Raw genomic sequence first — 57,671 nt, 5'->3', positions numbered from 1 at the left:
CCAGCAGAATTGCCGTTCCATAATCCCGGCGCAGTCTGGCCATCTCCCCGACGATCTGGGCCTGGGTCGTCACATCCAGCGCAGAGGTGGGTTCATCCGCCAACAGCAGCTTCGGCTCATAGCTCATGGCCATGGCAATGCCCACCCGCTGCTGCATACCGCCGGAAAGCTGAAAGGGATAGGAGCGCATGATATTTTCAGGGCTTGGCAGTCGCATTCTGGCAAGCATTTGGGTTCCTTTTTCCCAGGCTTCTTTTTTTGTCAGTTTTTCATGGGTTCGCAGATACTCCGCAAAAACGGTGCCGATTTTGCGGGTAGGATTCATCATGGCCCCGCTGCCCTGAAAAATCATGGAAATTTCCCGCCCCCGGATGGCGCGCCACTGCTCCGGGGGAATATCCAGAAGATCCTTTCCGTCAAATACAATTTCCCCCTGGGTAACAGCACCGCCTCCCGGCAGCAGGCCCAGAATCCCACGGATCACGCTGGTTTTCCCGCTGCCGCTCTCGCCCACCAGACTGACAATCTCACCGGGTTCCATATGCAAAGAAAAATTCTCCACAGCCTGTGTTTCCCCATAGGCTATGGAAACATGGTCCAGTTCCAGCATTTTTCTACGCCTCCTTGGGGTCAAGAATATCCCGCACGGAATCTCCCAGCATGTTAAAAACCACAACGACCAGAAAAATGGCCAATCCCGGAAAAATCATCATCCATGGTGCGGACTGCATACAGGCGCGGCCTTCGTTCAGCATATAGCCCCATTCCGGCGCGGGGGGTCTGGTACCGAAGCCCAGAAACGACAGTGCCGCCAATTCCAGCATCATGCCGCCAATATCTGTCGTTGCCGTAATGATCAGCGTGGGCAGGGCATTGGGAAGCATATAAGAAAAAAGCATATGCTTTGTTTTGGAGCCGGTCACAATGGCCGCCGACACATAATCCCGGTCCCGGATCTTCAATACAAGGCTTCTGGAAAGCCTGGCGTACTTGGTCCAGTTGACCAGAACAATGGCGATGATTGCGTTCCGGCTGCTGGCCCCCATAATTCCGGCAACAGCCAGCGCCAGCACCAGGCCGGGAAAGGCCAGCATCATATCCGCAACGCGCATAATCACCCCATCGACCCAGCCGCCAAAATATCCTGCCGTCACGCCTGCCGCTGTGCCAACCAGAAAAATCAGTGCGACCACGCCAAAGGTCGCGCTGAGAGAAGCCCTTGCTCCGTAAATAACCCGGGTAAAAATATCCCGGCCCATTTTGTCGGTGCCAAAAATGTGCGCCCGGCTGGGTGCCTCCAGAGCCTCCGTCAGAGAACCCTTCAGCGGGTCTGCGCCGCCGGTCACCACCGGGGCAAATACCGCTCCCAGAATGATCAGCAGTGCCAGAATCAGGAAAAACGTAAACTGCTTATGGGCAAGGAAGAAATTTTTCTTTTTCATCGTATCTGCTCCTTTGCCCGCATTCTGGGGTCTACGGCCCCATAGGAGGCGTCTACCAGAAGATTGATGACCATGTAAATCAGTGCCAGCCAGAGGACGTACCCCTGAATCAGATTATAGTCGCTGGAAGTGATGGCCGAAACCGCCAGATTTCCCAGTCCGGGATAAGAAAAAATGACTTCTACCACACTGGTACCACCCAGCAGACTGCCTACGGACAGTCCAAACATGGTAATGAGGGGCAGCAGCGCATTGGGGAACACGTTCCGCCACAGAATCACGGATTCCCGAACCCCTCTGGCTCTTGCCCCCACCACATAGTCCTGATTCAGTTCTTCCAGAACCGCCGTGCGGACCTGTCTGGTATATTTAGAGGACATGGCCAGGGCCAGCGTCAGGGCGGGCAGAAAAATACTGCGCAGATCCCCGGCAGAACTGATGACGGGAAAGGCATTTATATGAACGCAGAACGCCAGCATCAGCAGCAGGCCCACCCAGAAATTCGGCATGGCACAGCCTATAAAGGTCAGCCCCCGTACCAGATAATCGATCCACCGGTCCTTATAAACCGCGGACAGCATGCCAAGAGGCACCGCCATAAGCAGCATCAGCCCCATGGAAAGCAGGGTCAGCTTCACCGTGGGCCAAAGCCGTCCCAGAAGCAGCTCTGTCACCGGCTTGTTCAGCGTATAGGATTTTCCAAAGTCCCCCCGCAGACAGTTCCGCAGCCAGCGGAGATACTGGGTCGGCAGCGGATCGTTGAGGCCCAGTTCTTCTCTGGTCTCCGCCACCAGTTCCTCCGTGGGCATGATCCCCGCGGCAGTGTACATATTGCGCACGGGGTCTCCCGGGGACAGGTAGGTCAGCAAAAAGGTCACAAAGCTGATGCCCACCAGCACCACCAGAATCTGTGCCAGCCGAAGAGCCAGTTTCTTCTTCTTCAAGGCCGATTCTCCTCTCTTTTACATACACTACATACACAGCCGAGACCGAAGCCCCGGCTGTGCGAGAACTGGTTTTCTTTACGCAGGTACGATCTCCGTGGTCAGCCAGTAGTAGTCCGCCGTATGGATGTGGGCGTAACCTACGTTCTTGGAGTAGATCATGGAGGAATTGTAGTAGCCGTCCACAATGACCAGCGCATCGTCAATGACGATCTGCTGCATCTGACGGATCAGGTCTGCCCGTTTTTCTCCGTCCATTTCACCCTTGAGCTGCTCATACAGAGCATCGTATTCGGGATTGCTGTAGCCGCAGTAGGTACCCTCTGTGGTCCAGTTTGCCATATACTCAAAGGGATCGCCGGTGCCCACTGTGGTCCAGTTGTTGTTGTTGAGATCATACTCGCCGGCCGCCAGCTTGCTCCACTGATCGTCCGAGCTGCCGAAATCCGCAGTGCAGGCAATGCCGATTTCCGCCAGATACTGCATATGGGCATTGGAGAAATCATTGAGCATCCGGTTTTCATAGGAAACATAGCGCAGGTCGATTTTCTTTCCGTCCAGTTCCCGGAAGCCGTCGCCATCGGAGTCCACGATGCCCGCATCGTCCAGCAGTTTCTTTGCCCCCTCAGGGTCATACTTATAGGGATTTACCAGCTTGTCATAGCCATAGTTCAATGTGGAGGGCAGAACGGAGAAGCCGGCAGTGTACAGGCCGCCAATGGTCTTGGAGGAACAGATGGTATCATAGTCAATGCCCATGAGAATTGCCTGACGGAGGGTCTTGTTGCCCAGGACACCGTTCAGGTTCATCCAGCTGAAGCCGCAGCGTACACCGGAGGCAATGTCCACCGTGTAATTGGCGTCCTGCTGGAAGTTCTGGATGTCCGAAACATTGGTGATGTTCTCCACCAGATCCACCTGACCGCTCTGCAGCGCCATGGTCTTGGCGGAAGCATCGCCCATAAAGAGAATATGGACCTTGTCATAGGGGACTTTTTCCCGATAGTTGGGGTTGGCTTTCATGTCGTAACCCACACCCACGCCGTTGAATTTATCGATCATGTAGGGACCGGTACCGATGGCGCCGTTGTCAAAATCCTTCGTATGCTCCACATCCAGAATCGCCATCACCGGATAGGCCAGCTGGCCGGGCAGATTGGCGTAGGGTTTGGAGGTCACGATGGTAACGGTATTGGCGGCGTCATCGGCAGTCACCTCCGCCTCATATTCCAGGTATTTCTGGGGCTTGGCGGAGCCGCCGGGGCCCACCTCTTTCAGGTAATCAAAATAGGCCTTCACGCTGGAGGGAGTAAGGGGACAGCCATCGGAGAATTTGATATCCTTTTTCAGGGTAATGACCCACTGGGTATGCTCGTCGTTGACCGTATAGCTCTCCGCCAGCCATGGCTCCACATTCATATTGTCGTCAAATCGAAACAGTGCTTCACTGACACCATAGCGCATACAGTTCCAGGAGGAGCTGATGGCCATAGCTGTGTTGACGGACCCGTCATCGTACATCTGACAGCCGAAGTTCAGTACCTTTTGGGATGTCTCCTCTTTGTCTTCTCCCTGCTTCCCGGCGCAGCCGGAGAGCAGCAGCGCGGCGCACAGAAGCAACGCCAGCCATGTTTTCCGATGTTTCATACCTTGTCATCCTTTCATAATTTGTTCCCAAAATACGGCGCAAAAAAAGGCCGGACTTCCGTCCGACCAAAAAACATACGCAAAGGAGACGCCACCGAAAAATGGTGACAGCTGCATTTTGCGGAATGATCCTTGTCCGACGCAAGTGCATTCTCAAAAATAAGCAGGTCTCCTGACTTAAGTTACGTCTGCAGCGCCTTCCCAAAAAAATCAGTGGCATCATGCTGCATCCTGGCTATCACAGTGACGGGATCGTCCCGGAATCACACCGGCTTCCCTTTTCATCGGGCAAATGCCCGAACTTATTTTCAGCGGCCAAAGGGCCGACTTTGTGAACTTTTTGTTATTATTGCACAACCTATTTGTTTTGTCAATAAAATAATTGTAGAATAAAACACATTTTTATCGATAAACATCAAAACGCGGGAAACCGACCGCTGCTAAGCGGGCGGCGTCCCGTGATATGCTTTCAGCCGATTTCCCGCAATCCGCCGCTGCCGGACGCGATGCTCTGGATACGTTTATGAAAGACAACCTGTACAAATACGATGTAATCGTCATGAAGGACACCGATACAGGGGCGCAGACCTATATTGTGGCGGATACAGGGCCTGTGCATCCTGCGCGGAACGGAAGCCGGGACGGGCAAAAATAACGCCCGGGGGGGCGAGAAGTATTCGCTGAGGACGACCACAGACGGAAGATTTGTAGCTGTGGTTGACGATGACATTTTGGCCAACCTGGACACGGAGCATTGGAACAGTGAAACAAAAAAAGCGGCGCAAAAAGCAGCCGCAAAAGCGCTGATGAAGTTCTCGGACGGTATCGTTGTAAATGGTATCACGAGAAAAGTTAACAAGGTATCCAGAGACGAATACACAAGATCGAAAGACACGATTCGGCTTGCAAGAAATAATCCTTCCGCTTTTGCTGACAAAATGAGAGCGGCAAGTGCTGTGGATGACGTTGTGATTGCGGCAACGGATTGGGCGCGAGATGGTGGGGTGATACATCCAAGATCAGACAAATTTGTTGATTTCGACCACGGGAAAACGCTGATTGAAGCGGGGGATTCCACATACAGTGCAGAAGTTGCAGTCGGGATTACCAAAAATGGGGACGCTGTTTTCTATGATGTTGTCGATTTGACGCCAGTGAAGTTTGAACTGAAAAAAGAGGAATCCCACTCCGCCGTCACAGCGGTAGAACCGCGTAACGCCATTACTGGGGATTCCTCTGGGGACAGTATACGCAAAAGCAGCAGAAATGTCAATAGCGTTTCTGACCAGACGGAAACGGAGAATTTCAAGAAGTGGTTCGGCGACTGGGAGAAGAATCCCACCAAGGCGAGCAAGGTTGTGAATGAAGATGGTACGCCGAAGGTGGTGTACCATGGGACCAATGCGGAGTTGAAGGGTGAGGCGGAGTACCTGAAGCAGGTGGTGCAGATTCAGAAGAAGCACCACCTGCCTGAATCAGCTGCCTTTCTGCCCGTTACCGCTCCGATCCGTGGAAGAACAGGGCCAGCATACCGGGGCCCACATGGGCGCCGGAGAAGGGCTCGTGCGGGACGATGATGAGTTTGCCGGGATTTGCTACGGCCCGAACCTTTTCTGCCAGAATCTCGGCATCCTCCGGGCAGTCACCGTGAGAAATGGCGACGATCCGATGCTCCGCGTCGAGCTGCTTCTGGGCGTACTTTTCCACAAGCGCGTCGATGGCCTTTTTCCGGCCCCGGACTTTGGCGCAGGAGACAATGTGACCCGTGGCGTCACCGTAGAGAATGGGCTTGATGTTCAGCACGGTGCCGATCATGGCAGTGGCTCCGCTGACCCGGCCGCTGCGCTTCAGAAAGTTCAGGTCGTCCACGGTGAAATACTGGCAAATATGGGGCACATCCGCATCCAGCAAAGCGCCGGACTCCCGGGCTGTTTTGCCTTCCCGGCTCAGCTCCGCGGCGCGGATGGCAAGCAGACCGCTGCCGAAGCCGCAGCCGTGGGAATCCACGATATGAATATAGCGGTCCGGATATTCCTCTTCCAGTTCATGCTTGGCGTTCACGGCTGCCTGATAGGTGCCGCTGATGCCGGAGGACATGGAAACATATACCACGTCCTGCCCGGCTTCCATAGCTTCCCGGAAATGCTCCAGGAACAGGTGGGTATTGAGCAGACTGGTGGTGATTTTGGCGCCGCCGCGCAGAGAATCATAATAGTGGTGGACATCAAAGCTGTCTATGTCGCCCTGATATTCCTTCTGTACCCCGTCAACACAATAGCTGCAGGGCAGCAGGGTGATGCCTTCCAGACAATCCTTCGGCAGGTTGGCGCTGCCGTCCGCAAATACGATAAAAGCCATTTGTCATCCCTCCGTTTTCTTTGATAACCATTATAGGCTGTTTATGCATTTTGGGCAAGGAAAACCGTGCAGCCGGGTATCGACTGCACGGTGAACGCACTCTACTCTACCGCCTTTGAGAACTCTACTATGGGTAGAATTCGGCCTATCTCAAGAATTCTCGCCGGAATTCCGGGCGGAGCCTCTGTTTCTGCGGTAATTTCTGTAGTTTCCCCGACGGCGGTTCTTCTGCTCGCCGCTGGGGGAAGCCCCCTCCTTCAAACTTTCTCCGGCGATTTTTTGGACTGCCGCGGAAGATTTCTGCTCAGCGGGGGTACCCTGCTCATCTCTGGGAGGGCGGGGCTTTCTGGGCCGCTCCGGTTTTTGCTCCTGCTGCGGTGCGGGATTCTGTGCCTGCTGGCGGGTTTCGGGCTTGGGGCCTCTGGAACGGCGGCGGTCATTCCGCCGGGGCTTCTGAGGACGTTCTTCCGCTTCCGGGGCAGATTCCGCCGGAGCCTCCGGCTCGTCTACAATGGATTCTGTACTGTAGCGGAAGCGGATCGGCTCCAGCACCATGGCATCCTCCTGCTTCGGAGCCGCCTTGGGCCGTATGCCGCTTCCGGAAATGGGGGCCAGATCCGCGGGGATGGGAGGATCGTTCTTCTTGGCCTTGCCGCTGCGCAGCACGGCCACTTCCTCATTGGCAAAGGTGGAAATGGTATCGGGGTTGTTCTCCATACGCACCTTGACCCGCTGGCGCAGAATGTCCGCCTCAATGACGGTGCCCCGGCCCTCGGGGGTATCCACAAAGGATTCCGGCTTGGGGCTGGTGCGGATCAGGGCTTCATAGGTGTCCTGCTCATATTTCAGGCAGCACATGAGCCGTCCGCAGGTGCCGGAAATCTTGGTGGGATTCAGACTCAGGTTTTGAGATTTGGCCATTTTGATGGAAACAGGCTGGAAATCATCCAGAAAACTGGCGCAGCAGAAGGGCCGTCCGCAGATGCCCAGGCCGCCTACCATTTTGGCCTTATCCCGGACGCCAATCTGCCGCAGCTCGATGCGGGTGTGGAAAACGCTGGCAAGATCCTTGACCAGCTCCCGAAAATCCACCCGCTCGTCAGCGGTGAAATAGAAAAGAATCTTACTCCCGTCGAAGGCGCATTCCGCACTGACCAACTGCATGTCCAGACCGTGGGACTGGATCTTCTGCGCGCAGACGGCCTCTGCCTTGGCCTCTTTGGCACGGTTTTCAGCGACAATCTTCTCGTCCTGGGCGCTGGCCTTTCGCAGGATCCTCCGCAGAGGCGCCACAACGTCCTTTTTCGGCACCCTGTGGATGCCGCTGGCACAGATGCCAAATTCCTCACCCCGGGCGGTATCCATGATCACATGGTCTCCCTGGACAAGGGTAAGCCCGTCCGGGTCAAAGAAGTAGACCTTCTGCCCCGGCCGGAACTGAATATCAACAACGGAGACCAGCTCCGGAGTATTGGTTTGTTCCATAGTGTTCTCCTAACTTTTATCCATAACCGCAGACGCGGAAAATTTCGAAGTACTTTGTAAATATTGGCCTGGTGGTGGATAAATTGTCAATTCGAATATTGCTTTGCTTCGGCGGATCGTTTTATCGCAGCGCCCACTCCAGGTAGCCGCACACGGCGGCGGGGGAGACGTTGCCTAAGGTATACTCTCTGGCCTTGCGGACCAGGGTGTACTGCCGGTGGAGGGTACGGCTGTCCAGGGCGGCGGCCAGGCGGCGGGCCTGGTCGGAGACGGTGCGCATGCCGCAGGAGGCGGTGAGGGCGTTTTCCAGCAGCATCTGCCAGTCCTGTAAAAGCTCTGCGAGGGCATCCCGTTTGCTTTTTTCCAGAGGCACCAGCAGCTGCATGAGCAGAAGCGCGTCCTTTTTGCACAGGGCATCCACAAGCCTTGCTGTCTCCTGACGTACCTGGCCGTCCTCGTCCAAAAGGCGTTTGGCCTGACCCAGAAAGCCGCCGCCGCGTTCCGCCGCGGCAGAAATGGCCTCGGCGGATACACCGGTGTATTCCTGTTCCAGAACCCCCCGCAGCAGATTCCCGGGCAGAGGCTGCATCCGCAGTTCCGTGCAGCGGGAGCGGACCGTGGGCAGCAGGGCATCCGCGTTGGTGGTCAGCAGAATGAAAACACCGTAGGACGGCGGCTCCTCCAGCACCTTCAGCAGGGCGTTCTGCCCCGGCAGACCCATATCCTGGGCCCGGGGAAAGAGGTAGATCTTATGCTCGGATTCGTTGGGCTGGATGTAAATATCCGCCCGGGCCTCACGGATCAGGTCTACGGGGACGGTCTTCTTTTCCGGGTCGTCAATGGTGATGTAGTCCGGATGGACTTTTTCCCGCACCTTCCGGCAGGGGGTACAGCTGCCGCAGGGCTTGTGGGCCCCCTGGCAGAGGATGGCCGCGGCCAGAAGGTCCGCCAGGGTGTGCTTGCCGGACCCCTCCGGGCCGGAAATCAGATAAAAATGGGAAATATGGCCTTTTTCCAGGCTCATTTCCAGATTTGCTTTGATATGCTCGTTTCCAAGCAGTCTTTCGAAGCCCATTTTTTAGCCCCACAAGGCGGAAAGCATGGGGATGATCTGCTTCTTGCGGCTCATGACATGGGGCAGGAACACGGTATTGTCCTTGGGCGTAACGCCGAAGGCCTGCTGAATGGTATCGTCGTCGCCCACATACAGCAGCTGGGTGCCTTCCAGCAGCACATCCGTCAGCATCAGCAGTACCATCACCAGATTCTCCTTTTCGCATTGCTTACGCATATACTCCAGGAACTCGTCCTTGCGCTGGAGCATGCTGGGGCTGTCCACGCAGGTGATCTGAGAGACGGCAAAGTCATGGCCGGCGATGTGGAATTCCTTGTAGTCTGTAAACAGCAGCTCCTGGGCTGTCTTGTTGCCCAGAGAACCGGAGAAGATGGCCTTGCCCAGCTCGTCCAGAGAGACGTCGGCCATGCGGGCCAGCCGTTCCGCCATTTTCCGGTCCCGCTCCGTGCAGGTGGGGGATTTGAACATAACGGTGTCGGAGAGAATGGCCGCCGCCATCATACCGGCCATGCCCTTGGAGGGCATCAGCCCCCGATCCTGGTACATTCCGGCAAGAATCGTATTGGTGGAGCCTACAGGCTCATTGCGGACGTAGATGGGGTTGGTGGTCTGAATATCTGCCAGACGGTGGTGGTCGATGATCTCCAGAATCTCTGCCTCCTCCAGACCGGGTACGGACTGAGCGGCTTCGTTGTGGTCCACCAGAACCACCCGCTTCCGGCGGGGCCGCAGCAGGTGATACCGGCTCAGTACGCCCGCGATTCTTTCATCCCCGTCCAGAATGGGGTAGCAGGACTCTCTGTGCTTCAGTACGGTTTCTTTTACGTCGTCCACACGGTCCTCCAGATGGAAGCAGACCAGACCATCCCGGCGGCAGATGCGGCCAATGGGGGTGGACTGGAAGATCATGCGGGTGGCCCGATAGGCGGCATAGGGCGTGGAGATGATGCAGGTAGTGGTGGGGAAGTTCCGCAGCTCCTCACACAGCTCCGCCTGACACAGAACTACGGCGGTGACATTCATTTCCAGCGCCCGGCGGATCATATCCGGCTGATGGCCGCAGAAGACGATGGAGTCCTTCCGGCTCCACAGCAGGCTCTCCCGGTCATGGGGCAGCGCAATGGTGACCTTGCCGGAGATGGTGTCCACCTGGTCGCCGGCGTCGTTGAGTACCTTGCCCTCCAGGGCGGACAGCACATTGAACAGGGGCACATCCGCCAACTCGGCCCCCGCGATCAGGTCCATATTGTATGTAGCGATATAGTCCTTGGAGAGCATGCCGTACAGGGTGCCGTCCTCGTTGGCTACGGGGAGGGCGGGAATGCTGGGCTGCGCCTGGAAGGTCTTCCAGGCCTGGGCTACGGTGACGTTGGCGTCCAGCACCGGGGGCGTATCAAAATCCAGGTCCTGAACCTGGGTGTACATACTGGTTATGCGCTTGGGAGCCTCAAAGCCGAAGCGATCCAGCACCAGTTGGGTCTCGTCGGATACACGGCCCAGGCATGCGGCTTTATACTCCCGGTCTCCTACGGCGTTGCGCAGGGCCGCATAGGCCATGGCGGCAACGATAGAGTCTGTGTCCGGGTTTCTGTGCCCGGTTACATAAATGGGATCCATAAATCTCCTCCTTGATGGTTGAATTTACTCTGTTTTCGGCTGTATTTCTCCCGCCAGGCTGGCGGCGAAAAGATTTGCAATCTGTTTTTGATCCATACCCTGTCCCAGGCCCCACATGAGCTTGGTGTAGGCAGCCTCTGAGGTCATATCCATGCCCTGAATAACACCCAGCTCCAAAAGCTTATTGCCCACCTGGTAGACCCGCAGGTCGGCGCTGTCGTACAGGCATTGGGTGGTGATGACGACGCTGATGCCGTCCTCCACGGCTCTGCGGATGCCCCGCAGCCCCTTGTGCAGCACATTGACGCCGCCAAGGCCGAAGGCCTCAATGACGATGCCCTTGTAGCCCATGGCCGCCAGCATATCGAAAATGGCAGGGCTCAGGCCCGGCGTCAGCTTCAGCAGAAAGACTTCCCGGCTCAGCATGGGCTTCAGCTGGGCGGGGCCGTGCGGAATGGGCAGCGCCTGCTCGTCCACCACCAGTCCCTGATTGGTGACTGTGGCTACATAGCGGGCGTTGACACTTTCAAAAGCGGAAAAGCCGGAGGCACGCACCTTTACCGCCCGGCAGCCCAGCATGACCTTTCGGTCAAAGGCCAGGAATACGCCGCTGCGGCCCGAAGCCGCCATGGCGAAGGCCGTCCGCAGATTGGCGGGGCCGTCGGAGAGCATGTCCGTCAGAGGAAGCTGAGAGCCGGTGAAGACCACGGGTCGGTCGATATCCGGCAGCAGAAAGGTTACCGCCGAAGCCGTATAGGCCATGGTGTCCGTACCGTGGGAGACCACGACGCCGTCGTAATCCAGCCGATTTTCAAAAATCGCCCGGGCGATGAGCTGCCATTCCTCCGGGGTGATGTTGGAGGAGTCCAGGCAGATTACGTCCTTGACGGTGATATCATAGTAGCTGCGCAGCTGCTCCAGCTCCCGCTCCATAATGGAGCTTTTCTGGGGCTCCAGCCCCTCCCCGCCGGGGGCACAGGCAATGGTGCCGCCGGTGGTCAGCAGCAAAATATGCTTTTTCATGCATCCTCCTGAAAAAATACGATCTCTGCATAACATTATAGCCATTGGGGGCCAAAATAGCAAGTATTTTTCTGAAAGTATGGGAAAAGCCCCACCGTAAAGGGGCAAAAACGGTGGGACGGCAGATTTGCCGTCCCACCATGTCCTCTTACAGCGGGGCTAATATTGAAACGGACAGCGGTTACTCGATGAGTCCGCTTTCTTTCAGCAGCAGCTCAATGTCGGTGCCACGGGTCTTTTTGATGAGGATTTTCAGCATTTCCTTTTCCTTGAAGGACAGAGGAGCCTGGGAAATGGGCTTCTTGTCGATGGCGTAGTAGCAGGCGCGCAGCAGTTCCCGGACGTCGTATTTGCTGCCCCAGACCTCGGGAACGGCCCGGTCTACGTTCAGCAGGGTGTAGACGGATTCCATACCGGTACGCATGGAGTACTCGGTGGTGAAGATGGTGTCTCTGGGGGTCTCGGCGAACTGGCCGATGAAGGCGAAGTTCACAGCGCCGTCGGGCACGACCTTAGGACGGTCGGATTCCTTTCTGGGCTGGAAGAAGGCGTTGATATAGGGCATATAGCAGGTGGTGGTGTTGCAGGCGCTCTCCGCCAGCTCGGGGATCTCCTCCTCGGGCACACCGATGTGGTACAGCCACTCCTGACAGATCTCTTCGCCGGTGCACTCCCGCATGGCCTTCTTGACGAACTGGCCGGGCTTGTTGGTGGTCAGGCCGTATACCCAAACCAGAACGGTGTCCTTGTCCTGGGCCTTGAACTGGGGCTGACGGTTGATGGTCCAGCTGAGGTACCAGTTGTCGGTGCTGTCCTTGACGGTGACAATGCCGCCGGTGGTGACTTTCCCGGCACGGGGGTCACGCTGGCAGATATCCATAATGTGGCGGATGATCTTCTCGTCTTTGGTCTGCACGGTGGCGCTCATCCAGTTGGTGGCTTCCACATCGGAGCAGAAGGCATCGGGATTGCCGTACTCGCCGTTCTTGGCCTGGGCGGCAATGTTCTTCCACAGATCCCAGCTCTCGCCGCAGCCATTAACGATGCCGCTGAGGTCCGGGGCGTGGGTCTGGTCGCCGTAGCAGGAGGTGTCGGTGCAGCAGCCGTTGGTGATGAACACCAGGTCATCTTCCACCAGGTCGATGGACTGTTCCACGCCGTCCTTGACGTAGACGATCTTCCGGGCAATCTGCCGGTCACCCACATGGTCGATGACCACGTTCTTCACGTCCATGCCGAACTCTACTTTCACACCATGGGCTTCCAGATAGCGGACCAGAGGCAAAATCATGCTCTCATACTGGTTGTACTTGGTGAAGCGCAGGGCGGAGAAGTCGGGCAGGCCGTCAATGTGGTGGACATAGCGGCAGAGGTACCGCTTCATTTCCAGTGCGCTGGACCAACGCTGGAATGCGAACATGGTCTGCCAGTAGAGCCAGAAGTTGGTATCCCAGAAAGAATCCGGCAGGATGTCAGAAATCTTCTTGTCTTCCAGCTGGCTTTCCGGGGTCATAAACAGCTTGGAAAGGGCCATGGCGGACTCCCGGTCCAGCTTGAACTGCTTGTCGGTGTGGGCATCCTGACCGCACTTCACGGTAGCACGGCAGAGGGAATAGTTGGGGTCGTGCTTGTTGAGCCAGTAGTATTCATCCAGCACGGACACGCCCTGGGTTTCAATAGAGGGAACATCCCGGAATACATCCCACATGACCTCAAAATGGTTGTCCATTTCCCGGCCGCCGCGCATATAGAAGCCCTTAGAAACGTCCTTCCGGCCATCGCAGCTGCCGCCGGCCAGATCCAGCTTTTCCAGCAGATGGATGCGCTCGCCCTTCATCTGGCCGTCACGGACCAGGTAGAATGCGGCAGTCAGACCGGCAAGGCCGGTGCCGATGATATAAGCGGACTTGCTGTCCACGCCCTGGGGCTTTTCAGGATGTGCGAATGCTTCATAAGTGCCTGCGGAATAATACATAAAACCTTACCTCCATAGTTTCCTGTGTACCCCAAACGCGGATGGCATTGCGAGCCGCCGGATATTTTGGGGTGCGTTTTGTTTTTTCTGATGGCATTAGTATACCCCCGATTATCCGTTCTGACTATGAACAGAAAATCGGGGGTGATAGAGTTTTCAGCACGGAGCCGGTGCTGCTGTATTTTTTGGCAATCCGGGGGATTTGTTTAGAATCAGCGGATCACGGTGCCGTCTGCCAGGGTGATGGTGTAGCCATTCAGGTTCAGAGTACCGTTGTTCGTAAGGCTTGTGATGGCGCAGTCGCCGGTGAGGGTCCAGGTGCAGCCTTCACTGATGGTGACAACGGCGTTATTGTCTACGGCGGCACCGCTCTGGGCATTGTCAAGGATATTCACAGTGCCTGTGAATTCCGTTCCGTCCTCCAATGTCAGATTCAGGGTGGAGATGGTGTCCACAAAAATATTGCCCTCCAAGGTCTGGGCCTGGGCCGTCAGCTCCACCTGGGCGCCGTTGCTTCCGGCGGTGCCCCAGCCGCGGCTGGCGGAGTTGCCCACGACGCGCAGCAGCGCGCCGGATGTGTCCAGATTGCTCAGAGCCGCGTTTTTCAGGGTGATGATACTGTGTGTGTTGGTAACATAGAACAGATCCCCAGCCGTACCTGTCAGGCTGCCGCCTTCCATGGTGAAGGTGGAGGTACCCACCTGGGCGTCGCCGGACATAGACTGATAAATCATGACGGTGTGGATGTTTTCGTCGGAGCTGGTGCCCTGATCCGTCATGGAGCCGGAAACGGTGCAGTCGGAAAGGGCGATGCTGTTTTTGCCCTCAATGACCAGAGCTTCGGAATTGCTGGCGGTCAGAAGCGCGTTCTTTACGGTAATGTCCGCTGTGGAGTAGACCGCCGGGGAGTTCAGGCCGTTGGAGGTATAGGTGCCGCCGTCCACATTGACCGTTCCGCCGCCCCGGTCGGACCGGATGGCCGCGGCGGAATTGCCGGAGGTGGTGACGGTCAGGCCGGAGGCGTTGGTGGTACCGCCGCTGGTGGTCTGGATGCCGCCGGAATTGTCGGCGGTGGTGGTGATGGTGGAATTGGAGATGTTCACGGCAGTGCCCTCGCCGTAGCTGAACACGCCGTTGCCGTTCTGGGCAGAGGATTCCACCTGAGCATTCTCAATAGTGACGGTTGCGCCGTTGGTGGCAAGCAGAGCGGCGTTCATGCCGTAAAAGTCGCCGTCCTCCGTGTTGGAGCTGGAACCGGCGGTTTTCTTTACAACGATATCCTTCAGGGTCACGGCCGCACCGTCAACACGCAGGGCGTTCTCGTCATCTCCCTGAGAGAGGAATTCGCCGGTGTAGCTGCCATCCTCGGAGATGGTATTGGCGCTGGTGCCCTGGGTCACTTCGCCGCTGCCGCCGAAGCCGCCGGGCATACCGCCGCTCTGGCCCTGCGCAGAGAGCACTTGCACGGCTGCCGCGGTTCCGTCAGAGCTCAGTGTCAGCACCAGAATGTCATCCACCGCCAGAGTATCTACAGTGACGCTCTGCTCGTTTTTGGTGATTTCGGCATTGGACAGATCCAGGGTGCGGGCCTCGCCGCTTTCCTGGAAATTCATACCGTCGGGCTGTCCTTTGGGCATCTGACCGTTGCCGGGAGCCTGAGCACTGTCGTCGCCGGGGTTATCAGGCGGCGTCTGGCCAGCGTTTCCACTGGGGACCTGACTATTGCTGCCGCTGGGCATCTCAGGGGGTGTCTGGCTGCTGTCACCCTCCGGCTTCTCGGGCGGCGTTTGACTGTTGTTTCCGCTGGGGGCATCCGGGGGGGTCTGGCTGTTATCGCTGCCCGACATATCCGGCGGGGCCTGACTGTCCATGTCGCCGGGCTGTCCCTCTGTCAGACTGCCAAGGGAAAGTGTAACGGTGCTGCCTTCAATGGCAGTGATCTTCCCGGTCAGGCTGGTTTCGGCCTGCTCTGTGGCCGTGGTCGCCGCTATGGTCGTCTCCGTTTGGGTATTCCGGGAGCAAGCCGCCAAGCTTAGGGTTATGGCAGCGGACAACACGATAGAAATCAATTTCTCAAACATAATTCTGGTTCTCCTTCCCGGCCTTTGGGACCGTTTGTTTTTATGGCATTGTTATACCCCGCCGACCTGAAAAACACCTGAAAAAGAAATGAATGAATTGAGAATAAAAAACCGCCCCGGTTTTGCACTGGCAAAACCGGGGCAGGGAAGGAATATGCTTAGCCGCCGAAGACGCTCAGCAGGAAGCCTGCGGCGATGGCGGAGCCGATAACGCCGGCCACGTTGGGGCCCATGGCGTGCATCAGCAGGAAGTTGGAGGGGTTGGCCTTCTGGCCTTCCTTATTGGCCACACGGGCAGCCATAGGAACGGCGGAAACACCGGCGGAGCCAATCAGAGGATTGACCTTGCCCTTGGTGGCCCAGCACATGACATTGCCGCCCAGCAGACCGCCGGCGGTGGAGATGCCGAAGGCGACTACGCCCAGAACGACAATCTTCAGGGTCTGCGCGGTCAGGAAGGAGGAACCCACCATGGTGGAGCCCACGGCAGTGGACAGCAGGATGGTGACGATGTTCATCAGAGCGTTCTGCACAGTATCGCTGAGACGGTCGGTGCAGCCGGTCTCCTTGAACAGGTTGCCCAGCATCAGGCAGCCGATCAGAGGAGCGGTGTCAGGCAGCAGCAGTGCCACGAACATGGTGACCATAATGGGGAAGATAACCTTCTCGGTCTTGGTCACGTTGCGGGTCTGGACCATCTTGATCTTGCGGCTCTCGGGGGTGGTCAGCAGATTCATAATGGGGGGCTGAATCAGAGGAATCAGGGCCATGTAGGAATAGGCTGCCACGGCGATGGCGCCCAGCAGATGGGGGGCCAACTTTGTGGTCAGGAAGATGGCGGTGGGGCCGTCAGCGCCGCCGATGATGCCGATGGAAGCGGCTTCAGTTCCCTTAAAGCCCATGCAAACGGCACCGAAGAAGGCAACGAACACGCCCAGCTGTGCGGCAGCGCCCAGCAGCAGGCTCTTGGGGTTGGAGATCAGAGGACCAAAGTCGGTCATGGCGCCAACGCCCATGAAAATCAGGCAGGGGTACAGGGAGGTCTTGACACCGATGTAGAAGATGTCCAGCAGACCGCCCTGCCGCATGATCTGGCCGAAGCTGTGGAAGAAGGGACTTGCGGGGTCCATGAAATCATTCCACAGGTCCTGATGATACAACCCGGCGTTGGGCAGGTTGGTCAGCAGACAGCCAAAGGCAATGCCAACCAGCAGCAGAGGCTCGAACTTTTTGACAATGGCCAGGTACAGTAGTACGCAGGCGATGGCCAGCATCACCAGGTTCTGCCAGCCGTTATTGGAGACAAAGCCGGTAATAATCGCGGAAAAACCGGAATTACCCCACAGCTTTCCAAGGATAGCACCAACATTCATTGGAAGCCCTCCTTAACCGATCACGACCAGAGGCGCACCGGTGTCCACGTTGGCACCCTTGGAGACCAGAACCTGGGTAACGGTTCCGTCCTTGGGAGCCATGATTTCGTTCTCCATCTTCATAGCCTCCAGGACGCACAGAACGTCACCGGACTTGACAGCCTGACCGGCAGTGACGTTGACCTTCAGGATGTTGCCGGGCATGGGGGCGTTGACGGGCTCACCGGCGCCGGTCACCACAGGAGCGGCGGCAGGAGCGGGAGCGGCAGCGGCAGCAGGGGCAGCAGGGGCAGCGGCAGGAGCGGCTGCGGGAGCGGCGGCAGGTGCGGAAGGCGCAATGGCTTCGTACTCGTCCAGCAGGATGGCCTCACCGGCTTCAACCTCGATCTCGTAAGTACGGCCCTTCAGAGTCACTTTATATTTCATGATTATTTGACCTCCTTAATGGAAATGAAGCGCAGCTCGTTCAGAGGCTTGCCCATCTTGTCGGCCACGATGGCCATGAGCATGGCTGCGGTCTTGGGCTCCACATCATGGAGCTTCAGTTCACCGGCGGAACCGGGAGCCACAGCCTTGGGGGCGGCGGCAGGAGCGGCGGGGGCAACAGCCTGGGCGGCAGCGGCAGCGGTGGCGGCCAGCTTCGTATTCTTGGAAGCGAAGTACTTGCCCAGAACCATGACAACCAGCATCAGCAGAACGATGCCGAAGAAAACCACGGCATAGCCCAGCAGCGCGTACACACCGGCCTCGCCGATGGTAATATCAGAAGTAAGCAGCATAAGGCATCCTCCTTAGGCTTCGGTAATGGTATAGGTAACCTTGTTCTCTTCCTTTGCCTTGCGGCCTTCCAGGAACTTCTCGGCCTGAGCGGGGAAGCAGATATAGCTCATGACATCCTCTTCGGACTGAGCCAGATCGCCCAGAGCAGCCTTGGCGTCCTCAAACTCCTTACCGGTGCGCTTGCTGTCTTCCACACGGCAGTCCTGAGGAGCGGTCATACCGGCCTCGTCCAGGATGCGCTTCTCCAGGTCGGCGTCCACGGGAGCGGGGGCAATGCCGTACTCGCCCTTGAAGTAAGCCTTGACTTCCTTGGAGATGTTCTTGTAGCGCTCGCCCACCAGAACGTTGGTAACGGCCTGGTTGCCAACCATCTGGGACAGAGGAGTGACCAGAGGAGGATAGCCCATGTCCTTCCGGACGGAGGGAATCTCGGCCAGAGCGGCGTCGAACTTATCCATGGCGTGCATATCGGTCAGGTTGGCGATCATGTTGGACAGCATGCCGCCGGGGACCTTGTAGACCAGAGCCTGGGCGTCGGTACCCATGGACTTGGGATTGATGCGGCCGGAGTCGATGTACTTCTGCTTGACGGGCTTGAAGTAGTCGTTGACTTCGTTGATGACCTTCTCATTCAGGCCGGTCTCAATGCCCAGCTCGCTGAGGGCATAGTAAATGGTCTCGGTGGCGGGCTGAGAGGTGCCGTTGGAGAAGCAGGAGGTGGCGGTGTCGATGATGTCCACACCGGCTTCCACAGCCTTCATAACGGTCATGTAAGCCATACCGGTGGTGCAGTGGGTGTGCAGCACCAGAGGCAGGGTCACGCCTGCGTCCTTAATGCCCTTGAACAGCTGCTCAGCCTCGTTGGGGCTCATGGTACCGGCCATGTCCTTCAGGCAGATGGTGTCAAAGCCCATGCTCTGCAGCTCCTTGCACATCTCGGCGTACTTGGCGGGAGTGTGTACAGGGGACTGGGTGTAGGAAATACAGCCGGAAGCCACGGTGTTCTTGGTGGCGTACTTCTTGGTAGCCTCCAGAGCGGTGCGGATATTGCGGAAATCGTTCAGAGCGTCGAAGATACGCAGAACGTCGATGCCGTTCTTGATGGACAGCTCTACGAACTTCTCTACAACGTCGTCATGATAGTGCTTGTAACCCAGCAGGTTCTGGCCCCGCAGCAGCATCTGCAGACGGGTGTTGGGCATGGCCTTGCGGAAATTGCGCAGCCGCTCCCAGGGATCCTCATCCAGGTAACGCAGGCAGCTGTCAAAGGTAGCGCCGCCCCAGCACTCGACGGAATAGTAGCCGGCCTTGTCCATAGTGGAGAGAATGCCCTCCATATCGGCAAAAGGCATACGAGTAGCCATCAGAGACTGGTTTGCATCACGAAGGACGGTTTCAGTGAATTGGACTTTCTGAGCCATTGGTTTTAACCTCCGTTAAAATGAATATATCCACGGCAAATGGGGAAATCTCTGGGGATAAACAGACTCCGTTGTCATTGCGAGACAGTCAGCAGACTGTCGTGGCAATCCCCCGGATATTCAGTGCGTGCGAGTAACCGGGAGATTGCCACACCAGTGTGCGCACTGGTTCGCAATGACACGGTTCTTTTTTGGCGGATGCGCCCGGTTTATCCCTACAGATTCACCCCACTGCCGCAATTTCAGATACCAGCAGGGGAAAATCCCCCTGCTGGTACCGTGAAAACGAACACTTTCAGGCCTTAAGCCTTGGGACCGGCGGCGACCAGAGCCTTGCCAGCCTCGTTGCCCTCGTACTTGGCGAAGTTCTTGACGAACCGGCCAGCCAGATCGGCAGCCTTGGCTTCCCAGTCGGCCACATTGGCGTAGGTGTCTCTGGGATCCAGAATGGCGGGATCCACACCGGGCAGCTCCGTGGGAACCTCGAAGTTGAACACGGGGATGGTCTTGGTGGGCGCGGTGTTAATGGCGCCGGACAGAATGGCGTCAATGATACCACGGGTATCCTTAATGGAGATACGCTTGCCGGTGCCGTTCCAGCCGGTGTTGACCAGGTAAGCCTTGGCGCCGGAAACCTGCATCTTCTTGACCAGCTCCTCGGCGTACTTGGTGGGATGCAGTTCCAGGAAGGCCTGGCCGAAGCAGGCGGAGAAGGTGGGGGTGGGCTCGGTGATGCCGCGCTCGGTGCCGGCCAGCTTGGCGGTGAAGCCGGACAGGAAGTAGTACTGGGTCTGCTCGGGGGTCAGGATGGACACGGGAGGCAGAACGCCGAAAGCATCGGCGGACAGGAAGATCACGTTCTTAGCCGCGGGAGCGGTGGAAACGGGACGAACGATGTTGTTGATGTGGTCGATGGGATAGGACACACGGGTGTTCTCGGTGACGGACTTGTCGGCGAAGTCGATCTTGCCGTCCTTATCCACAGTGACGTTCTCCAGCAGAGCATCCCGGCGGATGGCGTTGTAGATGTCAGGCTCGGACTCCTTGTCCAGGTTGATGACCTTGGCGTAGCAGCCGCCCTCGAAGTTGAACACGCCGTTGTCGTCCCAGCCGTGCTCGTCGTCGCCGATCAGCAGACGCTTGGGGTCGGTGGACAGGGTGGTCTTGCCGGTGCCGGACAGGCCGAAGAAGATGGCGGTGTTCTCACCGTTCATATCGGTGTTGGCGGAGCAGTGCATGGAAGCAATGCCCTTCAGAGGCAGGTAGTAGTTCATCATGGAGAACATGCCCTTCTTCATCTCGCCGCCGTACCAGGTGTTGATGATGACCTGCTCGCGGGAGGTGATGTTGAAGGCCACGCAGGTCTCGGAATTCAGGCCCAGCTCCTTGAAGTTCTCGACCTTTGCCTTGGAGGCATTGTAGACGATGAAATCGGGCTCGAAGTTCTTCAGCTCCTCAGCGGAGGGACGGATGAACATATTGGTGACAAAGTGTGCCTGCCATGCCACTTCCACAATAAAGCGGACGGCCATGCGGGTATCCTTGTTGGCACCGCAGAAAGCGTCCACAACGTAGAGCTTCTTGTTGGACAGCTCCTTGATGGCCAGCTCCTTAACGGTCTTCCAGGTCTCCTCGCTCATGGGGTGGTTGTCGTTCTTGTACGCGTCGGAAGTCCACCACACGGTGTTCTTGGAGTTCTCATCCATGACGATGTACTTGTCTTTGGGGGAACGGCCGGTGTAGATGCCGGTCATAACGTTGATGGTGTTCAGCTCAGTCTTCTGGCCAACCTCGTAGCCGGTCAGGCCGGGCTTGGTCTCTTCCTCGTACAGAGCCTCGTAGGAAGGATTGTGGACGATTTCGGTGGTACCGGTAATGCCATACTTTTCAATGCCGTATGTTTCCATGATTGGTTCCTCCTGATTTTTAATTATGGCGTTAAGTAGAAGCGGAAAACCGCTTTTTAACACAAATTGGTAAAGCCAATTCGGGAAAACCCGAGGTTCACCACATACATATTAACACAACAAATCCAGATTGTAAACAGGTTTTTCGATATTTTTTTACTGCTTGACACTTTCTCCGAAATGTACAAAATTTGTTTACATCTTCACAGGAACTTAATAATTATCCCCTTTCTTTCTTCACATCTTCCGGGTATACTAAAGACAAATCAGATTTGATTTTGATCTTTTTCATTTTCCTCTCCTCTTTTTTGTTGCAGAATCCGCGGCTGACAGGCTGCGGATTTTGTCGTATGTGCAAAACGGCAAAATGGTAAAAGAAAGAGAGGAAAAAACTGGGCAATTTGCCGGACGAAAAAGGCGCGGCCTTGCAAAGCGCGGCCTTGGGGGAGGCATGATTGACAATTATGGTGTCCCTCCGGGACGGAATCTGAAGTATTCTCTTATTTGCTTCCGAAGGAAACGCCTTTGTTGTCAATGCATCTGCCGTAAACGAATGCCCCGCCGCTCTCCGTTTGGAAAGCGGCGGGGCGTTTTTGCACTTAAAATCAGAACCGCACGGGCTTGATGTGCCAAATCTCGTCGGCGTACTGACGGATGGTGCGGTCGGAGGAGAACTTGGAGCCGGAGGCGATGTTCTCCAGGCACTTGCGGCCAAAGGCCAGCCGGTCGGCATAGTCGTGGTTTACCCGCAGCTTGGCGTCCATGTAGGAGGCGTAGTCCAGCAGCACGAAGTAGTTGTCGGCCTTGTGCCAGGAGGCGCCGTCCAGCAGGGCATGGTACAGTTCTTTCTGGGCATCGTCCGTGGGAACGGTGCCGTCCACCAGGGTGTCGATGGCACGGTGCAGGTGGCTGTCGGTGTCGTAGATGCCCCGGGCATAGTAGCTGTCCTTGGCGGCGTTGATCTGCTCCACGGTGTGGCCGAAGATATACTCGTTCTCCATGCCGGCCTCCTGGGCAATCTCCACATTGGCACCGTCCAGGGTACCCAGAGTCACGGCACCGTTGAGCATCAGCTTCATGTTGCCGGTGCCGGAGGCCTCGGTGCCGGCAGGGGAAATCTGCTCGGAGATATCCGCGGCGGGGATGATATGCTCGGCGTAGGAGCAGTTGTAGTTCTGAACGAAGACCACCTTCAGCTTATCGGATACGGCGGGATCATTGTTGATCATCTTTGCAATCCGGTTGATATAGCGGATAATGGCCTTGGCCCGGGCATAGCCGGGGGCGGACTTGGCGCCGAAGATATACACGGTGGGATGGAAGTCAGGCAGCTCGCCGTTCTTCAGACGGAAATAGATATCCACAATGGACAGAGCGTTCATCAGCTGACGCTTGTACTCATGGAGCCGCTTGACCTGGACGTCAAAGATGAAGTCGGGGTTCAGCTGGACATCTTCCTTTTCGGCAATGACCTTGCACAGCTGCTCCTTCTTCTGACGCTTGATGGCGTTGAACTGACGGACCATGTCATCGTCGATCATGGGCTTCAGATCGGCCAGCTTGTCCAGATCCTTCAGGAAGTCACCGCCGATGCGGTATTTCAGCATCTGGGTCAGTTCGGGGTTGCACAGGCCCATCCAGCGCCGGGGGGTCACGCCGTTGGTCTTGTTCTGAAAACGGTCGGGGAAGACCTGGTACCAGTCGCGGAACAGATCGTCCTTCAGAATCTGGCTGTGGATCTCGGCCACGCCGTTGACATAGGTGCTGACGTAGACGGAGAGATTCGCCATGTGGGCGGTGTTGTCTTTGATAATGTAGAGACCCGGGTGCTCCCACTTCAGCTTTTCATCAATGCGGCGTATGATGTCCACGATCTCGGGGACGACGCTGCCAAGCAAATCCAGGGGCCACTTTTCCAGAGCCTCGGACATGACGGTGTGGTTGGTGTAGGAGAAGGTCCGCTGGGCGATGGAGAAGCTCTGCTCGAAATCCATGCCCTCTTCCATCAGCAGCCGGATCAGTTCGGGGATGGACATGGCGGGATGGGTGTCGTTCAGCTGCACGGCATAGTAGTCGGCAAACCGGCTCAGGTCGTTGCCATGGGCGGTTTTGAAGGTCCGCAGCATATCCTGCAGGGAGGCGGAGGACAGCACATACTGCTGCTTGATGCGCAGACGCTTGCCCTCCCAGGTGGAGTCATTGGGGTAGAGAACACGGGTGATGTCCTCGGCCTTGTTCTTCTGATCCAGAGCCCGCAGGTAATCCTGGTCGTTGAAGGCGTTGAAGTCCAGCTCTTCCTCGGCCTCGCACTGCCACAGACGCAGGGTGTTGATGTTGTGCGTGCCGTAGCCGATGATGGGCACGTCGTAGGGAACGGCCAGCACGGTGTGGTCCGGGAACTTGACCTTTACGGTATGGTTATACCGGCGGTAAGACCAGGGATCGCCATACTTGGACCAGTCGTCCGCGTTCTCCTTCTGGCTGCCCTGCTCGTCAAAGCTCTGCTTGAACAGGCCGAACTTGTACCGAAGGCCATAGCCGGACAGAGGCAGATCGCAGGAGGCGGCGCTGTCCAGGAAGCAGGCGGCAAGCCTGCCCAGACCGCCGTTGCCCAGAGCGGCGTCCTCGATGTCCTCCAGCACGGCCAGGTCTACGCCCTGGGCGGCAAAGAGCTGCTTCATCTCGTCCAGAATGCCCAGGTTGTACAGGTTGGAGTAAACCAACCGGCCAATCAGGTATTCGGCGGAGAAGTAGTAGGCCTTCCGCTGCTGCAGACGGGCCTTCTTGCTGCTGCTCCAGTTGTCGGAAATGGCCATCATGACAGCCTCGCCCAGAGCCTCATGCAGTTCCTGAGGGGTGGCTTCCTGCAAGGTGACGTCGTAGGTGTATTTCAGCTGTGCCTCGGTCCATTTGAGGATGTTTGTGCAGTTGTAACTCATGTTCATGCTCCAATCCAAAATACGGCTTCCGCCGTAAGATTTCAAAATAACAGGGGGTAGGTCCCTCTGCATTGGTCCGCGGCGCCGCGGCAGACGGCGCGAAATGCCGCCGCCAAAGCGCGCGCCCGATGTATAGAGTAGCGTTTTCGGAATCCGTTGTCAAGCAATTTCTGGAAAAGCGCTTTCGTTTTCGTGAATTTTACTACCTCCGAAAGGATTTTTTGTACCTTACAACCAGTTTCAGCTACCCGAAGAAGACACCGGGGATGAAAAGACCTTATTGCGCAAACAGCGCGTCATAATCATAGGAACCGTAGAAGGCGGCATTGGCGGCGCAGTAGTTTTCGTAGTTTTCCTTTGTCAGGCGGTGCGCATCCTCCCGCATCCACCGGAGCATCCGGGAATTGATATGCTCTCCGTAATGGCCGGCATCCCGGTAATTATCGGCATCGCATATCATATCGTATTCGTCAAAGAAGGAGTACAGCCGGATGTTGTCGCAGGTCAGCAGGAGCTCAATGGCGTATTTTTCCGCGTCCAGCTGGCGCTGCAGGTTGCCGGTGCGGTCCATGCGGTCCCAGAAGAAGATGCTGTAGGGACTGAAGAACAGATAAAAGGTCACATCCGGGTTTTCTTCTGCCAGGGAGAGGACGTTCAACTCCAGATTTTCCTGAATGGTTGCCCGGTCCTCGTCCGTAAGCGGGTGGGTGGCGGTTGATTTGCCGGGCCGTGTATAGGTCTCGTTAATCGCGTCACGGCCCAGGGTGTACCAGTCTGCCCACCGGCAGTATTCGTCCATACTGAAGGCGGGTTTTCCCTCCAGAGTCTGCTGCAGGACATAGTCTGTAGCCGTCAGAAGGACGGTCTTGTTCATCAGATAATAGACATCGTTAAAGGGATTGTCGTCATAAAGATATTGAGGGTACCAGCTTGCGTCATAACGCAGCTCCTGGGGGTCACGGATCAGACCGTTGTAGTCAAGACACTGGAACACCATTTTCAGGTTCGGCGTCCGCTTCAGGGCGGTTTGGGTCTGCAGATAGATTTCGTGGTAGGTGGAGCCGAACAGAGCATCTAACTCGGAGGACTTGAAGTTTTCTGCCATGGAGGAGCCGGTGATGATGGTGTCATAGTCAAAATTGCGCAGAATCCCGTCATTCTGGTAGCGGCTGTCCAGTCCCGGAACGGCGACCCCGGGCAGGGGCTTGTGATAGTGAAAATAGGGATCCAGCAGCAGGGTCTTCCCGCACAGCAGGAGCAGAAGCACACCTACCGCACCGAAAAAGCCCAGGGCCCAGCCTTTGCTTGTCTTTTTCATAGAACCTCTCAGAAATTAAAGTACAGGAATGTGCTGACGCCGCTCAGGGAGAAAACGCTCCACACGAACACGACGGCTGCATAGACCATCCGTCCGGCGGTGGGCTGGAAGCGCTCTGTCTTTTCCAAGTCATTCGGCAGGAACAGAACGGAGAGCAGATTCAGCAGGAAGAACCCGATGAGCATTGCCAGATAGTTGGGCGAGTCGATGGAAAACCACCGGCGCAGGGCCGTGACCTCCGGCAGATGGAAGGCGGAAAGATAACCCTCCGCCACAGGACCGAAGTTCCCGGAGAACAGGGCGGAGATAAATCGGAAGCCCTCAGACAGGGAATTGGCCCGGAAAAAGACCCAGGTGATATTCAGAAATGCAAAGGTCAGCAGCCAGCGCAGCCATTTGGGCGGATGCAGCTTTTGAAGTCCGGGAGACGCTTTGACCATCCGGGTGAGCACAGAGGCCGCGCCGTGGAGGACACCCCAGAACAGAAAGCTCATGCCGGCCCCGTGCCACAGACCGCTGATGAGGAATACAAGTATTACATTGACGTAGGTCCGCAGCTTCCCCTTCCGGCTGCCGCCCAGAGGAATGTAAACATACCGTGTCAGAAAACGGGTCAGGGTTTTGTGCCAGCGATCCCAGAAATCCTGGATATCCAGGGCTTTGTAAGGCGAGTCAAAGTTTCCTGGAAGATTGATATTCATCATTTTTCCGATGCCCAGGGCCATATCGCAGTAGCCACTGAAATCCAGGTAGATCTGCAGGGTGTAGGCCAGCATGGAAACCAGCGCCCCGGTGCTGTCCAATGCGTCCACTCCGTTGAAGCCAACGTTGGCCACATTGCCGAAAAGATCCGCCAGCAGCACCTTTTTGCCGAGCCCCAGGGAAAAAAGATAGAGGCCCCGGGCCAGGTTGTCCCAGTTCAGCCTCCGGTTTTCCGGGGCGCGGAGCTGGGGAATCAGTTCATCATGTGTCACAATGGGACCGGCAATCAGCTGGGGAAAATAGGCCACAAAGCAGGCGTATTCCAACAAACTGTACGCTTCCGTCTCTCCCCGCCAGCTGTCCACCAGAAAGGAGATCTGCTGGAAGGTGAAGAAGCTGATGCCAAGGGGCAGAACGATGGTGTGCAGAGTGAAGGTTTCGCCCAATATGCTTCCGGCTTCGGTCAGAAAGAAATTCATGTATTTGTAGTAAAACAGCACGCCGATGTTGGCAAGCAGCCCCAGCGCCAGAAGAATGGTTTTGCGAGGAGGGGCAGTCCTCTGCTGCGCGTTCTCAGAAGCGGCGGCCTTTTGCATCAGACGGCTCAGAAGATAATTCCCGCCGATGCTGCACAGAATGATTGGAATGTACTTGGGGTTAAAGTAGCCGTAGAACCACAGAGACATTCCCAGCAGGAACAGCAGCGCAGGCTTCCGGCTGGGCAGACGGTTCAGGCTGAACCAGCCCACCAGGCAGAGCGGCAGGAACAGCAGGACGAAGATATAGGAGTTAAACAGCATCCGCCGGGCTCCTTTCGACCAGGTCCCGCAGCTGCATTGGGGCCATTAAAGGCTTGCCCATGGGGTCCGCAAGACGCTGGCACTCCATGCGGCAGGTGTCGATGGAGATGCTCAAAGATTCCCCTCCTGTTCCAAAGACAGAAGGTTCTCAAAAGCGGATATCCGCAGGTCATACTTTTCCGGCGTTCCGAAACCGTAGTCCGCCCAGACAAAAGGCAGGCCCGCGGCATAGGCTGCTTCCATATCCCCCTGTGTGTCGCCGACATAGGCGGCGGAGGTGATGCCGTATTTCTCCAAAAGAGTGCGGATGGTCGTGCCCTTGTCCGTACCTGTATCGCCGAAGCACAGATGGCCGGTAATCAGCCCGTCCAGGCCCAGCTTGCCGATGCACAGCTCCGGGTAGCCCTGCTGGCTGTTGCTGACGATGAACAGCCGGTGGGTTTTGGAAAGGGCAAGCAAAGTCTCCTTCACTTTGGGATAGCCGATGGGACATTCGTTCTCGTGGAGATATTGGTTCTCCGTGGCCATACACCGCTCCATGAGAGAATAGCGGTCCGCCGGAGCTAGATCCCCGAACAGCGCGTCAGCGATTTCCGTCATGACCTTGCCGAAAAGCGGCCGCAGGGTTTCCGCGGTCACGAAGCGATCGGTCATGCCCTCCCTGCGCAGCTGGATATTATACCCCTCGGCAACCAAAGCCCGGGAATCCCAGAGGGTGCCGTCGATGTCAAAAATAAGACTTTCCAAATTGTCCTCCTTACTGTAACGAATTGACAATTGACAATGAACAATTGACAATTATTGTGTCCCTGCGGGACGGGTTTGAAATTATTCTTTGATTTGTTTCCGAAGGAAGCTCCTTAATTGTCAACTGTCAATTGCCCTTACCCGTTCTCTTTCAGATGCCGTCTGATCCGGCTGATGATCATATCCAGGGCCACCACGTTTTTGCCGCCCTCCGGCACTACCAGATGGGCGTATTTCTTGCTGGGCTCCACGTAACGCTCGTGCATGGGCTTCACCGTCTGCTGGTACTGCTGAAGCACGCTCTGCAAGGAGCGGCCCCGCTTTTCCACGTCCCGCTTGATTCTGCGGCACAGGCGGATGTCAGCGTCGGAGTCCACGAAGATACGGATGTCCATCAGGTCCCGCAGTTCCCGGTTCTCAAAAATCAGAATGCCCTCTACAATAATGACCCGCCGGGGCTCCAGATGGATGGTCTCCTCACTGCGATTGTGAATGGCAAAGTCATACACCGGGCACTCTACGCTGTGGCCGTGGCGCAGCTGGTCCAGATGGTAGACCATAAGGCTGGTGTCGAAGGCATCAGGCTCGTCATAGTTCAGACGGCTGCGCTCCTCGTAGGTCAGGTCGTCATGGCGCTTGTAATAGTTGTCGTGGCTTAAAACCGTGACCTCGTCTTCGCAGTCGGCAATCAGATTTTTCATCAAAGTGGTCTTGCCGCTGGCGCTGCCGCCGGCGATGCCGATGACCAGAATGTCCTCATTTTCCATCTTTCTCTTCCTTCCAGTGATTTGTCAGACTTTTTCCCTCCAGAAGCCGCCAGGAAAGCCGCAGGATTTCCGGCGAATTCCAGCTGTTTTCAATAACAACTTCCCCGGGGCCTTCCCGCAGCAGCCCCGCCTCATCCAGCCGCCGCCGGGTCTCCCGGGCAGTGCCGTCGCCGCCGTCCAGAATGTCCACCTGGCCGCCCAAAATACGGGAGATGGTATGGGAGGCGAAGGGGTAGTGGGTGCAGCCCAGAACCAGAGCGTCCAGCCGTCCCCGGTAGGGGGTAAAGAGCCTTTGCAGCATATCTATGGTCCGCCGGGTGTCTACTTTGCCGGCTTCCACAATCTCCACCAGCCGGGGGGCGGGAATCTTGTAAATATCGCAGGTCACATCGTAGCGGTGCAGCAGCCGGGCAAACTTTTCCTCGGACAATGTCATGGGCGTCGCCATAACACCGATACCGCCGCCGGGATATCGGTCTGCCGCCAGCTTCAGGGCCGGCTCAATGCCCACAATAATGAGGTCGGGGTATTTTTCCCGCAGCTCCTTTACGGCGGCGGAGGTGGCGGTGTTGCAGGCGATGACCAGAGCCTTCAGCCCACGGGCCATGAGCTTTTCCACCACCGCAAAGCTCAGAGCCTGGACCTCGGCCTTGGTGCGGATGCCATAGGGCGCGTTGGCGGAATCGCCGTAATATAAAAATCTTTCATTGGGCATGACCCGCCGCAGATGCCGCAGCACACTGATGCCGCCCACGCCGGAGTCGAAGACCCCAATATAATCCTCTTTGGTGTTCAACCGTTCCACCTGCTTTGTGTAGATTTTTGTGCTTCTGCCGGAAGGGTTTGTACGGAGAGATTATAGCAAAAAGATGAGAAGAATGCAAGATAAGGAGCAAAGGTTCGTGACAATCGCGCGCCATGCCGTTTACAAATAAACACATGCCATATACTACGGATAGTACGGAGGGCCGTACACGCCGCCTCTGCCCGGACGGGAACAAAGGTTGGCACCTACTGCCGGGGCACGCCCGGACCGGACGGAGGATTCTTCGCAAAATGAATCTCCCGGATCTGAAAGTTGTACCGGTAGAAAAATGTCTTTTCGGGAGAAACACATTCCGCGGAAGGCCACTGAACTGGAAGTCCGTGAAAGAAAGACATTTGACTTGGAAGAAAAGACGAAAAATAGTCGAAAAGTGCACAAATAAACCGGAACTGTACACGGGTGAAAGCACGCTGCCCTTGCTGAAAAGAGAAAAACAGTAAAATATAACCAAACTGTAAAAAATGGATTGAAATATTGTTATATCTGTGGTAAAATAGACCCACTCTTTCAGAAAAGACAAATGTCCGTGAGAGAAATGAAATTTCCCCCGCCTCTTCCTGCAAATAGAGAGGAATGAGAATGTCTATGTTACGGAGACATCCGTTTCTATAGAAATTTAATTGGAGGTAATGAAATGAAAAGAACACTCGCACTGCTTCTGGCCGTTCTGATGGTTGTTTCCGTGTTCGCCGGCTGCTCCAACAAGAGCAATACCGAGACCACGGCCGCTGCCACCGCCGCCACCGAAGCAACCGCAGCTGCAGACAACGCGACCTATACCTATAAGGATTCCGTTCCTCTGCTGGCTGCCAACTGGAATCCCCACACCTACCAGACCAATGACGATGCCTATCTGCAGACTCTCATTCAGGTCGGCTTCTACACCTTCATCTTCAATGACGAGCTGAATCCCGTTGAGGACACCGAGGGCAACGTGAAGGCTCCCTTCACCGGCTACAAGTTCGTGCCTGAGATGGCCGCCAGCGAGCCTGTGGATGTGACCGAGCAGGTCAAGAAGGATCATCCCGAGTTTGGCATTCCCGAGAGCGCGACCGCCGGTTACGCCTACACCATCGACCTGAACCCCAACGCCTGCTGGGAAGACGGCACCCCCATCACCGCCGACGACTATGTGGAATCCATGAAGCGTCTGCTGGATCCGGAAATGCTGAACTACCGTGCTTCCGACTACTATGCGCAGAGCATGTGCATTGCCAACGCCGAGAGCTACGCCAAGGGCGGCACCACCACCTATGAGGCCAACGCCGACGCTATCGCCGACCTGACCAAGGGTGAGGACGGCCAGTATGTGGACACCAACGGCAAGAAGGTCTATGTTGCTCTGGGCGTTGGCTGCGAGCAGCTGGGCGGCGAAGTCCTGAAGGACTACGTTGACAACTACGGCGACCAGTACTTCGATGTTTCCAAGTACGAGACCCTGACCGCCAACGAGAACGCTGACGGCGTTGTTCCTCTGACCGACGAGACCCTGGACGCCCTGACCACTCTGGTCACCGGCAACGAAGCCTGGGGCGAGACCGACGGCTCCACCCTGCCTATGTATCTGGTCTACGCTGAGGAGTGGGCTGAGGTTCCCTTCGAGAACGTTGGCCTGTACAAGTCCGGCGACTACCAGATCACCATGGCCCTGTCCAAGAGCCTGGCCGGCTTCAACCTGCTGTACTCCCTGACCTCCAACTGGCTGGTCAAGACCGACCTGTACGACGAGTGCCTGAACAAGGACCAGAAGACCTCCACCTATGACACCAGCGTGGAGACCACCTGTTCCTACGGCCCCTACAAGCTGGTCTCCTTCCAGTCCGGCAAGGCTCTGCGCCTGGAGAAGAACGAGAACTGGTACGGCTGGAACGACGGCAAGCACGTCTACGTCGATCCCACCGATGGCAACACCTATCCCATGTACCAGACCACCGCTATCGACTGCCAGCAGATCGAAGAGGCATCCACCAACAAGATGATGTTCCTGAAGGGCGAGCTGATGGGCTACGGCCTGACCGCTGACGACTTCGCCACCTACCGCAACTCCGAGTTCTGCCACCGCATCCCCAAGGAGACCCTGTTCTTCCTGATCCTGAACGGCAACAAGAGCGTTCTGGATGAGCGTGAGGCCGCTGCTGACTTTGACGATACCACCAAGGACCTGCAGACCATGACGCTGACTTCCTTCCGGAAGGCTGTCGCTGTTACCTACGACAAGGAGCTGTTCGCCAGCACCATTTCTCCCGCCCGTTCCGGCGGCTACGGCATCATCGGCAACACCTATATCTACAACCCCGAGACCGGCGACACCTATCGGAGCTCCGAGCAGGCCAAGCAGGTCCTGTGCGACTTCTACTCCGTGGATACCAGCAAGTACGCCAACCTGGATGAGGCTGTTGCTTCCATCACCGGTTACGATCCCGAGGCTGCCAAGGAGCTGTTCACCGAGGCCTTCAACGAGGCTCTGGAGAAGGGCTACATCACCGACAAGGACGGCGACGGTGTCTCCGACCAGGTTGTGACCATCGAGTACTGCATGTCCGCAGACAACGACTTCCTGACCAAGACCATTGATTACCTCAATGAGAAGATGAACGAAGTCACCAAGGGCACTCCCTTCGACGGCAAGGTTCAGTTCGTCAAGTCCGCTCCTTACGGCAACGACTGGACCAACAAGATCAAGTCCGGTCTGTCCGACACCGTTCTGGCCGGCTGGACCGGTTCCAAGATGAACCCCTTCTCCCTGTCTGACCTGTACGTCAACCCCGTCTATCAGTATGACGCTGGCTGGTTCGATGCCACCACTGTGGATCTGACCCTGACCATCGACGGCAAGGAGCTGACCATGAACCTGCGTCAGTGGTCCGATGCCCTGAACGGCTCTACCGTCACCGTGAACGGTACCGACTACAACTTCGGTGAAGGCATTGCCGAGGTTGAGACTCGTCTGACCATCCTGGCCGGCATCGAGGGCAAGGTCCTGCAGACCTACGACTACCTGCCCATGCTGCAGGATTCCAGCATGGCTCTGCTGAGCCAGCAGGTCTACTACGTGACCGAGGATTACAACCCCGTCATGGAGTACGGCGGACTGCCCTACACCAGATACAACTACAACGACGCCGAGTGGGCTGCTTACATTGCTGAGCAGGGCGGCCAGCTGACCTATTAATTTTTAACGGAAACTCCGAGCCTATCGGAGCGCCCAAAGGCCAGTTTCCACTGAGAAAACTCTAACGCAGCTGTAATGGGGGCTTCGGCCCCCATTACAGTCGATTTCTGTATATGGGGAATGGACTGAGCCCTCCCGGAAACGGAAAGGCTGAGCCTATTCCCTGTTATAACAGGGTAAAATGCCCCGCAAGGTCTGCGGTTTCAAAAAATAAACAGGGAGGAAGGCAAATTGCTCAAATACAGTCTCCAAAGAATTGTCTACATGGTGATCGTCTTTATGATCATTACCTGCATGTGCTTTGTGCTGATCCGGATGCTTCCGCCGGCACAGCTGCCCGCAGGCGACCCCCATACCATCGTCATTGAGGCCCGCCGGGAAGCGGCAGGTTACAACAAACCCTATATGGTCCAGTTCGGAATATTCCTGAAGGATATTGTAACGGACTTCAACTGGGGCGTCAGCGACAAGCTGTTCTTCGGACAGGATGTCGTGAAGCTGTTCTCCCAGAGAATGCCCGCTACCGTTATTGTCAACCTCTATTCCGTGCTGTTCAGCATTCCTCTGGGCATTGCCTTCGGCATCTTCGCGGCGCTGAAGAAGAATACCTGGGTGGACTATACCATTTCTACCCTGACCATGGTGGTCATTTCTGTGCCCAACTTCGTTTACGCCTTTATCATCCAGTATGTATTCAGCTATAAGCTGGGCTGGCTGCCTTTCCTGATGAAGTCCGGCACCGACTGGTTCAGCCCCGCTATGTTTGTCAGTATGATTCCCGCCATCATGTCCCTGGGCTTTGGCACCGTTGCCGCGTTTACCCGGACCACCCGGGCGGAGCTGACGGAGGTGCTGACCAGCGAATTCATGCTGCTGGCACGGACCAAGGGCCTGACCAAGGCTCAGGCCACTGTGCGCCACGCTTTGCGGAACTGCTTCGTAGTCGTCGTTCCCGCCATCATCGGCGAGTTCGTCAGCATTCTGGGCGGCAGCCTGATCATTGAGAAGATTTTCTCCATCCCCGGCGTCGGCCGCCTGACCATTGACGCCATCAACGCCCAGGACTACCCGATCTTCATGCTGACCACCTGCTTCTACACCGCAATCGGACTGGTCGCCAACCTTGTGGTCGATATCAGCTACGGCTTTATCGATCCGCGCATCAGAATGGGGTCTAAGAAATGAGCAATAATACGAATTTTGAACATATTCCCCAGGAGAAATTTCGGTTCGTCCAAATGGATGCCCAGCTCCACGACAAGCGGCTGGAGACCAAGTCCCGCAGCTTCTTCCAGGATGCCCTGCTGCGATTCTCCAAGAACAAGTCCTCTGTGGTTGCTGCCTGGATTCTTGCTTTTCTGATCCTGTTTTCTCTGATTTCTCCGCTGTTGTCCCCCTATTCCATCAACGATAAGGACAAACTGTATATCAACTACCCCTCCTATGTTCCTTCCATTGCCAAGCTGCATATTGGTATTATGGACGGCGCCAAGGTACATTCCAGCCAGAATGAGACTTCCATGAACTACTGGAAGGGCATCGCCCAGGAGACCGGAATGGAGCCTGTGCTGGGTGTGGTGAAGGAAAACGTCACCACCGTCAAGTACCGGGGCCAGATGGTAGAGCGGAAGACCTACGATCTGTACGTGAACCGGTATTATGAGCTGGGTATTGTTTACCGCGTGTTCTCCTATGCCGAGTTCCAGAAAATTCAGGATTGGCAGAACGAGACCGGCATTCAGGTCATCTACCCCTATGTAGACCCTGCCGACATCGGCGGCTCCACGGATACCCCCAATATCTGGTATCAGGTGGACGGCAGCGGCAGCGCCGTGCTGGACGCCGATGGCAATCTGCAGCCGGTCTACTGCACCAAGAAGTCCATTGAGGGCGCGGAGTACAACTCCCTGCGCATTGCGGGCGACGACGGCAGCTATATTTACTCCGCCAAGAAGTCCGGCTCTGTTCAGGCTCGTGTGTGCTACTACAACTACTACCAGTACCTGAACGGCCATGAGCCAAGCTACGTCTTCGGAACCACCTCCATGGGTCAGGACCTGTTTGCCGCCGTTGGTGTTGGCGCACGGTTCTCTCTGATTTTCGCTCTGCTGGTCTCCGCCATCAACCTGACCATCGGCGCCATCTACGGCGCCATTCAGGGCTACTACGGCGGCCGTATTGACCTGTTCATGGACCGTATTTCCGATATCCTGTCCGGCCTGCCCTTTGTGGTCGTTATCACCCTGTTCCAGCTGCATCTGGCACAGAAGTGGGGCGTTGTACCGTCGCTGCTGTTCGCGTTCGTGCTGACGGGCTGGATCGGTATGGCCGCCCTGACCCGGAAGCAGTTCTACCGCTTCAAGGGCCAGGAATTCGTTATGGCTGCCCGTACTCTGGGCGCATCCGATGCCCGGCTGATGTTCAAGCACATCTTCCCCAATGCCATCGGCACCATTATCACCAGCTGCGCTCTGGTTATTCCCAGCGTTATCCGGTCTGAGACCACCATTTCCTATCTTGGCATTGTGGATCTGTCCGCTTTCGCCGGCACCACCATCGGCACCCTGCTGAGCCAGGGCAATGCCGCCGTTACAAGCGCGCCTCATACGCTGCTGTGGCCCAGCATCTTCCTGAGTCTGCTGATGATCTCTTTCAACCTGTTTGGCAACGGCCTGCGGGATGCCTTTAACCCGACTACCAGAGGGGAGGACGACTGATGGAAACCAAACTGCAAGTGCGTAATCTGCGGATATCCTTCCGCACCTCCAACGGTAAGGTCCAGGCTGTTCGGGGTATTGACTTTGACCTGGCCAAGGGCGAGACCCTGGCCATCGTGGGCGAGTCCGGCTCCGGCAAGTCCGTGACCTCCAAGGCAATTCTGGGCATTCAGGCCAACAATGCCGTCACCGAGTCCGGCGAGATTATCTATGACGGCAAGGACCTGCTGAAGATCAGCGAGGAGGAGTTCCACAAGATTCGGGGCGACAAGATCGCCATGATCTTCCAGGACCCCATGTCCAGCCTGAACCCCATTGTCAAAATCGGCCGCCAGCTGACCGAGGCTATGCTCCTGAAAGGCAAGGCCCGCCAGCGGGAGAGCCGCAGGAACTTCAACGATACCCTGAAGGGCCTGAATACCGCCATGATCCAGACGCTGGCTCCCAATGACTCCGAAAAGGCCGCCCGTCTCACCCAGATGTGCAAGGACTTCGACAAGTTTGAGTTCAAGCATATCGAGCTGGAAGCTGCTTACGCAAAGGCCCATGAGGCCGCCCAGGAGGCTCTGGACGATCTGGACGTTCTGATTTTTGAGCTGGAAAAGCAGGCGGATAAGGACGCCACCGATCGGGTGAATGATATCGCCGTTCAGGCCGCCGCCTCCGTCAACGAGTATGTGGTCAAGGAAGAGGCCGAGCAGATAAAGTCTCTGGCCGGTTCTTTGAACAAGCTCTATAAGGATGGCAGAAAGTCCGGAGACCAGTCCGGGACTCTCTCCGCCATGCGGGAGATCCGGGAGATTCTCCGCTCCGCCATGGCCAAGGAGGCCCCCAACTTCTTCCGCATGGGTTACTATGTGACCTTTGCCAACGAGCCTCTGCCTGCTATGCCTGTTCCGGAACTGAACGAGTTCCTGCTGGGATATCTGGATGGTCATTTCATGAACGAGTTCCTGGAAAATACCGTGGCCGCGCTGAAGTACACCGCCAATACCTCCTATGAGAACATGGCCAAGGCTGTGGAAGCGCTGGAGCAGGCCAGAAGCGTTTTCGGCAGGGAGAACCTGGATAAGAAAGAGTCCTATGATACCCACAAGGCTCTGAACGCCGCTGTTATGGCCACGGTGGATTCTCTGAACATCCACAAGGATTCTCTGACCCATACCTTCTCCACCAGTCTGAAGAGCGAACTGGATACCTACTTCCACGCCATTGCCGGCAATGCCAAGGCCATCAAGGCTCACGACAAGGACAAGCGGAAGCACGACAAGCTGGTTGCCCGGGGCAAGACTCCTGACTGGGAAGTCGCCGCCGCCTCCACTGTGGATATGGAGCTGGTCAAGCAGAACATCGACCACCTGCTGACCCGTCTGATTGAGCATTATCAGGAGCTGCTGGCCCGGAAGCAGGACCGGGACTACAAGGCGCAGGCCATTGAACTGGTGGATTTCTTCAAGGCAAACGCCTCCGGCGTTGTGGACAAAGTAACAAAGCGCATTGCCAAGCGCCGCGCCATCAAGCTGATGGACGAGGTTGGTATTGCCGAACCCCACAGACGCTACAACCAGTATCCCTTTGAGTTCTCCGGCGGTATGCGGCAGAGAATCGTCATTGCCATCGCCCTGGCCGCCAACCCGGATATCCTGATCTGCGACGAGCCCACCACCGCTCTGGACGTAACCATTCAGAGCCAGATTCTGGAGCTGATTAATAAGCTGAAGCGGGAGCGCCAGTTGTCCGTTATCTTTATCACCCATGACCTGGGCGTTGTGGCCAACATGGCCGACCGCGTGGCTGTTATGTACGCCGGAAAGATTGTGGAGTACGGCACCGCCGAGGATATCTTCTACCGTGCCGCCCATCCCTATACCTGGGCGCTGATGTCCTCCATGCCGGATCTGGACACCAACGAGAAGCTGGAAGCCATCCCCGGTACACCCCCCAATATGATCTATCCCCCTGTGGGTGATGCCTTTGCGGCCCGGAACAAGTATGCCATGCAGATCGATTTCGAGCAGCAGCCTCCCATGTTTAAGATCAGCGATACCCACTATGCCGCCACCTGGCTGCTGCACCCCGATGCGCCCAAGGTGGAAATGCCCAAGATCATTGTTGACCGTATTCGCAGAATGAAGGAAAAGAACGGAGGTGCCGCGGATGGAGAATAAGAACCAGGAAGTCCTGCTGAAGGTAGACCATCTGTGCCAGTACTTCGGACCTACCAAGGCTGTGGACGATGTGAGCTTTGAGATCAGGAAGGGCGAGGTCTTTGGCCTGGTCGGCGAGTCCGGCTGCGGCAAGACCACCACCGGCCGTTCCATCATCAAGCTGTACAACATTACCTCCGGCAGTGTGTTCTTCAAGGGCATCCGCATTGCCGCGGGCAAGCAGTCCTACAAGAACACCATTGAAAAGGCCAGAGAGGACTACAAGACCGCTTCCAGTGAGCATCCCGAGAATGCCGCCGCGCTGAAGGCGGAGATGGAGAAGACCATCTCCGAGCAGCGCCGCCTGATGAAGGAAGCCGATGCCGATCAGAAACACTGTGACAAGGTCTACGCGCAGCAGCGGACAGCTGCCGTGAAGGAAAAGTATGAGGCTCTGCTGACCAAGGCGTCCGGCGAAGAGAAAACCAGACTGGAGGCCGAGTACAGGAACGAGCTTCGCAAGGCAAGGAAGACCCGGCTTGTGACCCAGATCCAGATGATCTTCCAGGACCCCATCGCCTCTCTGGACCCCCGTATGACCGTCAAGGAGATCATCTCCGAGGGCCTGGTCATTCAGGGTGAGCGGGACGATCAGGTCATTACCCAGAAGGTCAATGAAATGCTGGAACTGGTTGGCCTGGTGCCTGAGCATGCCACCCGCTATCCCCATGAGTTCTCCGGTGGCCAGCGGCAGCGTATCGGCGTGGCCCGCAGCGTCATTATGAACCCTGAACTGATCATCGCGGATGAGCCTGTGTCCGCTCTGGACGTGTCCGTTCAGGCGCAGGTAATCAACCTGCTGAACGAGCTGCGGGAGAAGTTCGGCCTGACCATTCTCTTCATTGCCCATGACCTGTCCGTGGTCAAGTACTTCTCCGACCGCATCGGCGTTATGTACTTCGGCAAAATGGTGGAGATGGCCTCCTCTGACGAACTGTTCGCCCACCCCCTGCACCCCTATACCAAGTCCCTGTTGTCCGCCATTCCTCTGCCGGACCCCGTGTACGAGAAGAAGCGCCAGCGGATCACCTATAACCCTCTGGCTGAGCACGACTACTCTGTGGACAAGCCCAGCTTCCGGGAAGTCGCTCCGGGCCACTTCGTTCAGTGCAATGACGCGGAGTTTGCCAAGTATCAGCAGGAGCTGAGCAAATGAACAAGAAGCTGAAGAGCTTTCTGGTGAGTTTTGCCGTGGGCGCTGTGCTCTGCGCCCTGGTGATTCTCATCAACCGGGATCAGGGCTACGGTACCCTGCGCCAGCTGTGTGACGGCTGCTTTGTGGCAGCAGTGCTGCTGCTGGGCGTAGGTGTGCTTCGGTTCGTTGCCAACCAGGGAGTCTTTGACGTGCTGGGTTACGGCGTGCAGTCCGTGTTCCATCTCCATGTGCCCGGTGCCAGCATCGGCAACGCCCGGGACCAGGAGACCATGCAGGAATACCAGGCCCGGAAGGCGAAGAAGCGCAAAAGCCCCGCGGGGCTGCTGTACGCGGGCCTTGTGTGGCTGGCCGTATCTGCCGTCCTTCTGATCGTTTTCGAAATGACCGCATAAAATCCCAGCCGCCGAAAGTTCCCTCTTTACGGCGGCTGGATTTTTTTGTAAAATCAGGGTGAGACATGATCAGCTTTACAAAGAACCATAGAAAGGCGAAACCATGGAAAAAAAACGTTCGTTTCTGAATAGGCTTTTTCGCGCGCTTCTGCTGGCAGCTTTGGCGGTGGGCTATCTTGCGGTCTGCTCCCTGTCCACGACCCCTCTGCTCAAGTACAACGTGGGCCAGGATGCCGCCTTCTTTCGGCTGGTAGGGGAGGGCATGACGAAAGGACTGCTTCCTTACCGGGATTATTTTGATATGAAAGGGCCCTATCTTTTCTGGATGGAGTACCTGGGCCAACTCCTGCTGCCCGGGCGGCTGGGAGCCTTCACCGTGCAGTGCCTGTGCCTGTTTGTGACGCTTCTGTTCAGCTTCAAGTGCTTTGATTTGATTTCCCCGGAAAAGGGCTGCCATCTCTGGGCCTCGCTTCTGCTGCTGTTTCCCGGGGCGGTCATGCTCAGCTATACCATGACCGGCGGCAATCTGACGGAAGAGCTGTCCATGCCCTTTTTGATGCCTTGCCTGTACCTGTGCCTGAAATATCTGGGCGTTACAAGAATCCCAAGTCCCGAAAACCAGGACCATCCCCCTCTGTATGGCCTCTGTTACGGGATTGCGTTCGGCATCATGGCCATGATCCGGGTCACCAACGCCGCTATCATTGGGGCTATTCTGCTGACCGTCACCTGCAATCTGCTGGCATGGAAGCGTATCCGGAATCTGTTTGCCAATGCCGGAATGTTCCTGCTGGGCATTTTGGCGGGCATTGCCCCGGCTTGTGTCTGGGCGTTCCGCAACGGTATCCTTGGTGACATGATTTCCCAGGTCTTCCTTTTCGGCTTTGCCTATTCCGATGAGGCGGGCTTTGTGGAAAAACTGTGGAATCTGAAAAATATCTGGCCCTGCCTGCTGACGGTGCTGTTTCCTCTGATCGTACTGGTGGTCTACCGGGTAAAGGACTGGAAGCAGTGGCTGCTGTACGTTTCCGGAGTGCTGACGCTGCTGACGGCGGCAGCGATGGGTAACGGCTACGCCCATTATTTTGTGCTGGCGCTGCCCCTTTGGGTACTGGGAGGTTATCTGCTGGCCTGGAATGCCCAGCGGCTCCAGATTCGCCGGGCCAAGAGCCGGTGGGTGTGCCTGACCGCGTCCGTTTTGCTGATACTGGCCTCCGTAGCTGGACAGTGGAAACTGCTCTGCCCCCGGGCTATCGAGGAGATCCGCTATGCCATGTACTGCGTCCGTTATAATGTGGAGGAGCGGCAGGACTATGATGCTGTGCAGGCGCTGCTGGCCCATATTCCGGAGGAAGAGCGGGATAGAGTATATGTCTATGGCCTGAGTTCCTGCTCGGCCTGGTACATTCAGGCTGGCCTCCAGCCACCCATGCGCTACTGCGACTGGCAGCCCCACTACATCCAGCTGGCCCCGGAGATTGGCCGGGAGATCGAGAACTACCTGCGCAGTGGGGAAGCCAGGTGGGTGGTGACCGGTGCGGACACTGTGGAACCTGATACCGTCGCCGCCATGCTGGAAAGCGAATACTCATGCGTTGATACACAGTCTGGTTACAGCCTGTGGAAAAAATGAATAGTTCCGCCAGTTCTGGCAAACACTACCTCCGGAAAATCTTTTCTGGAGGTAGTTTTCTATGAAATTGCGAAAGATACTCTGCCTGCTGTTCCTGCTGGCCTTGCCAATGTCGGCAGCAGCCGCGGAAGTTGAAAGCGGCAGCGTCTATTGCTTCGGTTCTCAGGAGTTTGGGGAAGATCTGCAGGGCGTGTGCCTGCGGGAGATCCCGGCCTCGGGGGTGCTGCGGCTGGGGAATCGGGTGCTGCGTTCCGGGGACGTGCTGACCTGGGAGCAGCTGAACGCCGTCACTTATACACCGGACAGAACAGAAGCGGATATTGTGGAGACCCTGGCCTATCTGCCTGTCAGTGATTCGGGGCTGGGGGCTGAGATAAGCCTGAGCCTTGGTATCCGGGGGAAAGAAAATAAGGCCCCCATTGCGGAGGATTCCGCCATGGAGACCTATAAGAATCTGGCAAATACGGGCAATCTGCGGGCAAAGGATCCGGAAGGGGAGACTCTGACCTTCACAGTTACCCGCCAGCCCCGCAGGGGTGAGGTGACCATCGGGGAAAACGGGGAATTCACCTATACGCCCAAAACCAATAAGGTCGGCGTGGATTCCTTCGCCTATACGGCTGCGGATCCTCAGGGGAAGGTTTCCCGGGAGGCAACAGTCACCATTACCATTCTCCGCCCCACAGAACCCACAGAGTATACGGATACCTTCGGCACGGACTGCGCCTTTACGGCGGAGTGGATGCGTTCAACGGGAATTTTTGAAGGCGAAACCCTGGCGGGAAATCCCTGCTTCTTCCCGGAGAAGACCGTCACGAAGGGTGAGTTCCTGACAATGGTCGTGAAAACGCTGAGCATTCCTGTGGAAGACCAGGCGGACGCGTCTCTCAGCGGAAATATCCCCCAATGGCTGCGTCCCTATGCCGTGGCAGCGCTGCGGGCAGGTCTCACCGCCGGGACGATCTGGCAGGGGGACTTTGAGGAAGCCGACGCTGTGACTTCCGGAGAAGCGGCTGCCCTGCTCTGCGCCTGCATGGATCTGGAGGCGGAACCGGAAGCACGTCTGGCGGCGCTGGAAGAATGCGGTCTGTCCCTCCCGGATAGGGAAAATCTGACCCGTGAAGATGCGGCCAATGTGCTTTACCAGCTCAGCGGATTGTTGAAAACGTAAAAACAGGGGCGACGTAAAGTCGCCCCTGTTTTGCAAAACCTGAATGAATAGAGAAATTTAGGCCGCAAGATCGGTGCCCAGAAGGTATTTCTTCGCGGGCGTCTTCATAAGAATGAAGCCCACCAGCAGGATCGCCAGCATGTCCACCAGCATGTATGCGGCGTTGTACAGCGCGGAATAGATCCAGGGAGTGGTCATGGTCATGTTGAAGAAGGTTTCGGGCATGTACTCGGCCCAGATGGTGGCACCCACCACATAGTGGACCAGGAACCGGGCAACGCAGGCAACCACGGTTGCCAGATAGAACTTGCCCTTGAACAGGCCCGCCAGACCCAGAACGGTGTAGGCAATCACGAAGTCGCCCAGGATGCTCTGCCAGCCGATGGCGATGCCGCCCTCAAACATGGTCTGCAGCAGGGAGTGGGCGAACGCCACGATCATGCCCGGGCCAAAGCCCCAGCGGACACAGAAAACGATGATGGGCAGCATGGCCAGATCCACGGAGCCGCCCCAGGGCATTTTGTACAGGGGCAGGAAGCTGAGGATCTCTGCCAGAGCGATGAGGATTGCGCCCTCGGTCAGAGCGCGGAGTTTTGCGTGAGAAGTTTGCATGGAATAGACCTCCAAAGAAAAAATGCCGCATTGCAGCCTGTCCGGGTGCAATGCGACATAAAAAGGTCATGGTCCGCATCTTTCCCTCCGACGGTATTAACCGTATCAGGTTTAGCGGGTCAGGGCTCTCATCCCTATCTCAGCCGGTTTACCGGCCCCCCGAAGACGGCGCTATGCGATTGACTCTATTATACACAATTTGTTCATTTTGTCAAGCCATATCCAGAGCAAGCTGCTTGCCGCCCAGAATGTGGAAATGCAGATGGGGCACGGTCTGTCCGGCATCGGCTCCGCAGTTGGAGACTACCCGGTAACCGCCCGTCAGGTTTTCCGCTTTGGCGATCTGGGGGATGACCTCGAAGATGTGCGCGACCACGGCGCTGTTTTCGGAAGTCACGCCGTCGCAGCCGGAGATATGGGCCTTGGGGATCACCAGAATGTGGGTGGGTGCCTGGGGATTGATGTCCCGGAAGGCGAAGACGGTCTCATCCTCATAGACCTTGGTGGAAGGAATTTCTCCGGCAATGATCCGGCAGAAAAGACAATCGTTCATATATATACCTCCATAGAATTAAAGTCCGAGAATATTCACGCCAAGCAGGCTGACGGTGGTCATAATGCCCGCGGCAATAAAAACTCCGGTCAGAACGGCGGCCACGGTTTTCCTGAACCCCAGGTCCAGAAAGCTGGCGCCCAGAGTGCCGGTCCAGGCTCCGGTGCCGGGGAGGGGAATGCCCACAAAGAGGGCCAGGGCAATGACCAGGCCGTACTTGCCGAAGCGGCTGGAAGAGAGCTTTTTGCCCGCGGCCTCGCCTTTGTCATGAAAGAAGTGACAGATTTTGCTTAGACCGGGCTTATCCAGCCCCCAGACCAGAAACTTCCGGGCAAAGAGATAGATGATGGGCACAGGCGCCATATTGCCCAGCGCGCACACGGCGATGGAGGGCAGGGTATCCAGTCCCATACCGATGGCAATGGGCACCGCCGCCCGCAGCTCGATCAGAGGCACCATGGAAATCAGGAAAACAGACAGATATTTCAGAAACATGTTATCACCATTTGTATTGTTTAGGTCTTATCGGAACACCGTCCTATTGTAGCATGGTCTTTCCCGGGATGCAATGGAAAATGGGTTAATTTTTGATTAAAATCCCCTGCGGAGTTTGTCCGCAGGGGAAAAATCAGGCAGTCTTAGTCTCTTTGATGACTACATAGCCGTCAACCAGATTGGCCTTTTCCAGAGTCCCTTCCACAGCGGTCTGGCGCTCCATCAGGTCGGTCAGAATGATGACGCCGTCTTTCTGCTCAATGGTCATGACATTTTTCATAATGACCTCTTCCGGGGCCACGGTATTGCGGTAAACCGTAGAAAGACACATAGAAATTCCTCCTTATTCGGCAAGGCTGCTCAGCACAACGCTGAGGCGCATGTTGCCCTTTTCAAAGTCGGAAACGGCGGCCATGACCTGCTCATAGGCAGTGTGGTTGCCGGCTTCCTCCAGTTTTTTGGCCAACTCTGCCAGCTCTTTGGCATGGGCCGCGTTGTGGCCAACCATGTACTTCATGAGGGCGGTCAACTCCTCCATAGGAGTGTGCTCGCAGGGCGTGCCGCAGCTGCCGCAGCTATGGCCGCAGTCGTGGCTGTGGTCATGGGGATGCCCGTGCTCATGGGTGTGGGTCGTGCCGTCGGCGTGGGTGTGCTCGTGGGTATGGGGATGCTCATGGGCATGCTCAGCCACATGCTCGTGTTCATGGGTATGGGTTGTTCCGTCCTCGTGGGTGTGCTCATGGGTGTGGCCACCGATATGATCGTGATCCAAATGCATAGTTTGAATCCTCCTATCTGTATTTTTTTATCTATTATAGCCGCTGTGGGTGGATATGTCAAAGGTTTCTTTTGCAAAGATTTCTCCCGCAAACCGGCAGGGGCGAAGTTCCTGCCGGTTTGACATTCCCGCGCGCAAAGGCTATAATAAAACAAAAACGTTTGGAGAGCGCTATGGTCAATTTTACGGAAATCACGGATTTCAACGCACCGGAATTGGATGTGTACGCACGGCTGACGGAGGCTCAGCTGCTGAATCGTTTTGAGCCGAAAAAGGGAATGTTCATTGCGGAAAGCCCTAAGGTCATTTGCAGGGCGCTGGATGCCGGGTGCAGACCCGTTTCACTGCTTGTGGAGCGGAGCCACTGCAACGAGGAGGCTCAGGAGGCCATTGCCCGATGCGGCGATGTGCCGGTGTACACGGCGGAGATGCCCATCCTTACCCAACTCACCGGCTTCCAGCTGACGCGGGGCATGCTCTGTGCCATGCTGCGGCCGAAGCAGCCCGGCCCGGAGGAAATCCTGGGTGCCTGCCGCCGGGTAGCTGTGCTGGAAAATGTTATGAATCCAACGAATGTTGGAGCCATTTTCCGCAGTGCCGCCGCTCTGGGCATGGACGCGGTTCTGCTGACCTCCGGCTGTACGGACCCCCTGTACCGCCGCAGCGCCCGGGTGAGCATGGGCACGGTTTTCCAGGTGCCCTGGGCCTATGTGCCGGAAAACTGGCCGGAGATCCTGAAAAACGCGGGGTTCGTCACTGCCGCCATGGCCCTGACGGATGACAGCGTATCTATTGACGACCCCACCTTGCGGCAGCGGGAAAAACTGGCTGTGGTTCTGGGTACGGAAGGGGACGGCCTTGCCCGGAAAACCATTGCCGCTTGTGATTATACCGTAAAAATCCCCATGTACCACGGCGTAGACTCCCTGAACGTGGCCGCCGCCAGCGCGGTAGCGTTCTGGGAACTGCGGGCAAGATAATCAATTGACAATTGACAGTTGACAATTGACAATTTGAGTGCTTTCTTCGGAAAGATTTCCCAATAATTCAAATATGTCCCGCAGGGACACAATAATTGTCAATTGTTCATTGTCAATTGTCAATCCATTCCCCCCGGACGCCAGAATTTATGAGATCGCTATAAAAAACCCGGCGCTGCCTTCGGAATTGGGCAGCGCCGGATAAATTATTCTTTTGTGAATCTCGCCAGAAAATCCTTTGTCTCCTGCTTCCGGGGGCTGCCGAAGAGTTCGGCGGGGGTGCCCTGTTCACAGATGACGCCGTTTGCCATATAGACCACATGGCTGCTTACGTCCCGGGCGAAGGCCATCTCGTGGGTCACCACCAGCATGGTCATGCCTTCCTGGGCCAGCCGCTTCATAACGGACAGCACTTCCCCCACCATTTCCGGGTCAAGGGCGGAAGTAGGCTCGTCAAAGAGCAGAACCTCAGGACGCATGGCAAGAGCCCGGGCAATGGCCACACGCTGCTTCTGGCCGCCGGAGATCTGCCGGGGTTTGGCGTTGATGTAGGGGGCCATGCCCACCTTTTCCAGATACTCCATGGCGGTTTTCCGGGCCTCGTCCTTATGGACCTTCAAGACTTTGATCTGGCCAACCATGCAGTTTTCCAGCACGGTCATGTTGTTGAACAGATTGAAGGACTGGAATACCATGCCCACATGGCTGCGGTATTCCGGCTGGTTTACGCCCCGGCCCACCATATTTTTGCCGTGGTAGAGGATTTCGCCGGAGGAAGGGGTCTCCAGCAGATTGATGCACCGGAGCAGGGTGCTCTTGCCGGAGCCGGAAGCGCCGATGATGGAGGTGACGTCGCCCTTTTTCACGGTGAAGTCGATATCCCTCAGCACCTCATGGGTGCCGAAGCTCTTGGACAGGTGGTTTACCTGCAAAATCAAATCGTCCATATCAGCGTTCCCCTCTGTTTCTTCCGTATTTTGCGTTCTGATATTCCCGGTTCTGCTCGTCAAAGGGCGTGCCCTTGTCCGGGTGGCTGTAAGTTCCGGCGGTCATGACCAGGGGGTCAACAGCCACCAGCTCATAATCGCCTTTCCCGTCCATCTTCTTTTCCAGCCAGCGCAGCAGGAAGGAGGCGATAAGGGTCATGGTGAGATACCCAATCATTTCCACCGCCGCGGAGGGAAAGTACAGATAGCTGGCGCCCACAGCGGCCCGGTGGGCGGAGAAAAAGTCCGGGAAGCCGATGATGAACATGACGGAGGTATCTTTCACGTTGATAATGAAGTTGTTGCCGATCTGGGGCATGATGTTCCGCAGAGCCTGGGGGAGAATCACGTTCAGCATGGTCTGCACGTGGGTCATGCCGATGGCCTTGGCGCCTTCGGTCTGGCCCGGGTCAACGGAGATGATGCCGCCCCGGACGGACTCGGCCATATAAGCGCCGGTGTTGATGGAAACCACCAGAATGGCGGCGGCCCAGATGTTGTCAAACCGCTGGGCACCGTTTGTGAAATAGGGAAGACCGTAGTACAGGAACACCGCCTGCAGCACCATGGGGGTGCCCCGGAAGACCTCCACATAGATGCGGACAATGGCCCGAATCAGCTTCAGGAAAAACTTCTTCACCGGGGAATCGCCGGGGGCACAGGGAATGGTGTTCAGCACACCGCACAGAAAGCCGATGACGCAGCCAATGGCCGTTGCCGTCAGGGCAAGGATCAGGGTGTTGCGCATACCGGTCAAATAGGAAGCGCCATATTTGGCCCAGAGCTTGCCAATATCATTGACAAGCTGAATCAGAATTTCCATGAAAGCAAATTACTCCTTTTCTTTATTGAAACGCAGGCATTGCGAACCGGTTTCCCGATTCGCAATGCCAAATTTTCTTACTCGCTCAGGGGCTGGATGACGATGGCCTGCTCCATGAGGGCGTTCATGTCGTCAGCAGTCATGGTGGACAGCACGGAATCGATCATGTTCTTCAGCTCGGTGTTGCCCTTCTTGACGGACACGCCAATGTTGACGTTCTCGGCCCGGACCTCGTCAGAGAACTGGAAATCGCCCTCCGTGCCGGAGAAGTCCAGAATGGTCATGTCGGGGTAGGCGGCCACAGCGCCCTGGGCGGTGGGCATGTCGGTGCAGATGAAGTCCACGCTGCCGGTCTCCAGGGCCATCAGCATGGCGGGAGCGGTCTCAGCGGCGGTCTGGACCAGAGCGCCGCTGATCTGGGGCAGGCACTGGTCGTACCAGATGGTTGCAATCTGGGCGGTGCACTTGCCGCCAGCCAGATCGGCAATGGAGGTGGCGGTGGCATAGGGGCTGTCCTTCTTGGTGACGCAGACGATAGAGGCGTAGAAGTAGGGGCCTGCAAAGTCCACCTGCTCGCTGCGCTCGGCGGTCATGGACTGGCCGGCGATGACGGCATCATAGATGCCGGTCTGGACGCCGGGCACCAGGGAGTCCCAGTCGGCCTGGATGACCTCCAGCTGCCAGCCGTTGGCCTCGGCGATCTTCTTGCCGATCATTACGTCATAGCCGTTGGCGTAGGAACCGGGCACATTGGAGATGGGCACGGCACCGTTGGAGTCGTCGCCCTGCATCCAGTTGTAGGGGGCATAGGCGCACTCCATGGCGATGGTCAGCACGCCGTCTTCCACGCCGGTACCACCGGCAGCATCGGTTTGTACAGTCCCCTGGTTAGAAGCAGCGGAGGAGCCGCAGGCGGCCAGGGACAGTGCCAGCATCAGGGCCAGTACCAGGCAAGTGATTCTTCTCATTTTTGTTTACCTCTTGTTTCTTGATTTTTCCGAAGATTGTCGGATACAAAAAACCGGATCGCCTATGCAGGCGATCCAGGTAAAATACGACGAAACAAAGAAACTTGCCGGCCGGATCCTACGATAGCGCTCCACATAAACGTGACAGTCCGGCAGATATTCTCTGACGGCCCAGCGGGAAAAGGCCTTGCACGCCTTTTCGGGCTTCGGCGGCGTTTCCTTTTGCTTTCTCCGGCTGCAAGACCTTGGAGAAAGGGACTCATAAGCACCGCACCTCTACCATAAGCGATTCAATTTGTAGACCTATGGTACTCCCGCAAAAAGCAAAAGTCAATAGAGAATCCGCAAAAATTCCGCCTTTTCGGAAAGTCTGTGAAAAGCCCCTTGCATTTATCCGGGAGGGTGTGGTAAAATTGTGAAAAATGTCGGAAAGGAAGTATCCCTATGGAGAAAAAAATCACGACCGTTGTTTTCGATATGGGTCAGGTACTGATCCATTGGACGCCTATGAAGATCGTTGAGCATATGGCCCTGACGGAGCGGGACAAGGCGCTTTTGATGACCGAGTTGTTCCAGAGCGTGGAATGGGTCCAGACGGACCACGGCACCATTACCCTCAACCAGGTGGTGGAGCAGGTGAACGCCAGACTGCCGAAGCATCTCCATCCCGCTGTGGAGGAGATCGTCATGGGATGGTGGCACAGGCCCTTGGTGCCCATGGAGGGCATGGGGGAGCTGGTAAAGGAACTGAAAGGACTGGGCTATAAGATCTATCTGCTCAGCAACGCCAACGTGGATCTGCGGAAGTATTTTGGCCGCATTCCCGGCTCCGAGTGCTTTGACGGCCTGATGGTTTCCGCCGAGGAAAAGCTTATCAAGCCCCAGCACGAGATATTCAAGGCCCTGTACGACCGGTTCCGTCTGAATCCGGAACACTGCGTTTTCATTGACGATTCCCCCGCCAACATCGAAGCCGCCCTCTGCACCGGCATGGACGGCATCATCTTCCGCGGCAGCGCGGAACGACTGCGCAGAGAGCTGCGGGAAAAAGGAATAAACGTTGCGGCGGCAACAGAAGAAAAAGGAAAATAGGACGATAATATAAGATGAATTGACAATTGACAATGAACAATTGACAATTATGGTGTCCCTCCGGGACAAATTTTAAATCTTTCATTTCCGAAGGAAAAATTTTAATTGTCAACTGTCAACTGTCAATTGTCAATTCATCCCCCACGCGACCCCAATTTACACACCAACCAAAGGAGACCACCATGACTCTGGATGAATTAAAATCCCGGCTGGACGAGACCAGCTATGTATACGATGAAAACATGCTCACGACTCTGTTTGTGGCCCTGACGCTGGGCCGTCCTTTGCTCATTGAGGGCGCGGCGGGCGTAGGCAAGACCGAGGTGGCCAAAGTCATGGCCCACGCCCTGGGCCGGGATCTGGTGCGGTTGCAGTGCTATGAGGGGCTGGACGAGAGCAAGGCCCTCTATGAGTGGAATTACCAGAAGCAGCTGCTGGCCATTCAGGTGGATCAGGGTAGGGAGGACAAGCAGGAGCTGACAAAGTCCCTGTTCAGTGACGCGTATCTGCTGGAACGGCCTCTGCTGAAGTCCATTCGGTCCGAACAGCCTGTGGTGCTGCTGATCGATGAGATCGACAAGGCAGACGAGGAGTTTGAGGCATTCCTGCTGGAGCTGCTGTCTGAAACCCAGGTGACGATCCCGGAGATCGGCACCATCCGGGCAAAGACCACGCCCTTTGTAATTCTGACTTCCAACCGGGCCCGGCCTCTTTCCGAGGCTCTGCGCCGCCGGTGTGCCTATATGCACATTGATTACCCGGATATGGACAAAGAACTGGCCATTCTGCGGAAGAAGCTGCCCCATGTGGACGACCGCCTGGCCGCTCAGGTGGCCTTGGCTGTCCAGAAACTCCGCGCAACGGAGGCAATCCTGAAAAAACCCTCCATTGCGGAAACGCTGGACTGGACTGCGGCGCTGGATGCATTGGGCATTGCCGAGCTGACCCCGGAGGCCATCCGGAAGACTGCCGGGTTTGTTCTGAAAAACAACGAGGACCTTCTGACGCTGGCAGAGGAACAGCAGGAGCACTGCGGCGCTTGTCAGGGGCACTGCCATGGCTGATACGGAAGTATATCTGGAAAAACTTTCCGCTTTTGCCCGCATTCTGCGTATGGAGGGACTGTCGGTGTCCCCAAGGGATACGGAGGATGCCGCGGCAATTCTCACCCGGCTGGGCTTTGAAGATCGTGAAACGGTGAAGACGGCCCTTATGACCGTTTATGCCAAGTCCCGGGAAGAGCAGCTGAAATTCAGTTCCGCTTTTGACGGCTTTTTCCTTTCCGAGGAGGCCATCCGTGCCCAGGCCCGGCAGCGGGCGGAACAGGAACGGCAGCGGCAGGAGCAGATGGAGCAGGCGGGCGAGGAGCTGGAGCAGATCGGGGAACGGGTGCGTCTGGACGAACGGGAGCGGCAGAGTTACCGGGAGCTTCCCCAGGAGGCCCGGCAGAAGCTCCAGGACTTTCTGAACCGCTACAAGGGCAACGTAGACCGCAGTCCTCAGCTTTACAGTGAATTCATCCACTCCGTGTTCGCAAAAACGATGATGGAGCAGCAGATGCTGCTGGAAAATGCCGGGGTCGGCGCCGAGGAGCTGGACCCGGAACTGGGCCTTCTCTGCCGGGACATCGGGGCCTTCCGGGATACGGAGATCCCCAAGGCCATTGCCCTGATTCAGAATGTAGCCCGGCAGATTAACGGCGAGCTGTCCGCCAAGCGCCGGGGACAGGGAAGCTCCGGCAAGCTGGACTTCCGCCGAACCATCCGGGGCAGCCTCAGCAGCGGCGGAAGTCTGCACAGGCTCTATTTCCGCAAACCCCGGACCCGGAAGCGGAAACTGGTGATCCTCTGCGATGTCTCCGGCTCTATGGTCCAGTTTTCGGAGTTTGCCCTGCGGTTTATCCAGTCCCTGAACCAGGTGGCCGAGAGCTCCCGGACATTCCTGTTTTCCGAGACCATCGTGGAGGCGGACCCCTTTCAGCTGCAAAATATGGACCGGTTTCGGGATACCGTCCGGGCCTCGGGTATCTATGGCCGGGGAACGGATCTGGGGCTGGCCTTGCGGCACCTGTGCGATACCCGTCCGCCGGTGCTGAATCAGAATACCACCCTTCTGATCCTTTCGGATACGAAAACCGTAGATACGGCCCGAGCCCTTCTCTGGCTCCAGGAAGCCAAACGGCAGTCCGGAAAACTTTTGTGGCTGAACCCAATTCCGGAGCGGAACTGGAAGTATATCAAAAGCGTCGGGGCAGTACAGAGCATAGTCCCCATGATCCCCTGCTCCACTCTGGGCGAACTGGCCGCGGCGTGCAGGAGACTGTAATCTTGCCATTTGCGAAGCAAATGAATTGACAATGAACAATTGACAATTATGGTGTCCGAAGCGGACGAGTTTGATTTTTGAATTGTTTCCGAAGGAAACACCTCAACTGTCAATTGTCCATTGTCAATTTGTTATTGCTCAGCCTGAGGCAGCTGCGCCGCTTGCCTGCTGTGCGTTTTTGAATGAATTGTAAAAACGCATTTTTCCCTCTTGCAATTTGAGAAAATACTGCTAGAATATTACGTAGCTTGCTACGTAAAATCAGGAGGTGATGGTTTGGTTACCTTTGGCCGTATCTTTCGCAGCCTGGACCGTGCTTTGGGGCAGCGGATGAACCAGGCTCTATCCGGTATGAATCTGACCTTTTCTCAGGGACACATCATGGGCTATCTGGCCCATTGTGATGCGCCGCCCTGCGCAAAAGACATCGAAGACCGGTTCCGTCTGAGCCATCCTACGGTTTCGGGGCTTCTGGCTCGGCTGGAAAAGAAGGAATTCATTACCCTGCGGGAAGACTCCGAGGACCGACGGCGGAAGCTGGTTTATATTCTGCCCAAGGGACAGGAGTGCATTGAAACCATGGGAACCGTAATCCAAAGCGGCGACAAGAAAATCTTGGAGGGCTTTACCCCGGAGGAAGCGGCACAGTTCCGGGAATATCTTTTCCGGGCGCTGCACAACGTATCTCCGGATTTTGACATCCAAAAGGAGGAATTTGACAAATGATAAAACGTTTCGCCCAGTGCCTGCGCGAATACAAATGGACGGCACTGGTCAGCCCCGTCTGTATGGTCGGCGAGGTCGCCATGGAAGTGACGATCCCTCTGGTCATGGCAGACCTGTATGACTACGGCATCGCTGTGGGCAATATGACCGTGGTGTGGCAGAAGGCCCTGCAGCTGCTTCTGTGCGCCCTGGTCTCCCTGACATTCGGCGTACTTTCCGCCAACTACGCGTCCAAGGCAGCCACCGGCTTTGCCCGGAATCTGCGCCATGATATGTATTACCGGGTGCAGGATTTCAGCTTTTCCAACATCGATAAATTCTCTTCGGCCTCTATTGTCACGCGGCTGACCTCGGATGTGGCAAACATCCAGATGGCCTTCCAGATGATGATCCGTATGGCCATCCGGTGCCCCATGATGCTGATCCTTGCCATGGTCTCCTCCATGCGCATCAGCCCCAAGCTCAGCACCGTGTATTTTGTGGCCATTCCTATTCTGGCGCTGGTGCTGCTGGGGATCGTGCCGCTGGTCTTTCAGATTTTTGACCGGGTGTTCAAGACCTACGACCGGCTGAATACCGTGGTTCAGGAGAACGTCCACGGCATCCGGGTTGTGAAGAGTTTCGTAAGAGAGGACAAGGAGGTCAGCAAGTTCAAGACCATCTCCAAGTCCATCTACGACGACTTCTGCAAGGCGGAGCATATTCTGGCGGTCAACGCCCCGGCTATGCAGATCTGCGTCTATGCCTGCATCCTGACCATTTCCTGGGTGGGCGCGAAAATGGTTATTGCCTCCGGCAACAATGCGGCCTTCGGCCTGACCACCGGCGAACTCAGCTCCATGTTCACCTATACCACGCAGATCCTTTCCAGCCTGATGATGCTCTCCATGGTCTTCGTCATGGTCATTATGTCTCAGGCCCCTCTGCGCCGCTGCTATGAAATCCTGACGGAAGAGCCCAACCTGACCTCTCCCGAGAACGCCGTGGAAACCGTGCCCGATGGCTCCATCGATTTTGAGAATGTCTCCTTCCGGTATTCCAGAAAAGCCAAGCGTCCTGCTTTGCAGGATGTGAACCTGCACATTCCCAGCGGCGCTACCGTCGGCATTCTGGGCGCCACCGGTTCTTCCAAGACTACTCTGGTGCAGCTGATTCCCAGACTGTACGATGTGACGGAGGGTTCCGTCAAGGTAGGCGGCATCGATGTGAAGAACTACGATCTGGAGGTCCTCCGGGATAACGTGGCTATGGTGCTGCAAAAGAACACCCTGTTCTCCGGCTCCATCAAGGAAAACCTGCGCTGGGGCAACGCCAACGCTGCCGATGAAGAACTGGTACATGCCTGCAAGCTGGCCTGCGCCGATGAATTCATCACCGGCTTCCCCAAGGGATACGATACCCATATCGAGCAGGGCGGCAGCAATGTCTCCGGCGGCCAGAAGCAGCGGTTGTGCATTGCCCGGGCTCTGCTGAAGAAGCCCAAGATTCTGATTCTGGACGATTCCACATCCGCCGTGGATACCCATACGGATGCCATGATCCGCAAGGCCTTCAAGGAAGAGATTCCCGGCACCACCAAGCTGATCATTGCCCAGCGGATCTCCTCTATCCAGGACTCCGATATCATTATCGTTATGGATAACGGTCAGGTCGCCTGCGTGGGTGACCATGATACCCTGATGCAGAACTCCGACTTCTATCGGGGCATCTACGAATCTCAGCAGAAAGGAAGTGAAGACTGATGCCCGGTCCCGGTCAAATGCGCGGCGACGGCCGCAAAGCGGCGAACCCTATGAAGACCCTTGCTCGTCTGCTCGGCTATATGAAAGGTTATATTCCGCTGCTGGTCTTCGTCTTCATCTGTATCATTGCCACCTCCGTGGCGCAGGCCCAGGGCAGCCGGGCACTGGGGCCTCTGGTGGACGCGTATATCCTGCCTATGGTGGCCAGCGGCTCCACGGACTTTGGACCGTTGAAAGCCTACCTTGTGAAGCTGGCATGCATCTTCGGGTTCGGCATTGTGGGCACGTTCCTCTTCAACTACCTGATGGTAGGCGTGACCCAGGGCGTGCAGAAGACCATTCGTGACGACCTGTTTGCCAAAATGCAGCGCCTGCCGCTGCGCTACTTTGACAGCCATGCCGCGGGCGACATCATGTCCCGGTATACCAGTGATATCGATACCCTGCGGCAGGTGATTTCCCAGTCCATCCCCCAGTGTGTGTCCTCCGCGGTTACCCTGGTAGTCGTGCTGTGGAACCTGATCGATACCTCCTGGATCCTGACCATTGTCATGTTCTTCACGGTGGGACTGATTATCTATGTCACCAAGGTTTTGGCGGGCAAGTCCGCGGGCTTCTTTATTGGCCAGCAGCGGGCTCTGGGCGCAGTGAACGGCTATATCGAGGAGATGATCTCCGGCCAGAAAGTGGTCAAGATTTTCAACCACGAGGAGGTCTGCAAGGAGGATTTCGACAAGCTCAATGAGGACCTGCGGGTCAACGCCTACAGTGCCGGCAAGTTCTCCAATATGCTGGGCCCCATCAACAACAACCTGGGCTATGTGCAGTACGCGGTGCTGGCGGTAGTCGGCGGCCTGCTGTGCGTGAAGTCCGGCAATAAACTTCTGACTCTGGGCAACCTGATGGCTTTTATGGTGCTGTCCCGCAGCTTCAATATGCCCATCTCCCAGATTTCCAACCAGATCAACGCCATTGTCATGGCGCTGGCAGGCGCGGAGCGTATTTTCAGTCTGATGGACGAGGAGCCGGAGCAGGACAATGGCTATGTGACCCTGGTCAACGCCCATGTGGATGCCGATGGCACCGTCCATGCGTGCCCCGAGCATACCGGCCACTGGGCATGGAAGCATCCCCACCAGGCAGACGGCTCCGTCACCTATACGGAACTGAAAGGCGACATTACCATGGAGCACGTGGACTTCGGCTATGTGCCGGAAAAGACCGTGCTGCATGATGTGACCCTGTATGCCCATCCCGGCCAGAAAATTGCGTTTGTGGGCGCCACCGGTGCGGGCAAGACCACCATTACGAACCTGATCAACCGGTTCTATGACATTGCCGACGGCAAGATTCGCTATGACGGCATCAACGTCAACAAGATCCGCAAGCCCGATCTGCGGCATTCTCTGGGCATCGTGCTCCAGGAGACCAACCTGTTTACCGGCACGGTCATGGAGAATATTCGCTACGGCAAGCTGGACGCCACGGATGAAGAATGCATCCGGGCTGCCAAGCTGGCCAACGCGGACGGCTTTATTACCCGTCTGCCGGAGGGCTATGACACCATGCTGACGGCCAACGGCGGCAACCTGTCCCAGGGCCAGCGGCAGCTGATTGCCATTGCCCGGGCGGCGGTGGCAGATCCCCCCGTCATGATTCTGGATGAGGCAACCTCCTCCATCGATACCCATACGGAGGCGCTGGTGCAGGCCGGTATGGACGCTTTGATGAAGGGCCGGACGGTGTTTGTCATTGCCCATCGGCTGTCCACGGTCCGCAATTCCGACTGCATCATGGTTCTGGACCACGGCCGCATCATCGAGCGCGGCACCCACGATGATCTGATCGCCCAGAAGGGCACCTACTATCAGCTCTATACGGGCGCGTTTGAGCTGGAATAAACTCCGTAACGCTGCATTCCCCCGCTTCGGTTTTCCGAGGCGGGGGAGTTTTATGCTTAAATCAGCGGTATAGAGGTACGATTTGACAATTAATTTGTCCCTGCGGGACAAATTAAAATTGCTTCCGAAGGAAACTCCGTCATTGTCAACTGTCAATTTGGCACAAGCCGGGCCAGCCAAAAAACTCCCATAATACCTCTTGACAAACAATACTATGTGATGTATAGTACTACCTGAAGGGAGGTATTCCATGGACATTCAATTGAAACGAGGGCTGCTGGACGTTTGTGTGCTGGCGGCCATCAAGGATGAAGACGGCTATGGCTACCAGATCATTAAGGACATTCACCCCTATGTGGAAATTTCGGAATCCACTCTGTATCCCATCCTTCGGCGGATGGAAAACGCCCGGCTCCTGACGGTTCGCACCGCGGAGCACAACGGACGGCTGCGGAAATACTACCATATTACAGACGCCGGCCTGGAACGGCTGGATGCCTTCCGGCAGGAATGGCAGGAAATGATGGCAATCTATAATTTTGTGACCCGGGAGGGAACGCGCCATGAATGAGGGACTGTACCGGAATTTTGATTTGCGGCAGATGAATCTTATGGAGGCCGTGCAGCTTCGGAGGAAGAGCTGGCAGGAGTTGCTCCAGGAGGCCGAGCGGCCACAGCAGAAGAAAAAAGGCTTTGTGAGGAGGAACGGAAGATGAAAAAACAGGAATTTCTGGATGCTCTGCGAGTGGGGCTCACAGGCAGCGGCGATGCGGAGGAAGTGCTGGACTTTTACCGGGAGATGATTGAGGACCGGATGGAGGACGGCATGGAGGAGGAGGCTGCCGTAGAGCAGCTGGGCAGCGTGGAGGAAATCCTGGCCCGCTGCGTTCAGGGGTTGACGGTACCCAAAGCGGGAGCGGAAGCTGCCCCGCACTGCGGAATCACCCGTGTTGAGATTCGGGAGCGGGAATTTGACGTGACCATCCTGCCCACAACGGAGAACACCTACCGCCTGGAAGTCAGCAATGAGCACTATCACAATGTGACACTGGAAAATGGCACATTGCGCATTGTACGCAACAAGCAGCAAAAGGAACGGCGGTTCTTCTCCTCGGTTTCCGGAGAGCTGACACTGTACCTGCCCGAGGGACAGTATCAGTCTTTGGACGTGACCACCGCCAGCGGCGACATTGAGGTGCGGCAGGACTTCGGCACCGTCCATATCACAGGCGCCAGCAGCGATGTGACGCTTGCCGGAACCTATCCCGACAAAGCGATGGTGCAGACCGCCAGCGGCGACGTATCTCTGGATGGCATTTTCGGCGGAGAACTGGAAGTTCTGACTGCCAGCGGCAGTCAGAACCTGAAAGGACGGTTTGCCTCCGGCAAGCTGCGGTCCGCCAGCGGCGATATGGAGCTTTCCGGCGCCAGCTTCACGGGGGATCTGACCGCAGAAACTGCCAGCGGCGACATGACCCTTTCCAATGTACTCGCCCGGGGATTGCGGCTGCGCAGCGCCAGCGGCGATGTGCATATGGAGCGGGTATGCGCTGAAATCCTGAATGTGGAAAGCAGAAGCGGCGACCTGAACCTGGAGCAAGTCCTCTCCAAGGGGGATTTCCTTTGCAAGACCACCAGCGGCGATGTATCTTTGGAGGGCTGCGACAGCCCCCAAATGGGCTTTACCACGGTTTCCGGCCACATTTCCGGCAGTCTGCTCCACGGAAAGCAGTTTTCCTGCCGCACAGTCTCCGGCGAAATGAACCTCCCCGGCGGCACGCCCCGGGGCACCTGCAGTATCTCCACCGTCTCCGGTGACGCGGACCTGGAGATCGAAGAGGAATGAGGGAGAGCACAGGAATCTGTTGCTTTTGCTGGCTTGTTAATGCTGAAGCTTTAGCTTTTTGTGCTTTGGACGGTTGCCCTGTCCGCCCATTAGCTGGGTGCCTCCGGCGGGGAGCTTCTTGTCCCGCCAAGAAGCTCCGCAAGAATGCGGCCTAAGGGAGGCGCTGTCG

The 57,671-nt window shown here is 56.5% G+C and carries 51 protein-coding genes, 1 pseudogene and 3 riboswitches (1 of these 55 running past the window's edge); of the genes and pseudogenes, 21 read left to right on the top strand and 31 right to left on the bottom strand.

What is annotated here, in order from left to right; all coding sequences use genetic code 11:
- From KQI10_RS04220 to KQI10_RS04205, 4 genes are all read right to left on the bottom strand, one after another.
- Positions 1-610 carry the 5' portion of an ABC transporter ATP-binding protein gene (locus KQI10_RS04220; protein ID WP_216566159.1) on the bottom strand. It extends 173 nt beyond the left edge of the window, so the window shows 610 of its 783 coding nt (coding positions 1-610); it begins with the start codon at positions 608-610; its stop codon lies beyond the left edge, outside the window.
- A gap of 4 nt (positions 611-614) precedes the next feature.
- Positions 615-1,442, bottom strand: coding sequence for a nickel transporter permease (gene nikC / locus KQI10_RS04215; protein WP_216566158.1), 828 nt, complete (start codon positions 1,440-1,442; stop codon positions 615-617).
- Positions 1,439-2,386 (bottom strand): nickel ABC transporter permease, encoded by a 948-nt coding sequence (gene nikB, locus KQI10_RS04210; protein ID WP_216566157.1) that lies wholly within the window; start codon positions 2,384-2,386, stop codon positions 1,439-1,441. The genes nikC and nikB overlap by 4 nt, the downstream gene beginning before the upstream one ends.
- Positions 2,387-2,464: 78 nt before the next feature.
- Positions 2,465-4,033: an ABC transporter substrate-binding protein gene (locus KQI10_RS04205; protein WP_216566156.1), complete on the bottom strand. Its 1,569-nt coding sequence runs from the start codon at positions 4,031-4,033 to the stop codon at positions 2,465-2,467.
- A gap of 144 nt (positions 4,034-4,177) precedes the next feature.
- Positions 4,178-4,354: riboswitch (cobalamin riboswitch) on the bottom strand.
- Positions 4,355-4,496: 142 nt separating this feature from the next.
- On the opposite strand from KQI10_RS04205, the gene KQI10_RS04200 reads away from it, so the two are divergent.
- Positions 4,497-4,688 carry a hypothetical protein gene (locus tag KQI10_RS04200; RefSeq protein WP_216566155.1) on the top strand — a complete coding sequence of 64 codons (192 nt, stop codon included), beginning with the start codon at positions 4,497-4,499 and terminating at the stop codon, positions 4,686-4,688.
- Positions 4,689-4,746: 58 nt separating this feature from the next.
- A complete protein-coding gene (locus tag KQI10_RS04195) occupies positions 4,747-5,610 on the top strand; it encodes a hypothetical protein (RefSeq protein WP_216566154.1) in 864 nt (287 codons plus the stop codon).
- On the opposite strand, the gene KQI10_RS04190 is transcribed toward KQI10_RS04195, so the two are convergent.
- From KQI10_RS04190 to murI, 19 genes are all read right to left on the bottom strand, one after another.
- Positions 5,528-6,391 (bottom strand): DegV family protein, encoded by an 864-nt coding sequence (locus KQI10_RS04190; RefSeq protein ID WP_216566153.1) that lies wholly within the window; start codon positions 6,389-6,391, stop codon positions 5,528-5,530. The genes KQI10_RS04195 and KQI10_RS04190 overlap by 83 nt on opposite strands.
- A gap of 150 nt (positions 6,392-6,541) precedes the next feature.
- Positions 6,542-7,876 (bottom strand): stage 0 sporulation family protein, encoded by a 1,335-nt coding sequence (locus tag KQI10_RS04185; RefSeq protein WP_253285132.1) that lies wholly within the window; start codon positions 7,874-7,876, stop codon positions 6,542-6,544.
- A 121-nt stretch (positions 7,877-7,997) separates the two neighbouring features.
- Positions 7,998-8,951 carry a DNA polymerase III subunit gene (locus KQI10_RS04180; RefSeq protein ID WP_216566152.1) on the bottom strand — a complete coding sequence of 318 codons (954 nt, stop codon included), beginning with the start codon at positions 8,949-8,951 and terminating at the stop codon, positions 7,998-8,000.
- A gap of 3 nt (positions 8,952-8,954) precedes the next feature.
- On the bottom strand, positions 8,955-10,568 hold the full coding sequence (locus KQI10_RS04175) for a putative manganese-dependent inorganic diphosphatase (protein ID WP_216566151.1): 1,614 nt from the start codon (positions 10,566-10,568) through the stop codon (positions 8,955-8,957).
- A gap of 24 nt (positions 10,569-10,592) precedes the next feature.
- Positions 10,593-11,591, bottom strand: a complete 999-nt coding sequence (locus KQI10_RS04170; RefSeq protein WP_216566150.1) for an asparaginase — start codon at positions 11,589-11,591, stop codon at positions 10,593-10,595.
- A 181-nt stretch (positions 11,592-11,772) separates the two neighbouring features.
- Complete coding sequence (locus KQI10_RS04165; RefSeq protein WP_216566149.1) at positions 11,773-13,566, bottom strand: oleate hydratase; 1,794 nt, start codon at positions 13,564-13,566, stop codon at positions 11,773-11,775.
- 212 nt (positions 13,567-13,778) lie between these two features.
- Complete coding sequence (locus KQI10_RS04160) at positions 13,779-15,647, bottom strand: proline-rich domain-containing protein (RefSeq protein WP_216566148.1); 1,869 nt, start codon at positions 15,645-15,647, stop codon at positions 13,779-13,781.
- Between the two features lie 158 nt (positions 15,648-15,805).
- Entirely contained in the window at positions 15,806-17,020 is a 1,215-nt protein-coding gene (locus KQI10_RS04155) for a sodium ion-translocating decarboxylase subunit beta (RefSeq protein WP_216566147.1), read from the bottom strand.
- Between the two features lie 12 nt (positions 17,021-17,032).
- Entirely contained in the window at positions 17,033-17,446 is a 414-nt protein-coding gene (locus KQI10_RS04150) for a biotin/lipoyl-containing protein (protein WP_216566146.1), read from the bottom strand.
- 2 nt (positions 17,447-17,448) lie between these two features.
- Positions 17,449-17,799 (bottom strand): OadG family transporter subunit, encoded by a 351-nt coding sequence (locus tag KQI10_RS04145; protein ID WP_216566145.1) that lies wholly within the window; start codon positions 17,797-17,799, stop codon positions 17,449-17,451.
- Positions 17,800-17,811: 12 nt separating this feature from the next.
- The gene (locus KQI10_RS04140; protein ID WP_216566144.1) at positions 17,812-19,221 is read right to left on the bottom strand and encodes a pyruvate carboxylase subunit B; all 1,410 of its coding nucleotides are present in this window, start codon (positions 19,219-19,221) and stop codon (positions 17,812-17,814) included.
- Positions 19,222-19,523: 302 nt separating this feature from the next.
- Entirely contained in the window at positions 19,524-21,128 is a 1,605-nt protein-coding gene (pckA, locus tag KQI10_RS04135; protein WP_216566143.1) for a phosphoenolpyruvate carboxykinase (ATP), read from the bottom strand.
- Positions 21,129-21,733: 605 nt separating this feature from the next.
- A complete protein-coding gene (locus KQI10_RS04130; protein ID WP_216566142.1) occupies positions 21,734-24,067 on the bottom strand; it encodes a glycogen/starch/alpha-glucan phosphorylase in 2,334 nt (777 codons plus the stop codon).
- Between the two features lie 277 nt (positions 24,068-24,344).
- Positions 24,345-25,385: a hypothetical protein gene (locus KQI10_RS04125; protein WP_216566141.1), complete on the bottom strand. Its 1,041-nt coding sequence runs from the start codon at positions 25,383-25,385 to the stop codon at positions 24,345-24,347.
- Positions 25,386-25,393: 8 nt separating this feature from the next.
- Positions 25,394-26,887 (bottom strand): MBOAT family protein, encoded by a 1,494-nt coding sequence (locus KQI10_RS04120; protein ID WP_216566140.1) that lies wholly within the window; start codon positions 26,885-26,887, stop codon positions 25,394-25,396.
- Positions 26,877-27,002: a hypothetical protein gene (locus KQI10_RS11800; RefSeq protein ID WP_256445298.1), complete on the bottom strand. Its 126-nt coding sequence runs from the start codon at positions 27,000-27,002 to the stop codon at positions 26,877-26,879. The genes KQI10_RS04120 and KQI10_RS11800 overlap by 11 nt, the downstream gene beginning before the upstream one ends.
- A complete protein-coding gene (locus tag KQI10_RS04115) occupies positions 26,999-27,634 on the bottom strand; it encodes an HAD family hydrolase (protein ID WP_216566139.1) in 636 nt (211 codons plus the stop codon). The genes KQI10_RS11800 and KQI10_RS04115 overlap by 4 nt, the downstream gene beginning before the upstream one ends.
- Before the next feature lie 137 nt (positions 27,635-27,771).
- Complete coding sequence (gene udk / locus KQI10_RS04110; RefSeq protein WP_216566138.1) at positions 27,772-28,401, bottom strand: uridine kinase; 630 nt, start codon at positions 28,399-28,401, stop codon at positions 27,772-27,774.
- Positions 28,391-29,197, bottom strand: coding sequence for a glutamate racemase (gene murI, locus KQI10_RS04105; RefSeq protein ID WP_216566137.1), 807 nt, complete (start codon positions 29,195-29,197; stop codon positions 28,391-28,393). Before murI ends, udk begins: the two co-directional genes overlap by 11 nt.
- A gap of 664 nt (positions 29,198-29,861) precedes the next feature.
- On the opposite strand from murI, the gene KQI10_RS04100 reads away from it, so the two are divergent.
- From KQI10_RS04100 to KQI10_RS04060, 9 genes and pseudogenes are all read left to right on the top strand, one after another.
- Positions 29,862-32,399 carry an ABC transporter substrate-binding protein gene (locus KQI10_RS04100; protein WP_216566136.1) on the top strand — a complete coding sequence of 846 codons (2,538 nt, stop codon included), beginning with the start codon at positions 29,862-29,864 and terminating at the stop codon, positions 32,397-32,399.
- A 231-nt stretch (positions 32,400-32,630) separates the two neighbouring features.
- Positions 32,631-33,584, top strand: coding sequence for an ABC transporter permease (locus tag KQI10_RS04095; RefSeq protein ID WP_216566135.1), 954 nt, complete (start codon positions 32,631-32,633; stop codon positions 33,582-33,584).
- Complete coding sequence (locus tag KQI10_RS04090; protein WP_216566134.1) at positions 33,581-35,116, top strand: ABC transporter permease; 1,536 nt, start codon at positions 33,581-33,583, stop codon at positions 35,114-35,116. Before KQI10_RS04095 ends, KQI10_RS04090 begins: the two co-directional genes overlap by 4 nt.
- Positions 35,116-35,526, top strand: a pseudogene (locus KQI10_RS11670) (ATP-binding cassette domain-containing protein); the annotation flags it as partial. The gene KQI10_RS04090 and the pseudogene KQI10_RS11670, both read left to right, overlap by 1 nt.
- 15 nt (positions 35,527-35,541) lie before the next feature.
- Positions 35,542-37,284, top strand: coding sequence for an ABC transporter ATP-binding protein (locus KQI10_RS11910; protein ID WP_371818350.1), 1,743 nt, complete (start codon positions 35,542-35,544; stop codon positions 37,282-37,284).
- A complete protein-coding gene (locus KQI10_RS04075; RefSeq protein ID WP_253285130.1) occupies positions 37,274-38,479 on the top strand; it encodes an ATP-binding cassette domain-containing protein in 1,206 nt (401 codons plus the stop codon). Before KQI10_RS11910 ends, KQI10_RS04075 begins: the two co-directional genes overlap by 11 nt.
- Positions 38,476-38,871, top strand: a complete 396-nt coding sequence (locus KQI10_RS04070) for a DUF3899 domain-containing protein (protein ID WP_216566132.1) — start codon at positions 38,476-38,478, stop codon at positions 38,869-38,871. Before KQI10_RS04075 ends, KQI10_RS04070 begins: the two co-directional genes overlap by 4 nt.
- Before the next feature lie 103 nt (positions 38,872-38,974).
- Positions 38,975-40,504, top strand: a complete 1,530-nt coding sequence (locus tag KQI10_RS04065; protein WP_216566131.1) for a hypothetical protein — start codon at positions 38,975-38,977, stop codon at positions 40,502-40,504.
- Between the two features lie 61 nt (positions 40,505-40,565).
- Positions 40,566-41,675 (top strand): Ig-like domain-containing protein, encoded by a 1,110-nt coding sequence (locus tag KQI10_RS04060; RefSeq protein ID WP_216566130.1) that lies wholly within the window; start codon positions 40,566-40,568, stop codon positions 41,673-41,675.
- 57 nt (positions 41,676-41,732) lie between these two features.
- Here the strand turns inward: KQI10_RS04060 and KQI10_RS04055 are convergent, their stop codons facing one another.
- The 5 genes from KQI10_RS04055 to KQI10_RS04035 all read right to left on the bottom strand — a co-directional run bounded on the left by KQI10_RS04055 (position 41,733) and on the right by KQI10_RS04035 (position 44,113).
- Positions 41,733-42,287, bottom strand: a complete 555-nt coding sequence (locus tag KQI10_RS04055; protein ID WP_216566129.1) for an energy-coupled thiamine transporter ThiT — start codon at positions 42,285-42,287, stop codon at positions 41,733-41,735.
- A 65-nt stretch (positions 42,288-42,352) separates the two neighbouring features.
- A riboswitch (TPP riboswitch) is annotated at positions 42,353-42,459 on the bottom strand.
- Positions 42,460-42,498: 39 nt separating this feature from the next.
- Positions 42,499-42,840: a histidine triad nucleotide-binding protein gene (locus KQI10_RS04050; RefSeq protein WP_216566128.1), complete on the bottom strand. Its 342-nt coding sequence runs from the start codon at positions 42,838-42,840 to the stop codon at positions 42,499-42,501.
- Positions 42,841-42,858: 18 nt separating this feature from the next.
- On the bottom strand, positions 42,859-43,335 hold the full coding sequence (locus KQI10_RS04045; protein ID WP_216566127.1) for a small multi-drug export protein: 477 nt from the start codon (positions 43,333-43,335) through the stop codon (positions 42,859-42,861).
- Between the two features lie 133 nt (positions 43,336-43,468).
- A complete protein-coding gene (locus tag KQI10_RS04040; protein ID WP_216566126.1) occupies positions 43,469-43,666 on the bottom strand; it encodes a CooT family nickel-binding protein in 198 nt (65 codons plus the stop codon).
- Positions 43,667-43,678: 12 nt separating this feature from the next.
- Positions 43,679-44,113 carry a cobalt transporter gene (locus tag KQI10_RS04035; RefSeq protein ID WP_253285128.1) on the bottom strand — a complete coding sequence of 145 codons (435 nt, stop codon included), beginning with the start codon at positions 44,111-44,113 and terminating at the stop codon, positions 43,679-43,681.
- 173 nt (positions 44,114-44,286) lie between these two features.
- Between KQI10_RS04035 and KQI10_RS04030 the strand changes: the two genes are divergently transcribed.
- Positions 44,287-45,093, top strand: coding sequence for an RNA methyltransferase (locus KQI10_RS04030; RefSeq protein WP_216566125.1), 807 nt, complete (start codon positions 44,287-44,289; stop codon positions 45,091-45,093).
- Between the two features lie 206 nt (positions 45,094-45,299).
- Here KQI10_RS04030 and KQI10_RS04025 read toward each other — a convergent pair whose 3' ends face one another.
- From KQI10_RS04025 to KQI10_RS04015, 3 genes are all read right to left on the bottom strand, one after another.
- Positions 45,300-46,040, bottom strand: a complete 741-nt coding sequence (locus tag KQI10_RS04025; RefSeq protein ID WP_216566124.1) for an amino acid ABC transporter ATP-binding protein — start codon at positions 46,038-46,040, stop codon at positions 45,300-45,302.
- A 1-nt stretch (position 46,041) separates the two neighbouring features.
- Positions 46,042-46,902 carry an amino acid ABC transporter permease gene (locus KQI10_RS04020; protein WP_216566123.1) on the bottom strand — a complete coding sequence of 287 codons (861 nt, stop codon included), beginning with the start codon at positions 46,900-46,902 and terminating at the stop codon, positions 46,042-46,044.
- Positions 46,903-46,979: 77 nt separating this feature from the next.
- Positions 46,980-47,870 (bottom strand): transporter substrate-binding domain-containing protein, encoded by an 891-nt coding sequence (locus tag KQI10_RS04015; RefSeq protein ID WP_216566122.1) that lies wholly within the window; start codon positions 47,868-47,870, stop codon positions 46,980-46,982.
- A gap of 116 nt (positions 47,871-47,986) precedes the next feature.
- A riboswitch (Lysine riboswitch) is annotated at positions 47,987-48,157 on the bottom strand.
- A 157-nt stretch (positions 48,158-48,314) separates the two neighbouring features.
- On the opposite strand from KQI10_RS04015, the gene KQI10_RS04010 reads away from it, so the two are divergent.
- The 9 genes from KQI10_RS04010 (at position 48,315) to KQI10_RS03970 (ending at position 57,502) form a co-directional block, all read left to right on the top strand.
- A complete protein-coding gene (locus KQI10_RS04010; protein ID WP_216566121.1) occupies positions 48,315-48,962 on the top strand; it encodes an HAD family phosphatase in 648 nt (215 codons plus the stop codon).
- 182 nt (positions 48,963-49,144) lie between these two features.
- Positions 49,145-50,026 (top strand): MoxR family ATPase, encoded by an 882-nt coding sequence (locus KQI10_RS04005; protein WP_216566120.1) that lies wholly within the window; start codon positions 49,145-49,147, stop codon positions 50,024-50,026.
- Positions 50,019-51,287 carry a VWA domain-containing protein gene (locus KQI10_RS04000; RefSeq protein ID WP_216566119.1) on the top strand — a complete coding sequence of 423 codons (1,269 nt, stop codon included), beginning with the start codon at positions 50,019-50,021 and terminating at the stop codon, positions 51,285-51,287. Before KQI10_RS04005 ends, KQI10_RS04000 begins: the two co-directional genes overlap by 8 nt.
- A 276-nt stretch (positions 51,288-51,563) precedes the next feature.
- Complete coding sequence (locus KQI10_RS03995) at positions 51,564-52,013, top strand: MarR family winged helix-turn-helix transcriptional regulator (protein WP_216566118.1); 450 nt, start codon at positions 51,564-51,566, stop codon at positions 52,011-52,013.
- On the top strand, positions 52,010-53,755 hold the full coding sequence (locus KQI10_RS03990) for an ABC transporter ATP-binding protein (protein WP_216566117.1): 1,746 nt from the start codon (positions 52,010-52,012) through the stop codon (positions 53,753-53,755). The genes KQI10_RS03995 and KQI10_RS03990 overlap by 4 nt, the downstream gene beginning before the upstream one ends.
- A gap of 50 nt (positions 53,756-53,805) precedes the next feature.
- Complete coding sequence (locus KQI10_RS03985; protein WP_253285127.1) at positions 53,806-55,656, top strand: ABC transporter ATP-binding protein; 1,851 nt, start codon at positions 53,806-53,808, stop codon at positions 55,654-55,656.
- Between the two features lie 250 nt (positions 55,657-55,906).
- Entirely contained in the window at positions 55,907-56,227 is a 321-nt protein-coding gene (locus KQI10_RS03980; RefSeq protein ID WP_216566115.1) for a PadR family transcriptional regulator, read from the top strand.
- Positions 56,220-56,372: a hypothetical protein gene (locus tag KQI10_RS03975; protein WP_216566114.1), complete on the top strand. Its 153-nt coding sequence runs from the start codon at positions 56,220-56,222 to the stop codon at positions 56,370-56,372. Before KQI10_RS03980 ends, KQI10_RS03975 begins: the two co-directional genes overlap by 8 nt.
- On the top strand, positions 56,369-57,502 hold the full coding sequence (locus KQI10_RS03970; protein ID WP_216566113.1) for a DUF4097 family beta strand repeat-containing protein: 1,134 nt from the start codon (positions 56,369-56,371) through the stop codon (positions 57,500-57,502). Before KQI10_RS03975 ends, KQI10_RS03970 begins: the two co-directional genes overlap by 4 nt.
- Positions 57,503-57,671 lie beyond the last annotated feature (169 nt).

The organism is Pseudoflavonifractor sp. MSJ-30 (assembly GCF_018918045.1).
Lineage (GTDB): Bacteria > Bacillota > Clostridia > Oscillospirales > Oscillospiraceae > Faecousia.
Note: the sequence above shows the minus strand (reverse complement) of the source record. Positions and strands in the feature narration are given on the sequence as shown.

Excerpts from the sequence above, each read along its gene's own strand:
- KQI10_RS04030 (WP_216566125.1), top strand. The coding sequence starts at position 44,287 with ATGGTCAATTTTACGGAAATCACGGATTTCAACGCACCGGAATTGGAT.
- nikC (WP_216566158.1), bottom strand. The coding sequence starts at position 1,442 with ATGAAAAAGAAAAATTTCTTCCTTGCCCATAAGCAGTTTACGTTTTTC.
- KQI10_RS04075 (WP_253285130.1), top strand. The coding sequence starts at position 37,274 with ATGGAGAATAAGAACCAGGAAGTCCTGCTGAAGGTAGACCATCTGTGC.
- KQI10_RS04180 (WP_216566152.1), bottom strand. The coding sequence starts at position 8,951 with ATGGGCTTCGAAAGACTGCTTGGAAACGAGCATATCAAAGCAAATCTG.
- KQI10_RS04050 (WP_216566128.1), bottom strand. The coding sequence starts at position 42,840 with ATGAACGATTGTCTTTTCTGCCGGATCATTGCCGGAGAAATTCCTTCC.
- KQI10_RS04150 (WP_216566146.1), bottom strand. The coding sequence starts at position 17,446 with ATGAAATATAAAGTGACTCTGAAGGGCCGTACTTACGAGATCGAGGTT.
- KQI10_RS04165 (WP_216566149.1), bottom strand. The coding sequence starts at position 13,566 with ATGTATTATTCCGCAGGCACTTATGAAGCATTCGCACATCCTGAAAAG.
- KQI10_RS04000 (WP_216566119.1), top strand. The coding sequence starts at position 50,019 with ATGGCTGATACGGAAGTATATCTGGAAAAACTTTCCGCTTTTGCCCGC.
- udk (WP_216566138.1), bottom strand. The coding sequence starts at position 28,401 with ATGGAAAATGAGGACATTCTGGTCATCGGCATCGCCGGCGGCAGCGCC.
- KQI10_RS04025 (WP_216566124.1), bottom strand. The coding sequence starts at position 46,040 with ATGGACGATTTGATTTTGCAGGTAAACCACCTGTCCAAGAGCTTCGGC.
- KQI10_RS04010 (WP_216566121.1), top strand. The coding sequence starts at position 48,315 with ATGGAGAAAAAAATCACGACCGTTGTTTTCGATATGGGTCAGGTACTG.
- pckA (WP_216566143.1), bottom strand. The coding sequence starts at position 21,128 with ATGGAAACATACGGCATTGAAAAGTATGGCATTACCGGTACCACCGAA.
- KQI10_RS04175 (WP_216566151.1), bottom strand. The coding sequence starts at position 10,568 with ATGGATCCCATTTATGTAACCGGGCACAGAAACCCGGACACAGACTCT.
- KQI10_RS04205 (WP_216566156.1), bottom strand. The coding sequence starts at position 4,033 with ATGAAACATCGGAAAACATGGCTGGCGTTGCTTCTGTGCGCCGCGCTG.
- KQI10_RS04015 (WP_216566122.1), bottom strand. The coding sequence starts at position 47,870 with ATGAGAAGAATCACTTGCCTGGTACTGGCCCTGATGCTGGCACTGTCC.
- KQI10_RS04065 (WP_216566131.1), top strand. The coding sequence starts at position 38,975 with ATGGAAAAAAAACGTTCGTTTCTGAATAGGCTTTTTCGCGCGCTTCTG.
- KQI10_RS04200 (WP_216566155.1), top strand. The coding sequence starts at position 4,497 with ATGCTTTCAGCCGATTTCCCGCAATCCGCCGCTGCCGGACGCGATGCT.
- KQI10_RS04125 (WP_216566141.1), bottom strand. The coding sequence starts at position 25,385 with ATGAAAAAGACAAGCAAAGGCTGGGCCCTGGGCTTTTTCGGTGCGGTA.
- KQI10_RS04055 (WP_216566129.1), bottom strand. The coding sequence starts at position 42,287 with ATGCAAACTTCTCACGCAAAACTCCGCGCTCTGACCGAGGGCGCAATC.
- KQI10_RS04130 (WP_216566142.1), bottom strand. The coding sequence starts at position 24,067 with ATGAGTTACAACTGCACAAACATCCTCAAATGGACCGAGGCACAGCTG.
- KQI10_RS04060 (WP_216566130.1), top strand. The coding sequence starts at position 40,566 with ATGAAATTGCGAAAGATACTCTGCCTGCTGTTCCTGCTGGCCTTGCCA.
- KQI10_RS03990 (WP_216566117.1), top strand. The coding sequence starts at position 52,010 with ATGATAAAACGTTTCGCCCAGTGCCTGCGCGAATACAAATGGACGGCA.
- KQI10_RS04155 (WP_216566147.1), bottom strand. The coding sequence starts at position 17,020 with ATGAATGTTGGTGCTATCCTTGGAAAGCTGTGGGGTAATTCCGGTTTT.
- KQI10_RS04070 (WP_216566132.1), top strand. The coding sequence starts at position 38,476 with ATGAACAAGAAGCTGAAGAGCTTTCTGGTGAGTTTTGCCGTGGGCGCT.
- KQI10_RS04020 (WP_216566123.1), bottom strand. The coding sequence starts at position 46,902 with ATGGAAATTCTGATTCAGCTTGTCAATGATATTGGCAAGCTCTGGGCC.
- KQI10_RS04005 (WP_216566120.1), top strand. The coding sequence starts at position 49,145 with ATGACTCTGGATGAATTAAAATCCCGGCTGGACGAGACCAGCTATGTA.
- KQI10_RS04185 (WP_253285132.1), bottom strand. The coding sequence starts at position 7,876 with ATGGAACAAACCAATACTCCGGAGCTGGTCTCCGTTGTTGATATTCAG.
- KQI10_RS04140 (WP_216566144.1), bottom strand. The coding sequence starts at position 19,221 with ATGGCTCAGAAAGTCCAATTCACTGAAACCGTCCTTCGTGATGCAAAC.
- KQI10_RS04170 (WP_216566150.1), bottom strand. The coding sequence starts at position 11,591 with ATGAAAAAGCATATTTTGCTGCTGACCACCGGCGGCACCATTGCCTGT.
- KQI10_RS03975 (WP_216566114.1), top strand. The coding sequence starts at position 56,220 with ATGAATGAGGGACTGTACCGGAATTTTGATTTGCGGCAGATGAATCTT.
- KQI10_RS04120 (WP_216566140.1), bottom strand. The coding sequence starts at position 26,887 with ATGCTGTTTAACTCCTATATCTTCGTCCTGCTGTTCCTGCCGCTCTGC.
- KQI10_RS11910 (WP_371818350.1), top strand. The coding sequence starts at position 35,542 with ATGATCCAGACGCTGGCTCCCAATGACTCCGAAAAGGCCGCCCGTCTC.
- KQI10_RS04045 (WP_216566127.1), bottom strand. The coding sequence starts at position 43,335 with ATGTTTCTGAAATATCTGTCTGTTTTCCTGATTTCCATGGTGCCTCTG.
- KQI10_RS04040 (WP_216566126.1), bottom strand. The coding sequence starts at position 43,666 with ATGTGTCTTTCTACGGTTTACCGCAATACCGTGGCCCCGGAAGAGGTC.
- KQI10_RS03985 (WP_253285127.1), top strand. The coding sequence starts at position 53,806 with ATGAAGACCCTTGCTCGTCTGCTCGGCTATATGAAAGGTTATATTCCG.
- KQI10_RS04090 (WP_216566134.1), top strand. The coding sequence starts at position 33,581 with ATGAGCAATAATACGAATTTTGAACATATTCCCCAGGAGAAATTTCGG.
- KQI10_RS03970 (WP_216566113.1), top strand. The coding sequence starts at position 56,369 with ATGAAAAAACAGGAATTTCTGGATGCTCTGCGAGTGGGGCTCACAGGC.
- KQI10_RS04145 (WP_216566145.1), bottom strand. The coding sequence starts at position 17,799 with ATGCTGCTTACTTCTGATATTACCATCGGCGAGGCCGGTGTGTACGCG.
- KQI10_RS04160 (WP_216566148.1), bottom strand. The coding sequence starts at position 15,647 with ATGTTTGAGAAATTGATTTCTATCGTGTTGTCCGCTGCCATAACCCTA.
- KQI10_RS04035 (WP_253285128.1), bottom strand. The coding sequence starts at position 44,113 with ATGCATTTGGATCACGATCATATCGGTGGCCACACCCATGAGCACACC.
- KQI10_RS04100 (WP_216566136.1), top strand. The coding sequence starts at position 29,862 with ATGAAAAGAACACTCGCACTGCTTCTGGCCGTTCTGATGGTTGTTTCC.
- KQI10_RS04190 (WP_216566153.1), bottom strand. The coding sequence starts at position 6,391 with ATGGCTTTTATCGTATTTGCGGACGGCAGCGCCAACCTGCCGAAGGAT.
- KQI10_RS03980 (WP_216566115.1), top strand. The coding sequence starts at position 55,907 with ATGGACATTCAATTGAAACGAGGGCTGCTGGACGTTTGTGTGCTGGCG.